Annotated in this window: 46 protein-coding genes and 6 tRNA genes (1 of these 52 cut by a window edge); 9 read left to right on the top strand and 43 right to left on the bottom strand. The window is 63.9% G+C overall.

Annotation, left to right across the window (positions count from 1 at the left end):
- Window positions 1-150 (top strand): transposase domain-containing protein (locus tag AC1DOQ_RS21975; protein WP_477369098.1); only part of this gene is annotated, 150 nt, incomplete at its 5' end.
- A gap of 75 nt (window positions 151-225) precedes the next feature.
- On the opposite strand, the gene AC1DOQ_RS21970 is transcribed toward AC1DOQ_RS21975, so the two are convergent.
- Window positions 226-348, bottom strand: a complete 123-nt coding sequence (locus tag AC1DOQ_RS21970; protein WP_477369100.1) for a hypothetical protein — start codon at window positions 346-348, stop codon at window positions 226-228.
- 60 nt (window positions 349-408) lie between these two features.
- Between AC1DOQ_RS21970 and AC1DOQ_RS21965 the strand changes: the two genes are divergently transcribed.
- Entirely contained in the window at window positions 409-870 is a 462-nt protein-coding gene (locus tag AC1DOQ_RS21965) for a hypothetical protein (protein WP_477369092.1), read from the top strand.
- A gap of 422 nt (window positions 871-1,292) precedes the next feature.
- On the opposite strand, the gene AC1DOQ_RS21960 is transcribed toward AC1DOQ_RS21965, so the two are convergent.
- From AC1DOQ_RS21960 to AC1DOQ_RS21950, 3 genes are read right to left on the bottom strand one after another with little or no spacing between them, the layout of a single operon-like run.
- Window positions 1,293-1,904, bottom strand: coding sequence for a TadE/TadG family type IV pilus assembly protein (locus AC1DOQ_RS21960; protein ID WP_477369090.1), 612 nt, complete (start codon window positions 1,902-1,904; stop codon window positions 1,293-1,295).
- Window positions 1,891-2,376 (bottom strand): TadE family protein, encoded by a 486-nt coding sequence (locus AC1DOQ_RS21955; RefSeq protein WP_477369088.1) that lies wholly within the window; start codon window positions 2,374-2,376, stop codon window positions 1,891-1,893. Before AC1DOQ_RS21955 ends, AC1DOQ_RS21960 begins: the two co-directional genes overlap by 14 nt.
- A complete protein-coding gene (locus AC1DOQ_RS21950; RefSeq protein ID WP_477369086.1) occupies window positions 2,373-3,767 on the bottom strand; it encodes a pilus assembly protein TadG-related protein in 1,395 nt (464 codons plus the stop codon). Before AC1DOQ_RS21950 ends, AC1DOQ_RS21955 begins: the two co-directional genes overlap by 4 nt.
- 365 nt (window positions 3,768-4,132) lie before the next feature.
- On the opposite strand from AC1DOQ_RS21950, the gene AC1DOQ_RS21945 reads away from it, so the two are divergent.
- On the top strand, window positions 4,133-4,765 hold the full coding sequence (locus tag AC1DOQ_RS21945) for a hypothetical protein (protein WP_477369084.1): 633 nt from the start codon (window positions 4,133-4,135) through the stop codon (window positions 4,763-4,765).
- A 192-nt stretch (window positions 4,766-4,957) separates the two neighbouring features.
- Here the strand turns inward: AC1DOQ_RS21945 and AC1DOQ_RS21940 are convergent, their stop codons facing one another.
- From AC1DOQ_RS21940 to AC1DOQ_RS21795, 30 genes are all read right to left on the bottom strand, one after another.
- Complete coding sequence (locus AC1DOQ_RS21940) at window positions 4,958-6,058, bottom strand: site-specific integrase (RefSeq protein ID WP_477369082.1); 1,101 nt, start codon at window positions 6,056-6,058, stop codon at window positions 4,958-4,960.
- Window positions 6,059-6,198: 140 nt separating this feature from the next.
- Window positions 6,199-6,272, bottom strand: a tRNA-Cys gene (locus AC1DOQ_RS21935).
- A gap of 75 nt (window positions 6,273-6,347) precedes the next feature.
- Window positions 6,348-6,423, bottom strand: a tRNA-Gly gene (locus tag AC1DOQ_RS21930).
- A 32-nt stretch (window positions 6,424-6,455) separates the two neighbouring features.
- A tRNA-Gly gene (locus AC1DOQ_RS21925) sits at window positions 6,456-6,531 on the bottom strand.
- A 35-nt stretch (window positions 6,532-6,566) separates the two neighbouring features.
- Window positions 6,567-6,642 (bottom strand) — tRNA-Gly (locus AC1DOQ_RS21920).
- A 52-nt stretch (window positions 6,643-6,694) separates the two neighbouring features.
- Window positions 6,695-6,770: transfer RNA gene (locus tag AC1DOQ_RS21915), tRNA-Gly, on the bottom strand.
- Between the two features lie 50 nt (window positions 6,771-6,820).
- Window positions 6,821-6,896 (bottom strand) — tRNA-Gly (locus AC1DOQ_RS21910).
- Window positions 6,897-6,981: 85 nt separating this feature from the next.
- Entirely contained in the window at window positions 6,982-7,563 is a 582-nt protein-coding gene (gene pgsA, locus AC1DOQ_RS21905) for a CDP-diacylglycerol--glycerol-3-phosphate 3-phosphatidyltransferase (RefSeq protein ID WP_442121550.1), read from the bottom strand.
- A gap of 96 nt (window positions 7,564-7,659) precedes the next feature.
- Entirely contained in the window at window positions 7,660-9,564 is a 1,905-nt protein-coding gene (gene uvrC / locus AC1DOQ_RS21900; RefSeq protein ID WP_477369096.1) for an excinuclease ABC subunit UvrC, read from the bottom strand.
- Window positions 9,565-9,793: 229 nt separating this feature from the next.
- On the bottom strand, window positions 9,794-10,207 hold the full coding sequence (gene acpS, locus AC1DOQ_RS21895) for a holo-ACP synthase (RefSeq protein ID WP_477369080.1): 414 nt from the start codon (window positions 10,205-10,207) through the stop codon (window positions 9,794-9,796).
- Between the two features lie 13 nt (window positions 10,208-10,220).
- Window positions 10,221-11,006, bottom strand: a complete 786-nt coding sequence (gene pdxJ, locus AC1DOQ_RS21890) for a pyridoxine 5'-phosphate synthase (protein WP_477369078.1) — start codon at window positions 11,004-11,006, stop codon at window positions 10,221-10,223.
- Window positions 11,007-11,013: 7 nt separating this feature from the next.
- Window positions 11,014-11,907: a DNA repair protein RecO gene (gene recO, locus AC1DOQ_RS21885; RefSeq protein WP_477248996.1), complete on the bottom strand. Its 894-nt coding sequence runs from the start codon at window positions 11,905-11,907 to the stop codon at window positions 11,014-11,016.
- A 16-nt stretch (window positions 11,908-11,923) separates the two neighbouring features.
- A complete protein-coding gene (era, locus tag AC1DOQ_RS21880; RefSeq protein ID WP_477369076.1) occupies window positions 11,924-12,868 on the bottom strand; it encodes a GTPase Era in 945 nt (314 codons plus the stop codon).
- A 25-nt stretch (window positions 12,869-12,893) separates the two neighbouring features.
- Window positions 12,894-13,685: a ribonuclease III gene (rnc, locus tag AC1DOQ_RS21875; protein ID WP_477369074.1), complete on the bottom strand. Its 792-nt coding sequence runs from the start codon at window positions 13,683-13,685 to the stop codon at window positions 12,894-12,896.
- A 76-nt stretch (window positions 13,686-13,761) separates the two neighbouring features.
- Complete coding sequence (locus AC1DOQ_RS21870) at window positions 13,762-14,142, bottom strand: DUF4845 domain-containing protein (RefSeq protein ID WP_477369072.1); 381 nt, start codon at window positions 14,140-14,142, stop codon at window positions 13,762-13,764.
- 30 nt (window positions 14,143-14,172) lie between these two features.
- Complete coding sequence (gene lepB, locus AC1DOQ_RS21865; protein WP_477369071.1) at window positions 14,173-15,090, bottom strand: signal peptidase I; 918 nt, start codon at window positions 15,088-15,090, stop codon at window positions 14,173-14,175.
- A 20-nt stretch (window positions 15,091-15,110) separates the two neighbouring features.
- Complete coding sequence (lepA, locus tag AC1DOQ_RS21860; RefSeq protein WP_477369069.1) at window positions 15,111-16,904, bottom strand: translation elongation factor 4; 1,794 nt, start codon at window positions 16,902-16,904, stop codon at window positions 15,111-15,113.
- A 210-nt stretch (window positions 16,905-17,114) separates the two neighbouring features.
- The gene (locus tag AC1DOQ_RS21855; RefSeq protein WP_477369067.1) at window positions 17,115-17,387 is read right to left on the bottom strand and encodes a glutaredoxin family protein; all 273 of its coding nucleotides are present in this window, start codon (window positions 17,385-17,387) and stop codon (window positions 17,115-17,117) included.
- Window positions 17,388-17,392: 5 nt separating this feature from the next.
- Window positions 17,393-18,865 (bottom strand): DegQ family serine endoprotease, encoded by a 1,473-nt coding sequence (locus AC1DOQ_RS21850; RefSeq protein ID WP_477369065.1) that lies wholly within the window; start codon window positions 18,863-18,865, stop codon window positions 17,393-17,395.
- Between the two features lie 136 nt (window positions 18,866-19,001).
- Complete coding sequence (locus AC1DOQ_RS21845; RefSeq protein WP_477369063.1) at window positions 19,002-19,292, bottom strand: sigma-E factor negative regulatory protein; 291 nt, start codon at window positions 19,290-19,292, stop codon at window positions 19,002-19,004.
- Between the two features lie 21 nt (window positions 19,293-19,313).
- The gene (gene rpoE, locus AC1DOQ_RS21840) at window positions 19,314-19,916 is read right to left on the bottom strand and encodes an RNA polymerase sigma factor RpoE (protein ID WP_047826430.1); all 603 of its coding nucleotides are present in this window, start codon (window positions 19,914-19,916) and stop codon (window positions 19,314-19,316) included.
- A gap of 42 nt (window positions 19,917-19,958) precedes the next feature.
- On the bottom strand, window positions 19,959-20,411 hold the full coding sequence (locus AC1DOQ_RS21835; protein ID WP_477369061.1) for a protein YgfX: 453 nt from the start codon (window positions 20,409-20,411) through the stop codon (window positions 19,959-19,961).
- A gap of 99 nt (window positions 20,412-20,510) precedes the next feature.
- The gene (gene fabF, locus AC1DOQ_RS21830; RefSeq protein WP_442124676.1) at window positions 20,511-21,755 is read right to left on the bottom strand and encodes a beta-ketoacyl-ACP synthase II; all 1,245 of its coding nucleotides are present in this window, start codon (window positions 21,753-21,755) and stop codon (window positions 20,511-20,513) included.
- Window positions 21,756-21,780: 25 nt separating this feature from the next.
- Window positions 21,781-22,020, bottom strand: coding sequence for an acyl carrier protein (gene acpP, locus AC1DOQ_RS21825; RefSeq protein WP_036168404.1), 240 nt, complete (start codon window positions 22,018-22,020; stop codon window positions 21,781-21,783).
- A gap of 127 nt (window positions 22,021-22,147) precedes the next feature.
- The gene (gene fabG, locus AC1DOQ_RS21820; RefSeq protein WP_477369059.1) at window positions 22,148-22,885 is read right to left on the bottom strand and encodes a 3-oxoacyl-ACP reductase FabG; all 738 of its coding nucleotides are present in this window, start codon (window positions 22,883-22,885) and stop codon (window positions 22,148-22,150) included.
- 83 nt (window positions 22,886-22,968) lie between these two features.
- On the bottom strand, window positions 22,969-23,904 hold the full coding sequence (fabD, locus tag AC1DOQ_RS21815) for an ACP S-malonyltransferase (RefSeq protein ID WP_477369057.1): 936 nt from the start codon (window positions 23,902-23,904) through the stop codon (window positions 22,969-22,971).
- A 31-nt stretch (window positions 23,905-23,935) separates the two neighbouring features.
- Complete coding sequence (locus AC1DOQ_RS21810) at window positions 23,936-24,922, bottom strand: beta-ketoacyl-ACP synthase III (RefSeq protein ID WP_477369055.1); 987 nt, start codon at window positions 24,920-24,922, stop codon at window positions 23,936-23,938.
- A gap of 2 nt (window positions 24,923-24,924) precedes the next feature.
- Window positions 24,925-25,965, bottom strand: a complete 1,041-nt coding sequence (plsX, locus tag AC1DOQ_RS21805) for a phosphate acyltransferase PlsX (protein WP_477369053.1) — start codon at window positions 25,963-25,965, stop codon at window positions 24,925-24,927.
- A 202-nt stretch (window positions 25,966-26,167) separates the two neighbouring features.
- On the bottom strand, window positions 26,168-26,350 hold the full coding sequence (rpmF, locus tag AC1DOQ_RS21800; RefSeq protein WP_036168414.1) for a 50S ribosomal protein L32: 183 nt from the start codon (window positions 26,348-26,350) through the stop codon (window positions 26,168-26,170).
- Window positions 26,351-26,570: 220 nt separating this feature from the next.
- Window positions 26,571-27,068: a YceD family protein gene (locus AC1DOQ_RS21795; RefSeq protein WP_477369051.1), complete on the bottom strand. Its 498-nt coding sequence runs from the start codon at window positions 27,066-27,068 to the stop codon at window positions 26,571-26,573.
- A 170-nt stretch (window positions 27,069-27,238) separates the two neighbouring features.
- Here AC1DOQ_RS21795 and AC1DOQ_RS21790 point away from each other — a divergent pair, with 170 nt between their 5' ends.
- Entirely contained in the window at window positions 27,239-27,859 is a 621-nt protein-coding gene (locus AC1DOQ_RS21790) for a Maf-like protein (protein ID WP_477369049.1), read from the top strand.
- A gap of 18 nt (window positions 27,860-27,877) precedes the next feature.
- Window positions 27,878-28,627: an SAM-dependent methyltransferase gene (locus AC1DOQ_RS21785; RefSeq protein ID WP_477369047.1), complete on the top strand. Its 750-nt coding sequence runs from the start codon at window positions 27,878-27,880 to the stop codon at window positions 28,625-28,627.
- Between the two features lie 3 nt (window positions 28,628-28,630).
- Here the strand turns inward: AC1DOQ_RS21785 and AC1DOQ_RS21780 are convergent, their stop codons facing one another.
- The 3 genes from AC1DOQ_RS21780 to aceA form a co-directional block, all read right to left on the bottom strand.
- On the bottom strand, window positions 28,631-29,908 hold the full coding sequence (locus AC1DOQ_RS21780; RefSeq protein ID WP_477369045.1) for an EAL and HDOD domain-containing protein: 1,278 nt from the start codon (window positions 29,906-29,908) through the stop codon (window positions 28,631-28,633).
- A 151-nt stretch (window positions 29,909-30,059) separates the two neighbouring features.
- The gene (locus AC1DOQ_RS21775; RefSeq protein ID WP_477369042.1) at window positions 30,060-31,232 is read right to left on the bottom strand and encodes a 23S rRNA (adenine(2030)-N(6))-methyltransferase RlmJ; all 1,173 of its coding nucleotides are present in this window, start codon (window positions 31,230-31,232) and stop codon (window positions 30,060-30,062) included.
- A gap of 146 nt (window positions 31,233-31,378) precedes the next feature.
- Window positions 31,379-32,677: an isocitrate lyase gene (gene aceA, locus AC1DOQ_RS21770; protein WP_477369040.1), complete on the bottom strand. Its 1,299-nt coding sequence runs from the start codon at window positions 32,675-32,677 to the stop codon at window positions 31,379-31,381.
- A 242-nt stretch (window positions 32,678-32,919) separates the two neighbouring features.
- Between aceA and AC1DOQ_RS21765 the strand changes: the two genes are divergently transcribed.
- Window positions 32,920-33,417, top strand: a complete 498-nt coding sequence (locus AC1DOQ_RS21765) for a hypothetical protein (RefSeq protein ID WP_477369038.1) — start codon at window positions 32,920-32,922, stop codon at window positions 33,415-33,417.
- 207 nt (window positions 33,418-33,624) lie between these two features.
- A complete protein-coding gene (locus tag AC1DOQ_RS21760) occupies window positions 33,625-34,209 on the top strand; it encodes a PEP-CTERM sorting domain-containing protein (protein WP_477369036.1) in 585 nt (194 codons plus the stop codon).
- 79 nt (window positions 34,210-34,288) lie between these two features.
- On the opposite strand, the gene clpB is transcribed toward AC1DOQ_RS21760, so the two are convergent.
- From clpB to AC1DOQ_RS21730, 6 genes are all read right to left on the bottom strand, one after another.
- Entirely contained in the window at window positions 34,289-36,904 is a 2,616-nt protein-coding gene (gene clpB, locus AC1DOQ_RS21755; protein ID WP_477369034.1) for an ATP-dependent chaperone ClpB, read from the bottom strand.
- Between the two features lie 93 nt (window positions 36,905-36,997).
- Window positions 36,998-37,372: a fluoride efflux transporter CrcB gene (crcB, locus tag AC1DOQ_RS21750; protein WP_477369032.1), complete on the bottom strand. Its 375-nt coding sequence runs from the start codon at window positions 37,370-37,372 to the stop codon at window positions 36,998-37,000.
- Window positions 37,369-37,842, bottom strand: coding sequence for a molybdopterin synthase catalytic subunit MoaE (gene moaE, locus AC1DOQ_RS21745; RefSeq protein ID WP_477369030.1), 474 nt, complete (start codon window positions 37,840-37,842; stop codon window positions 37,369-37,371). Before moaE ends, crcB begins: the two co-directional genes overlap by 4 nt.
- Window positions 37,839-40,436, bottom strand: a complete 2,598-nt coding sequence (locus AC1DOQ_RS21740; protein WP_477369028.1) for a DUF349 domain-containing protein — start codon at window positions 40,434-40,436, stop codon at window positions 37,839-37,841. Before AC1DOQ_RS21740 ends, moaE begins: the two co-directional genes overlap by 4 nt.
- Before the next feature lie 94 nt (window positions 40,437-40,530).
- A complete protein-coding gene (locus AC1DOQ_RS21735; protein WP_477369026.1) occupies window positions 40,531-41,172 on the bottom strand; it encodes a hemerythrin domain-containing protein in 642 nt (213 codons plus the stop codon).
- A 228-nt stretch (window positions 41,173-41,400) separates the two neighbouring features.
- On the bottom strand, window positions 41,401-42,636 hold the full coding sequence (locus AC1DOQ_RS21730; RefSeq protein WP_477369024.1) for a winged helix-turn-helix domain-containing protein: 1,236 nt from the start codon (window positions 42,634-42,636) through the stop codon (window positions 41,401-41,403).
- 118 nt (window positions 42,637-42,754) lie between these two features.
- Between AC1DOQ_RS21730 and AC1DOQ_RS21725 the strand changes: the two genes are divergently transcribed.
- Together AC1DOQ_RS21725 and AC1DOQ_RS21720 are read left to right on the top strand one after the other, a co-directional pair.
- Window positions 42,755-44,029, top strand: a complete 1,275-nt coding sequence (locus AC1DOQ_RS21725) for an exonuclease SbcCD subunit D C-terminal domain-containing protein (protein ID WP_477369022.1) — start codon at window positions 42,755-42,757, stop codon at window positions 44,027-44,029.
- Window positions 44,026-44,302, top strand: partial view of an AAA family ATPase gene (locus AC1DOQ_RS21720; RefSeq protein WP_477369020.1) — the 5' portion only. The gene runs 3,509 nt beyond the window's last position; 277 of the gene's 3,786 nt are visible here — the first part of the coding sequence; the start codon lies at window positions 44,026-44,028; its stop codon lies beyond the right edge, outside the window. The genes AC1DOQ_RS21725 and AC1DOQ_RS21720 overlap by 4 nt, the downstream gene beginning before the upstream one ends.

The following is a 44,302-nucleotide window of genomic DNA, read 5'->3' as shown; positions in this document are numbered from 1 at the left end:
GCCATGTACGGGCTCATCGGAACGGCCAGGCTGAACGGCATCGACCCCGAAGCCTGGTTGCGCCACGTGCTGACGCACATCGCCGACTACCCTGTGAACCGTGTCGACGACTTCCTGCCCTGGAACTGTGCCGCCAAACTGCCCGGCTGAACTCCGCTTCCCAGCGGTGTGACAAGCATCATCTCGTATCAGCTTCGGTAACTCAACACGGTGCTGGGACGACGCTTACATCTTGGCCGCGATGGATGTGATTGCTGCCCACTGCGACGGATACTCGCTGCCAGCTTCGCTGACCATGCGCACGGCGCGCTCGATGACTTCGGGGGAATACTTCGGTTGCTTCTTCATGGCTCCATTCTCTCAAACATTGGAGCCTCTACAAAACCCGGGGCGATTCAGGACGCCCAAGTGCGGGCCATTTCGCTACGCGTCGCAGCACGTTTTCTTGCCGATCATTTCGGCGACTTCGATAGCGAAGCCCAGATTCAGCAAGCGTTTCTCAGCTATTTATTGTTCAACGCGCAGTTCTATGCCGATGGTGAGTATGTGCCAACCCAAGAGATACTGGACCACCTGCATGCTCACGGGTTCGTCGAGGTGACCAGACAGTTTGTACGCTCGAACATCGTGTCGAAGCTTCGGGACCGCGGCGTAGTTATCGCCAGTTCCTCGCGCGGCTACAAGATCCCGACCTCCTACGTCGATGTCCTCGGATTTGCCGAACTGGTCGACGGAATCGTATGCCCCCTGCTCCAACGCCTGAAGCGTGCAAACGATATCTTTGAGCTCGGGACCGCCGGCGAGATCAACGTCCTGGCGGAGGAGCGGTTCAAGAAGCTACGCTCCATGCTGGGTCTGGAATCGGAATGATTGCCCTATACGGCGTCGGCCGCAGTCTGCAGCTCTTCCGTCAACGTTTTGTGCCGATGCCGGCCGTGCTCGTATCGGCGGTTTCGGTAGCGCCCTTCCCGCTATCGAGCAAAGGTCTTGAAGCTGGTGGCCAGCAGGTTGCCCTAGTAGCCGTCCGTGCATTCGGGCGTGAGGGCTTCGACGACCACTTCACCCCGGTGAGATCTGCTCGGCCGCCATATGCACCATCCGGCGCTGCAAGCTAAAAAAGTGCGACGCACATTATCACGTTGGTTAGTTGCGAATTACACGCCAATTGTGGGGGCGGGAACGACGAGCTATTGATCAGCCTTACAGAATTGCTGCATTGTCAAAGTGTAACGATCCACTTCCTACAACGAATAATCGCTGCGATTAACCAAGAGAGGCAGGTTGATTAACGATCAGCACCCACACGGCGGCGTGCCCTCAGGCATCCCCAATGTCTCCGCATTTACGACCGTCGTCGATGCCGGCAGGTTAAAAGGAAGCGGGACCAGCGGAACCAGCGATCTGTATGGCACTTGCGTGCAAGACGAGGTGTCGTCCTGCTCGCAGACGCGCACGCGGACAAACCGGATGCAATCGCTGCCATATGGATTTCTTAGGCAGTTTGCGTAATTGACAGCCGGACTGGCCGGCAGTGAGCCGGCCGGAATGGGCTCCATTGTCAAGTTCGATCCACTTTTCTGAATAGACATATAGTCGATCTTGATATGCTGGTCACTCACCGGATCGGCAAAGGCCAGCAATCCAGGGGAATCCCGTAACACAGCCCGTTCGCGAACATGTTGCATCGCCGTGGCGTCGCTGAAATCTGTATTGGCTGCGAGTGCAGCACCCCGGCGGGTAACCTCCTGCAAGGTATTGCAGATGTACATCGCCCGCGCCACCTCGATGACACCGAAAACCAATAATAAAAAGATCGGCGCGACGAGCCCGAACTCGACTGCTGCGACGCCCTGCTCCTTCCCAAGCGCCGTCCTTAGCCGCAAAGATTGTCTATCTGCCCGCATAGCCCATCGTATCGTCCGCTGTAAGGTTAACGCCCTGCCCGCTCACCGTGTAGAAGTCTCCGGTGATGGCCCCCAAAATACTGTCGCTCACCCTCATCCGAACCTGGACACGCACCGTCTGCGGAACGGACCATCCGCATTGGCTCAGGTCGCATTGCACAACGATGGTCCGCGCATCGAGGGCGGGCCTGATTTCGTCCGTCTCGGCCAAGACGATCGCCTTCGCGAGCGCTGCAACAGGCGCATCGGAATCACCTGCGCCTAGGGTCGTCATTTCGACATTCGTTGCGGTCGCAAGAAAACGCGTGGCGTCATGCGCTGCTTTTTGTGCGACGCTATAAGTCCAGAATACCCGCGCGTAAAACAGGGGCACTGCCAGGAAAAGCACGAGGATCGGAATGACAAGCGCCGCCTCTACTGCGACGCTACCCTGCTCCGACCGCCTGCGTAAGCCAACCGATAAAGTTCTCATGGGTACAGTTTCACTTGAGCGCGTAAGCTTTGTTCTGGGGCGAGGCCCGCGAATTCGGCGTAGAGGTGTGTGCCGTCCGACGGTACGGTCATGAAGAACCTTCCGATACCGGATACCGTGGYGGAATTGCCTGCAACGGGGCACGAAAGCAGAGCCACATTCAGTACACGCCGGTTGAGCTGGCCAGGAGGATGGGTCGGAGGAGGTCTCGTGTATCCCGCCTTGAAATACGGGGGGACGGACGGATAACCGGTAATGGCTTTCGGCTGGCCGGGGTTGTATAGCGTGTTCCAGCTCGTCGGGGCGTAGGGTACGTAGCCGCCTGCTGGTTCCGAGGCCGCATAGTTCACGGCTTTGGCGTATGACCAGAGCACACCGTATTGCCCTGCCGTGGTACCGCCTGGCGTCGGGTCTGGACCGGCCACTGTCCAGAGCTTGCCGTCCGCTGTGGAAGGTGCAGCCTCTTGTCTGGTCAGCGCTGTGCTCATCCAGGTGACGCCGCCGGCGATGTTGTACGCATATGCCTTGACGTTCGTATCGGGCGGTGCCGAATCCGGGCTACAGGGGGCGACTGCGGCATTATAGGTATCGAAGCGCGAGTTGAGGTGCGCGGCTACGTTGCCAAGGGGAAACGGCGAAGTAACTTTGACCGAGGCCCCCTTAACACGCGCGACAGCCATTGTTCCTGTACACACAAACGGCGCGATAGTCGCCGTAGCGGTCGCCTGGACGCCTGTGGTCCCCGGTGCGATGAAAGGGTCGATCAGGAATGTTTTACCGGTATCCGTCGCATCCGGATTGAGTTGCATGAGGTCATAGCTGACGCCACGACGGAAACCGTACTCCTCCAGTTCGCCATTACGATTCCGTGCCGCTTCCGTGCGCATGGCGCAGATTCCCAGCGGCGTTACCGCAATGCCGGCGCGTCCGGCGACAGCAGTGGCGCCGACCGACAACGTCGCCAAGTCCTTTGAAAAGAACTGCATGAAAACGGTCTGCACTTCGCCATATGACGCGTCGAGGTCGCTGGTCGCAACTTTTACATACAGGAGACCATTTGGAGCAGCTTTCGCGGCCGCGCTCGCATAAGAAATCCAGGGACCGCGTGGAGACGTGCTGAACTGGATTGCACTATCCGACCAAGCCATCGTCTTGTTGCTGTATTGATAGCTAAGTGCGCTGGGCGGCGTGGCGGTAAACCTTGCAACAACCTTTTGATGTGCATTGCTAATCCCCGTAGAAGTTCCATCAAGCTCATACGCTGCAGCGAGGGCAGCCGTGTCTGCCACATTCTGCATTTCCATCTTGCGGTTATAGACTTGGGAGAGCTCAAGTGCAAGCGCGCAAAGGCCAATGATAACGGGCAACGTAAAAAGAAACATGATGACCACGGCACCACTTTCGCCAAGCGGGCGTCCCATGAGCTGTCGACTGGCCGAGTGTTCGCGTGACACGCACTTTCTCGCTCTCATCCCCTCTCCCTAGAACCAGTTGATCTCCATTTTCCAATCGCATGGTTGGAGTCTACGAGCTCATTGAGTTAAGGAAATTGATGCTACGCAATTGACTTCTTGTGGATCTTCTCCTGCCACATCGGCGGCGCATTACTTAGCAGAAAGACGTTTGAGGTTGATGCAAAGCAGTCTTCTCGAACTCAGTGATTGCCACGGCGAAAACATTGACACAGAGTGGAGAGAAAAGATCGCCGATTTAGGCTCACTACATCACTTTGTGACACCGACCATATCGAGGCAAGATGAAAAACCGAAACGCTAAGCGGGAAGCATCGGCTCGAAACTCTGCATACACCGCATTTTTGTGCGCGGTTCTAGGATCCTTGCTGCTGGAGTTATGCATTTTTCAGTTACATGGCAAGCCACCCGCATATGTAACGAGCATAGTCATCGGCTTGGTACTTTCCGCCACCACGTGGCGCCGGGCTGCTCCCTACTGGATTGTGTTTGCAGAACATGCACGAGGAGCCCGGATCCAGAAAGACAGCAAATCGCTTTACGCTACAGACTTTGTTTCTGGACTCGTGCTGGCCGGCTTAGGATACCTCGGCGCCAGTCTTGCTTTAAGCGGCTGGTTTACACCGGTCTCGGCCTTTGCGGTCTGTTTGTTTTTTTTCCCATGGTCGCGGGTTTCCCTCTTCTACCATGGCATGCTTCTGCCTACTGTCGTGATCGGGCTTGGGGCAGCTGTCCCTATGTTTGCAACGGCACAGTTACCGCATCCGATAATGCTGCTTCCCGGGGTATGGGTGCTCTGGTTAACATCGATTTTGGCCTGGGTTCATCTTCTCGTCCTCAGGACCGAAAAACACGACTTGCTAGGCTCAGCCCCACATAAAACCGCCGAAACTCCTGATAGCGTAACGCACAGCTAAATAGCTTGGCTGCGATAACCAACGAGGTCTCGCATTTTGCGCCAAGCTCCGTACCAGTCCTCGTCTCTCATTGGCCTGCCGATGGTTCGATACCCGAACTGCTGGGCACAAGCAACCGCCGGCGCAGACCTGCCCCCTACACGCAAGAACAGCCCTGAGCCAGCTTGCTTCTATCCTCAGACCCTTCCCGTCTCACCACAGGTGCACTGCCAGGTCGCTACCACGTAGGCCGGCATAACGCCGCAACATTCTGATGTCGCGATGCCCAGTGATCTTCCCGATCAAAACGTCTGACAGGGTGGTCCGCTCGTACAAGCGACAGGTTGCCTCGTGACGCAGATCGTGGAAATGCAGGTCTGTCGCGCCAATACTGTCGAAGGCATTTCTGAACACCCGAGACACCTCGGCCGTGGTACGGTCGAGCTCGCGAACTGAAGTATCGCCGTTCCAGTACGGGAACAGCCTGCCTCCACGCGCCCCGATCGCTGCTTGGCACGTTGCGATGTGCTCAGCGAGAAGCGTACAGGCAACACTGGATAACGGAACCTGTCGGTTGTCCCCATTTTTGGAACGATCGAGATAGATAGTCCGCGCGACTAAATTGGCCTGGGTTAGATCGAGCGTGTAGCACTCGCGCATTCGCATGGCGGTTTCAAGCACCAGGATAAAGAAGACTCGGTCATCACCCTTCAAGGCCGCGACGAGTAGCTTCTCTTCTTCGGGCAACAGCCGTCGGTCCCGTTCCACGTCTTCTCGTGCATGCCTCCCCTCCTTGGCAAGGATTGCCGCGTCATGGTCCGTGTATGTTGCGAAGCCTCGTTTGAGCAGCCTTAGCGGGTTCTGCACCATTACGTCAGGGTGCTTACGGGTCATCCAGTCGAAGCAACGCGCCAGTGCGCCGTGGCGATGCCGGATAGTCGACGGCGCCAGGTTGGCTTCCCGCTTCATCGATGTGACCCAGGAATCGGCCCAGTCGTAGTTCAGGTTGCTGGTACTGATCATCCCAAGTTCTGGCGTTACGGTATCCAGTAGCTTTACGTCGGACAAAGGAACAGCGTTGTTCCGGATGTACTCGGTGATGCAGCGTGCGATGGTCCAGGCGGCACGCTTTGGCGGCTCCTGCACGAGCAACGAGGCCGGAACGATACCTTGAGCCAGTAAGCGTTCAAGTTGAGCGCCATACTGCTCGGCCTGTTCGTAGGTGTCGAATGTGGCCCAAAGGGTCTTTGGCAGCAGCTTGTTCTTGACGCAGAGCTGGAAGCTGCCAGAACGGGTTTGTTTGATCGATGCCATGGGAACCCTCAGTGTGATTCCCGAATAACGGCTGATCTGTAACGGCAATTAGGCCGTTTCACCGGTAGGTGCACCTCCCAATGAGGTAGGTCATAAACCCACTCTAAAAGCGAGCTCAACAGGTGCTGTAGAGGGAAGATTGGAGGCGAGGACGGGAGTCGAACCCGTCTAGACGGCTTTGCAGGCCGCTGCATAACCGCTTTGCTACCTCGCCCGAGGAGACTTGACGATGCTGGCATGGCGGGTTATCGAACCACATCAGCACGGGAAGCAGGACTTCCCTGAATTCTGGAGCGGGAGAAGAGTCTCGAACTCTCGACCTCAACCTTGGCAAGGTTGCGCTCTACCAACTGAGCTACTCCCGCTTAGGAGTTTTTACTGCACCGGACGACATCACTGGAGCGGGAGAAGAGTCTCGAACTCTCGACCTCAACCTTGGCAAGGTTGCGCTCTACCAACTGAGCTACTCCCGCTTAGGAGTTCATCGCGATTACTACGGTAAGCCTTTTGGAGCGGGAGAAGAGTCTCGAACTCTCGACCTCAACCTTGGCAAGGTTGCGCTCTACCAACTGAGCTACTCCCGCATTGGAGTCTTACTTACTGCCTGGTACTGCTTTTTGCTGCCCCAGCATGAACTGGAGCGGGAGAAGAGTCTCGAACTCTCGACCTCAACCTTGGCAAGGTTGCGCTCTACCAACTGAGCTACTCCCGCGTCGCTGGAAACTGCGATTATAACTTATTGCATTCTACGCTAGCAAACTTTGGAGCGGGAGAAGAGTCTCGAACTCTCGACCTCAACCTTGGCAAGGTTGCGCTCTACCAACTGAGCTACTCCCGCTTCGTTTCGTTTGCTGCAATGTCTCGCAACAGGCAGGCATTATAGAGATGCTGAGCTATGTGTCAAGGATGGCTCAGTAGAAATCTTATGCGGCGCCCGATTTTTCCTTGATCAGCGGCCAGGCGCGGCGCAGATAGTAGAACATCGACCAGACCGTCAGTACGCCCGCGATCCACAGCAGGATCTCGCCGGCCAGGTGGGTGTCGTAGCTGACGAACAGCGGATCGTGGAACAGCAGCAGCGGGATCGCGACCATCTGGGCTGCGGTCTTGATCTTGCCGAGCGAGCTGACGGCTACCGACTTGCGGGCCCCGATCTCGGCCATCCATTCGCGCAGCGCCGAAATGGTGATCTCGCGGCCGATGATGATGAAGGCGATGATGGCGTTGACCCGGCCCAGCTCCACCAGCACCAGCAGCGCGCCGGCCACCATCAGCTTGTCCGCGACCGGGTCGAGGAAGGCGCCGAAGGCCGAGGTCTGGTTCCAGCGCCGGGCCAGGTAGCCGTCGAACCAGTCGGTGATGGCGGCGACGATGAAGACGAGGGTGGCGGCCAGGTTGCGCTCGGCGACGGGCAGCCAGTGCGTGGGCAGGAAGTAGACGCCGACGACCAGCGGGATGAGTGCGACGCGTAACCAGGTCAGGAGAATCGGGATGTTGAAAGGCATAAAACGCATTCTGTGGGATGGCGCCGCTAGTCTACATGGCTCTTGCCTTTTGAACCAGTTCAACTCGTCCGTATGGACGGGCGGCGTCCTCCCCGATCAGTGCAACTGCCTGTAAATCTCTTCCGCCAAAGTACTCGAGATCCCCTCTACCGACATCAGATCCTCGACGCTGGCGTCGATCACGCCGCGCAGGCCGCCGAAGCGGGCCAGCAGCTTCTGGCGGCGCTTGGCGCCGATGCCTTCAATTTCCTCCAGGCGCGACGCCTGACGGGCCTTGGCGCGCTTGGCGCGCATGCCGGTGATGGCAAAGCGGTGGGCTTCGTCGCGGATCATCGCGACCAGCATCAGCGCCGCCGATTCCTTGCCCAGCTCCTGGGGGTCGCGGCCGTCGGCGAAGATCAGGGTCTCGAGGCCGACCCGGCGGCCCTCCCCTTTCGCCACGCCGACGATGCTGCCGACGTCCAGGCCCAGCTCGGAGAACACCTGGCGCGCCATCTCGACCTGGCCCTTGCCGCCGTCGATCAGGGCGATGTCCGGCATCACGCCGTCGCCGCCCGCGACCTTCTCGTAGCGCCGCATCAGCACCTGGCGCATGGCGGCGTAATCGTCGCCGGGCGTGATGTCGTTGATGTTGTAGCGCCGGTATTCGCCGTTCTGCATCTGGTGATGGTGGAAGACCACGCAGGATGCCTGGGTCGCCTCGCCGGCCGTGTGGCTGATGTCGAAGCACTCGATGCGCAGGGTATCCAGCTCCTCGGCGTCGAGTCCCAGCACCTCGGCCAGCGCGCGCGTGCGGGCCTGCTGCGAGCCTTGTTCGGACAGCAGGCGCGCCAGCGAGATCTCGGCGTTCTTCTGCGCGAGTTCCAGCCACTGGCGGCGCTGGCCCTGCGGCTGGAATACCAGGTTGATGCGGTGGCCGCACTGCTCGGTCAGCGCATTCATCAGCTCCGGCATGTCGAAGAAGGTGTTGAGGATGAAGGTGCCGGGAATGTACTTGTCGCCGTAGTGCTGGGCCAGGAAGGCGGCCAGCACCTCGACCTCGATTGGGCTCTCTTCCACCGGGTTACCCAATGCGTCGCCGACCTGGGTCGGGAAGTAGGCGCGATCGCCCAGGTGGCGGCCGCCGCGCACCATCGCCAGGTTGACGCAGGCGCGGCCGCCCTGCATCACCACCGCGATGATGTCGACGTCGGCATCGCCGGTGGTTTCCATGCTCTGGGCATGCAGCACCTTCGACAGCGCCTGGATCTGGTTGCGCACCGATGCCGCCTGCTCGAATTTCAGGTCCTCGGCAAAGGCCAGCATCTTCGCGTTCAGGTCTTCCAGCACCTCGGTCTGGCGTCCGCGCAGGAATTTCGCGGCGTTGTCGACGTCGCGGCGGTAGTCCTCGGGCGAGATCAGATCGACGCAGGGACCGCTGCAGCGGCCGATCTGGTGCAGCAGGCAGGGCCGCGTGCGGTTGTGGAAGACGCTGTCCTCGCAGGTGCGCAGCTTGAACACCTTCTGCAGCAGCTGCATCGATTCCTTGACCGCCCAGGCGCTCGGGAAGGGGCCGAAGTACTGGTTCTTCTTGTCCAGCGCGCCGCGGTAATAGGCCATGCGCGGGGCGTCGCCGCCGCTGATCTTCAGGTAGGGATAGGACTTGTCGTCCCTGAACAGGATGTTGTAGCGCGGCTTGAGGGTCTTGATCAGGTTGTTTTCCAGGATCAGGGCCTCGGCCTCGCTGTGCGTGACGGTGGTCTCCAGGCGCGCGATCTGCGAGACCATCATCGCGATGCGCGGGCTCGACAGGTTCTTCTGGAAGTAGCTCGAGACGCGGTTCTTCAGGTTGCGCGCCTTGCCGACGTAGAGGACCTTGTCCTCGGCGTCGAAGTAGCGGTACACGCCCGGCAGGCCCGGCAGCTTGGCGACCGTCGCCAGCACCTGCTCGCGGGTCTCGGCCGTGGGGCGGGCGCCGCCCTGCGCATCCTTGCTGATGGTGGCGTTGAGTTCTTCCTTCATCGCCTGCCAGGCGTCCGGACGGGCGCGCGGCGATCCTTCCGGCTGGCCTTCGGCCCTGGCGCGGTTCTTCGCGGCGCGGGCACGCTTGCTCGGCTCCCGGGGTTCGGCCGGCAGGACCGGCATGGCAGCGCCGCCGGCGGCCACGTAAGCGGCCGGAGATTCATGAACTTCAGGAGCGGCCGGCAGATCCGGCTGCTCGTTTGAGCGAACTTCCTTGGTCACTTGAGTCCTACTTGTTTGAGTCTGGCTCCGGCGCCTGGGTCACGATCACGAAGGCGACGCCGTAGTCGGCTTCGTCGCTGATCGTCACCTGCGCCGTGAGGCGGTGTTCCCGCATGAATTCCTCGAGCGCCCCGCTGCAGACGATCACCGGCTTGCCGCTGGGCGCATTCAGCATCTGGGCCGAGCGCCAGGTCATGGGCATGCGCATGCCCAGCCCGATCGCCTTCGAGAACGCTTCCTTGGCCGAAAAGCGCGTGGCCAGGAAGCGCAGCCCGCGCACCTCGTTCTTCGCGCGGCGGGCCTGGTATTTCAGCATTTCCTGCGGTCCGAGGATCTTCGCGGCGAAGCGGTCGCCGTTGCGCGCGAGGGCCGCCTCGATGCGCGAGATCTGGACGATGTCGGTACCGATCCCGTAGATCATGGGCGCGCCTCCCTCAAGTCTCCGTCGACGGATTGCCGAGGGCGACGCCAAGCCGTGCATCGACCATGATCGCCTTCATCTCGCGCACCGCGTGCTCCCAGCCGACGAAGACGGCGTGGGCGACGATCGCGTGGCCGATGTTCAGCTCGTGGATTTCGGGGATGGCGGCGATCGGCTGCACGTTCGTGTAGTGCAGGCCGTGGCCGGCGTTCACGCGCAGGCCGTGGATCACGCCGGCGCGCACGCCCAGCTTAATGCGGGCCAGTTCGCGCGCCACTTCTTCCTCGTCCTCGGCTTCGGCATAGCGGCCGGTGTGCAGCTCGATCACCGGCGCGCCGACCGCCGCCGCGGCGGCGATCTGCTGTTCGTCGGCGTCGATGAACAGCGAGACGCGGATGCCCTCGCCGGCCAGCTGCTTCACGGCGCTTTCCACTTCCTTGTAGTAGCGGATCACATCCAGGCCGCCCTCGGTGGTGACTTCCTCGCGCCGCTCCGGCACCAGGCAGACGTCCTGGGGACGCACCTGGCAGGCGAAGTCGATCATCTCCTGGGTGACGGCCGCCTCGAGGTTCATGCGGGTCAGCAGCTGCGGGCGGATCGCCAGCACGTCGGCATCCTTGATGTGGCGGCGGTCCTCGCGCAGGTGCAGCGTGATCAGGTCGGCGCCGGCCTGTTCGGCCAGCAGGGCCGCGCGCAGCGGATCCGGATAGACGGTGCCACGCGCGTTGCGGACGGTGGCGACGTGGTCGATGTTCACGCCCAGGTCGATGACCTGGCCTTTCGGTTGCAGGAAGCTCATGTTTTTCTTAAAGCTGCATCAAGTCGATTAATATCTGGCGCGTGTTGAGAGGTGCGCCACCCAGGTGGTAGGCCAGCAGGAAGCGCATCAGCTGCTTGCTTTGCGCCTGCGTCTGCGGATCGCCGTAGTGTTCGTTTTCCATGTCGATCAGGGTCTTGCCGGTCACGACGGGCCAGGTATCCCCCATCCGCGCCACCCGCGGGCCGCGCTCGGGATCGACCACATAGAGCTCCCCCGCTTCGACCCGTGCGCGGGTGCCGGTGTCGCGGGTCAGGTCGGCGGCGACCCCGGTCTCCTTAAGTAAGGCCCTTTCGAACTTTCGCAAGACGATTTGCGCAGGTTCATTGTGCGCCAATTCGTTGAGCGTCGCCACGTAATGGTCGAACAGCTTCGGATGCGGGTCGTCGCGCGCCAGCAGTTTTACCAGCAGCTCGTTCAGGTAGAAGCCGCACAGCAGCGCGGTCTTTTCGATCGGCAGCATGCCGCCGACCCAGTCGGCGTCGATCAGGGTGCGCAGCTCGGACTTGCCGGAAAAGGAGATCGACAGCGGCTGGAAGGTCTGCAGCACGCCGCGCAGCTTGGACAGCGGCCGCTTGGCGCCCTTCGCGACCACGCCGATGCGCCCATGGTCGCGCGTGAACATGTCGACGATGAGGCTGGTTTCCTTGTAGGGATAGCTGTGCAGCACGAAGCCGGGCTGGCCCAGCACGCGGGTATCGCGGGCCGGGGCGCGGCGGCGCTCGGGCTTCGGCGCCGGGACCGGCGCGGGCGCAGATACGGGCGCAGGTGCGGGCGCCGGCACGGGATTCGGCAAGGGCGCGACGGGCGTCACGGCGTAGGGCGCCGCAGCTTCCTGCGCCTGCTCGGGGCTGTCCTTGCTCGGGTCGTCCTGGCCGGCCATGCGGTGGGAGGACGCTTTACTCGTAGCCGTAGGCGCGCAGGCCGGCTTCGTTGTCGGCCCAGCCGGATTTCACCTTGACCCAGATTTCCAGATAGACGGGGCCGCCGAACAGTTTTTCCATGTCCAGGCGCGACTGGGTCGAAATCTCTTTCAGGCGCGCTCCCTTGTTGCCGATGATCATGGCTTTATGGGTGTCGCGCTCGACCAGGATGGCGGCGAAGATACGGCGCAGATTGCCTTCCTGCTCGAATTGTTCGATCAGCACGGTGCTGGTGTAAGGCAGCTCGTCGCCCAGCAGGCGGAACACTTTTTCGCGGACGATCTCGGCGGCCAGGAATTTCTCGCTGCGGTCGGTGATGTCGTCCGGGCCGAACACCGGCGGATTTTCCGGCAGGTGGCGCTTGATCTCGTTTTCCAGCGCATCGACCTGGAAGCGCTGCTTGGCCGACACCGGCACCACGGCCGTGAAGTCGCGCAGGCCGGCCACCTTTGCCGCAAAGGGCATCAGCTCGGCCTTGTCCTTCATGCGGTCGGACTTGTTGATCACCAGGATCACCGGGACGTTCTTCGGCAGCAGGTCGACCACCTGCTGGTCGGCCGGACCGAAGGTGCCGGCTTCGACCAGGAACAGGATCACGTCGGAGGCGGTAAGCGTGTTCGAGACCGTCTTGTTGAGGGTCTTGTTCAGCGCGTTCGCGTGGCGGGTCTGGAAGCCCGGGGTGTCGACGTAGATGAACTGGGCATCGTCGCGGGTCTGCACGCCGGTGATGCGGTGGCGCGTGGTCTGGGCCTTGCGCGAGGTGATCGAGACTTTCGCGCCGATCAGCACGTTCATCAGGGTCGACTTGCCCACGTTGGGGCGGCCGACGATGGCGATGTAGCCGCAACGGAAGTCCGCTGGAATCTCTGCGTGCGCGCGGTCGTCCGGATTGTTGTCGCCTGGGGTGGTCTCGATGTTCATGCTGCTGTTTTCCTGGTTGATGCGTTCAATGCCGGGGCTGGTCCTGGGCGGCTGCCTGCTCGGCGCTCTGGTCCGTGGCGATGCCGGCCAGCTTCAGTTGGGCCGAACGCGGGCGGCTCTTGCGGGCGCCGCCGGGGTTCTTCTGTAGCGCCTGTTCGGCGACCTCGAGCGCCAGGCGGGCCGCCGCCTGCTCGCCGGCACGGCGGCTGCCGCCGCGGCCGAACACCTGGATGCCGAGCTTGGGGACCAGGCATTCGATCTCGAATTCCTGGCTGTGGGCGGCGCCATGGGTCGCCACCACGTTATAAGTCGGCAGCGAAATTTTTTTGCTCTGCAGGAATTCCTGCAGCAGGGTCTTGGCATCCTTGCCGAGGGTACGCGGGTCGACCGAGTCCAGCAGCGGGATGTAGAAGGCGCGGATCACGTCGCGCGCGCTGTCGAAGCCGCTGTCCAGGAAGATCGCGCCCAGCAGGGCTTCCAGGGTGTCGGCCAGGATCGAGGGGCGGCGGAAACCGCCGGACTTCAGTTCGCCCTCGCCCAGGCGCAGGAATTGCGACAGTTCGATCTTCTGGGCGATCTCGTACAGCGATTGCTGCTTGACCAGGTTGGCGCGCAGGCGCGACAAGTCGCCTTCGGGCAGGTCCTTGAAACGTTCGTACAGGACCGAGGCGACCACGCAGTTGAGGATGGAATCTCCGAGAAACTCGAGGCGTTCGTTATGCAGGCTGCTGTGGCTACGGTGGGTCAGCGCCTGCTGGAGCAGGCTGGGGTCCCGGAAGCTGTAACCGAGGCGAGTTTGCAATAACTGAAGATTCATTGTCGTTTCATTGTGCTAGGTCCGGGCAATCCATCCGGTGGCGGACCGGACCGATGCCCGCGCCCTGCCCGGCTTGTTACTTGGCGGCTTCCGCCTTGGCTGCCACCTGTCCGCTCGGATCGGTGGTGCCGGCAAAGTCGATCAGCAGACTGACGTTGCCGGCCAGAGGAATCCGTTTCTCGTAGGCGAAGCTGACTTCAGCCTGGCCGTTGTCGCGGGTGATCACCAGGTCACGGCTGGAGATCGCCGTGATGTTGTTGATTTCCGCATTCCGTTCGAATGCCTGCTGCATTTCGCGGTTGCCGTTGCCGGCGGCCTTGGCCTGCACGATGGCGTTCTTGATCGAACGGTACTCGGCCCAGGCCGGAAATACCTTCATCGCCACCAGCGCCACGGCGCCCAGCACCACCAAGACCACGATCAGGCCGGACAGCGATACGCCGGCCTCCCTACCCATTCCCGCTTGTCGCATCTGCGCTCCCGCTTGTCAGTGGATACCGCCGATGCGCTTCGGGTTACTGAAGTTCATCCAAACAAACACAGCCTTGCCGACGATGTTCTTGTCCGGCACGAAGCCCCAGTAGCGGCTGTCTGCGCTGTTGTCGCGGTTATCGCCCATCATGAAATAATTGCCCTCTGGCACGATACACGTAAATTTATCGTAGGAATAGGTGCAATTTTCGTGATGCGGGAAGTCCGGATCGACCGCAGCCAGGTTGATCGTGCGCTGCCCTTCCATGTTCAGGATGCGGTGCGGCGCGTTCGACAGCTTTTCCAGGAACTGCTTGTGGTACACGGGGCGCTCGTCGTCCAGGTAGTCATCCATGGGTTCGTACTGGACGGGAACACCGTTCACGGTCAGGCGCTTGTTCTCGTAGGTGATTTTATCACCCGGCACGCCGATGACGCGCTTGATGTAGTCCTGGCTCATGTCTTTCGGGTATTTGAAGACCATGACGTCGCCGCGCTGCGGGTTGCCGACGTCGATGATCTTCTTGTTGACCACCGGCAGACGGATGCCGTAGTCGAACTTGTTCACCAGAATCAGGTCGCCCACCAGCAGGGTCGGCACCATCGACGAGGACGGGATCTTGAAGGGCTCGAACAGGAAGGAGCGCAGGAAGAAGACCAGGGCGATGACTGGGAAGAAACTGCCCGAGTACTCGACCCAGGTCGGCTGGCGCAGGATGGACGCTTCCAGCGCCGCGCGGTTGCCGCTGTCGACCTTGATGCCGTCGGCAGTCAGCTTGGCGCGGTGGGCGTCGTACTCGGCCAGGGCGGCGTCGGCTTTCGCCCGGCGCTGCTTGGACAGCACGAAGATGTCGAGGAACCAGATGACGCCCGTGACCACCATGGCCACGAACAGGATCAGTGCAAAATTTCCGAGGATCGGTTGCAGATTCATCGTTTGTTATTCTTTCGTGCTTATTTGTCTTCGACCTGGAGGATGGCCAGGAAGGCTTCCTGCGGGATCTCCACCGAGCCGACCTGCTTCATGCGCTTCTTGCCGGCCTTCTGCTTCTCGAGCAGCTTCTTCTTGCGGCTGATGTCGCCGCCGTAGCACTTGGCCAGCACGTTCTTGCGCAGCGCCTTGACGTTCTCGCGCGAGATGATGGTCGCGCCGATCGCGGCCTGGATCGCGACGTCGAACATCTGGCGCGGGATCAGTTCGCGCATCTTGGCAGCCACCTGGCGGCCGCGGTAAGGCGCGTTGGCACGGTGCACGATGATGGCCAGCGCGTCGACCTTTTCGCTGTTGATCAGCATGTCGACCTTGACCACGTCGGCGGCGCGGTATTCCTTGAACTCGTAGTCCATCGAGGCGTAGCCGCGCGAGGTCGACTTCAGGCGGTCGAAGAAGTCCAGCACGATCTCGGCCATGGGGATTTCATAGTGCAGCTTGACCTGGCGGCCGTGGTAGGCCATGTCCATCTGGACGCCGCGCTTGCCGTTACACAGGGTCATCACCGAACCGACGTATTCCTGCGGCATGTAGAGGTTGACGTCGACGATCGGCTCGCGCACTTCGTTGATCTTCGACGGCTCCGGCATCTTCGACGGGTTGTCGACGCGGATCACCGAACCGTCGCGCATCTCGACCTCGTAGACCACGGTCGGCGCCGTCGTGATCAGGTCCATGTCGAATTCGCGCTCCAGGCGCTCCTGCACGATTTCCATGTGCAGCAGGCCCAGGAAGCCGCAGCGGAAGCCGAAGCCCAGCGCCTGCGACACTTCCGGTTCGTACATCAGGGCGGCGTCGTTCAGCTTCAGCTTTTCCAGCGAGTCGCGCAGCGCGTCGTACTGGTTGGCTTCGACCGGGAACAGGCCGGCGAACACCTGCGGCTGGACTTCCTTGAAGCCCGGCAGCGGCGCCGGGGCCGGCTTGGCGGCGTGCGTCACGGTGTCGCCCACCTTGGCGGCGGTCAGTTCCTTGATGCCGGCGATGATGAAGCCCACCTGGCCGGCCGACAGTTCCGGCAGCGAGACCGAGCGCGGCGTGAACACGCCGATGTTCTCGACCAGGTTCACCGATTCGGTCGCCATCAGCAGGATCTTTTCCTTCGGACGCAGGGTGCCGTTGACCACCCGCACCAGCATCACGACGCCGACGTACGGGTCGTACCAGGAGTCGACGATCAGGGCCTGCAGCGGCGCATCCGGATCGCCTTCCGGCGGCGGCACTTTCGCAATCAGGGTTTCCAGCACGTCTTCCACGCCCAGGCCGGTCTTGGCCGAGCAGGTGGTGGCGTCGGACGCGTCGATGCCGATCACGTCCTCGATTTCCTTCTTGGCATTGTCCGGATCGGCGTGCGGCAGGTCGATCTTGTTCAGGATCGGCACGACTTCCACGCCCAGGTCGAGCGCGGTATAGCAGTTGGCCACGGTCTGGGCTTCCACGCCCTGCGAAGCGTCGACCACCAGCAGCGCGCCTTCGCAGGCGGACAGCGAGCGCGAGACTTCATACGAGAAGTCGACGTGGCCCGGGGTGTCGATCAGGTTCAGGTTATAGGTCTGGCCGTCGCGCGCCTTGTACTGCAGCGCCGCGGTCTGGGCCTTGATGGTGATGCCGCGCTCGCGCTCCAGGTCCATCGAGTCGAGAACCTGCGCGTCCATCTCACGTTCCGACAGGCCGCCGCACAGCTGGATGATGCGGTCCGCCAGCGTCGATTTGCCGTGATCGATGTGGGCGATGATGGAAAAGTTACGTATGTTTTTCATTAACAAACTCAAGACCAAAAAGAGCGGCACGCAATCGTGCGCGGCAATACGAAAAAAGCGCTTCGTCGGGGTTTCTTTGCCGTCCCCGGGCGAGCGCTTTCATCAAGCGGAGAATCCAAGCCGTGCATTTTACCGGATTTCAGGTCAGAAAGCCCGGTTTCTGGGGGGATGACTGCCATGTCCAGGGCGACGCCGCCGCATATGGGGGCGTCAGGCGGCTTGCACCAGCCCCAGGTGGCGCCGCAGGGCGGCTTCGTCGAGAAAGTAATGGCAGATCTCGGGGCCGGCGGGATCGTCGCCGAACAGCACCGGCACCAGCTCGTCGAAGCGCTCGACCAGGGCCGGGTCGGCATCGACGTCGATCACGTCCACGCCGCAGGCCAGCCCCTCGCGCGCCATGAAGGCGCGCAGGGCGTCCAGCAGGTCCTCGCACAGGTGGCAGTAACTGCGCGAGTAGAGGGTGAAGCGGAAGGTTTCCGTCATGTTGCCTACTGCCGCGGCTTGATCACGACGTAGCTGGTGGCGTTGTCGCGCCGCACCAGCAGGGCCACGGGCTTCTTCGCATCCAGCTTGGCCACCAGGCCGTTGAACTGGGCCGCGGTGCTGACCTCGGCATTATTGATCTGCAGGATCAGGTCGCCCGGCTGGATGCCGGCGCTGGCGGCGCGGCCGTCGGCGAAGTCGACCAGCACCCCCAATTCGATCTTGAGCTCGCGCTTCTGGGCCGCGCTGAGGTCGGACACCTGCAGCCCCAGCGCATTGGTCGACTGGTCCGGCGCCTTCTTCTTGGGCTGGGCCTTGGCGTTGGCCGCCTGCTCGTCCTGCAGCTCGACGATGGTGACCGGCAGCTCGATCTGGCTGCCGCGGCGCCAGACGGTGACGGTGGCGCGGCTGCCGACCGCGCTGCCGCCGACCTGGCGCGGCAGGTCCGAGCTCTTCTCGATGTCCTTGCCGTTGAATTTCAGGATGATGTCGCCGACCTTGATGCCGCCCTTCTCGGCCGGACCGCCCGGCTCGACCATGGCGACCTCGGCGCCACGCGCGCGGCCCAGGCCCAGCGATTCGGCGACGTCGCGCGTGACCTCGCTGATCTGCACGCCCAGGCGGCCACGCGTGACCTTGCCGGTTTTCTTGATCTGGTCGGCAACCCGCATCACCTCGTCGATCGGCACCGCGAAGGAGATGCCGTTATAGGCGCCGGACAGCGTCGCGATCTGCGAGTTGATGCCGATGACCTCGCCGCGCATATTGATCAGCGGACCGCCCGAGTTGCCGGGATTGACGGCGACGTCGCTCTGGATCAGCGGCAGGTACTCGCCGGTATCGCGGGCCTTGGCCGAGATGATGCCGGCGGTGACGGTGTTCTCCAGGTTGAAGGGCGAGCCGATCGCGATCACCCATTCGCCGACGCGGATCCGGTTCGAGTCGCCGATCCGCAGCGACGGCAGGTTGCGCGCGTCGACCTTCAGCAGGGCGACGTCGCTGCGCTTGTCGGCGCCCAGCACCTTGGCCTTGAATTCGCGGCGGTCGGTCAGGGTGACCGTGACTTCGTCCGCGCCCTCGACCACGTGGGCATTCGTCATCACATAGCCGTCGTCGGAAACGATGAAGCCGGAGCCGACGCCGCGCTGCACCTCCTCTTCCTGGGGCTGCTGCGGACTGCTGCGCCCGCCCCGTCCGCGCGGCGGAATCTGGCCGCCGAAGAAGCGGCGCAGGAATTCCTGCATCTCCTCGTCCGGTCCGCCCTGGCCGAGGCGCACGCGCTCGGTGGTGCGGATATTGACCACCGCCGGGCCGACCTTGTCGACCAGGTCGCTGAAATCGGGCAGGCCGGTGACGGGAGGGGTGACCACAGGCGCGGCAGCAGCAGCGGCGGCGGCCTGGACGGCCGGAGAGAACATCAGACTCGCGCCGGCAAACATGAGGGCCGACAGGATCGTGCTTCCAGTTTTGCTTGTCATGGGATGGATGGGTGTTCAGGCTTGAATTGATGTAATGGTAAGCCAAAATACCAATGCTGTCGCCACGGTACGGGCTCATGGGTCGGGGCGCCGCCCGGGCCGGAACAGGCCCGGGAGAGCGGGCCGGCGGCCGGGTTCAGCGCGGGGTCGCGACCGCGCTGCCACCGGCGGGCTCGGCGGCGCCGGCCGTGCGCCTGGCCGGCAACGACTCGGCCGCCAGCCGCGCGGCGAGCTTCTCCTCGAAGCCTGCCGACAGCTCCGGCGTGGCTTCGGCGCGCAGCAGGTCGCCGATACGGTGGAAGGTATCCCAGGCTTGCCGGCCCTCCGGCCCGCCCAGCGCGGCCATGGCCAGCTCCAGGTCGGCATCCGGGGTTTCGCCGTCCATCAGGGCGGAGATGTATTCGCGGTTTTTTTTGTTCGTGTCCATCTTGGTTCCATCACGTACTACCTACCGACGTTTGTCAGCCGGAATATCGAGCAAGGGCCTCAATTTTTCGGCAATCACTTCGCGCGCCCGGAATATCCGGCTTCGCACCGTACCGATTGGACACGCCATCACTTCGGAGATTTCCTCGTAGCTCAAGCCTTCGATTTCGCGCAGGACGATCGCGGTCCGCAATTCGAGCGGCAGCGCCTCCATTGCGGCATTCACCGTGAACGCGATCTGCTTGCTGGCCAGGACGGACTCTGGTGTATTAATGTCTCGCAAGCTGTCTGCGTCGTCAAATCCTTCCGCACGTTCGGCGTCGGCTTCCGTCGAGGTCGGCGCCCTTCTGCCTTGCGTGACGAGAAAGTTTTTTGCCGTATTAATTCCAATCCGGTACAGCCAGGTATAAAACGCGGAATCGCCGCGGAAATGGCGCAGCGCGCGAAAGGCCTTGATAAAGGTTTCCTGCACCACGTCTTCCGCTTCGGCCGGATCGTGCACGAGGCGCGACACCAGGCGCATCAGCCGGCGCTGGTATTTGGACACCAGCAGGTCGAACGCCCGGCGATCGCCAGCCTGGACGCGCTCTACCAGCAGTTGATCACACTCGCGTTCGGTTGTCACTGAACGTCCTTGTTGCTTAAGAGTTGGCCCGCTGCAATAAGTTCATTGGCACCGTCCGATCGCCAGCACCGCCACCGACAGCGCCCGCCAGGCGTCCGGCCCGACACTGTCGCGCCACACCGGCAGCACGTGCACGCGGGAACCTTCATCCCTGAAGCGCAGCAGCATCAACAACGGCCAGACGACGGAGCCCGGCAACAGGGCCACGCCCGACTGGCTTGCGGCCGGCTTGCGCAGCCCTTGTTGTACCGTCAGGGCCACCTCGCCGGTTCCAGAAATATCAATCCGGTGCGTCTTCGCCCTGCCCGACCCGGCATGCATCAGCACGGCGCCGGAAGCCGCCAGCAGGAGGGCTTGCAGCGTGCCGGCGTGGAAGCGCGCGGGCGCGGACAGGCCCACCGCGAGGGCCGCGGCGAACAGGGACAGGCCGGCGCCGAGCAGCAGGCATCGATGGACGCGCGACGGCCTGACGATGGCGGATACCGCTATCGACATGGGCGATCGGATCAGAGTGGGTGGGAACGCTTACATGACAAAAAGCCCATCTCCTTAGACAGGAGATGGGCTTTTTTGGTTCAGCCTAGATGGAGCCGGTCAGACCTTGGCGAAGACCAGGGTGCCGTTGGTACCGCCGAAACCGAAGGAGTTCTTCACCGCGTAATCGATCTTCATTTCGCGCGCCGTGTTGGCGCAGAAGTCCAAGTCGCATTCCGGATCCTGGTTGAAGATGTTGATCGTCGGCGGCGATACCTGGTTGTGGATCGCCAGCACGGTGAACACGGACTCGAGGCCGCCGGCGCCGCCCAACAGGTGGCCGGTCATCGACTTGGTCGAGTTGACCACCAGCTTGCCTGCGTGGTCGCCGAAGGTGCGCTTGATGCCCTTCACTTCGGCGACGTCGCCCACCGGGGTCGAGGTGCCGTGTGCGTTCACGTAGTGCACCTGGTCCGGGTTGATGCCGGCGTAGTTCATTGCCGACACCATGCAGCGCGACGCGCCACTGCCGTCCTCGAGCGGAGCGGTGATGTGGTTGGCATCCGCGCTCATGCCGAAGCCGACGACTTCCGCGTAGATCTTCGCGCCGCGGGCCTTGGCGTGTTCGTACTCTTCGAGCACCATCACGCCGGCACCCTCGCCCAGCACGAAGCCGTCGCGGTCGCGGTCCCAGGGACGCGATGCGGTAGCCGGATCGTCATTGCGCGACGACAGCGCACGGGCCGAGGCGAAGCCGCCCAGGCCCAGCGGCGAGACGGTCGACTCGGCACCGCCGGCAATCATCACGTCGGCATCGCCGTACTCGATCAGGCGCGCTGCCGCGCCGATGCAGTGCAGGCCGGTGGTGCAGGCGGTGACGATCGCCAGGTTCGGGCCGCGCAGGCCGAACTTGATCGACAGGTCGCCCGAGATCATGTTGATGATCGAGGCCGGCACGAAGAACGGCGAGATGCGGCGCGGGCCGCGGCTGTCGTACTCTTCCTTGGTCGCTTCGATCAGCGGCAGACCGCCGATGCCCGAACCCACCATCACGCCGATGCGGTCGGCGTTCTGCTCGGTGACTTCGATACCCGAATCCTGCAACGCCTGGATACCCGCGGCCATGCCGAAATGGATAAAGGTATCCATATGGCGGCCTTCCTTGCCGGGCAGGTAGTCCTCGACGTTGAAGTTCTTCACTTCGCCCGCGAAGCGGGTCGAAAAAGGCGTTGCGTCGAACCGGGTGATGTTGCCGATACCCGATTTTCCAGCCAGGGCGCTTTCCCACGCTTCGGCAATGGTGTTACCGATCGGGGAAATGCAACCCAGGCCAGTTACGACGACACGACGGTTGCGTGAACTCAAGCGTATCTCCTGAATTACTGAAAGCTTAGGCCTTGACGTGCGCTTGTGCGTACTCGATGGCTTGACGAACGGTGGTGATCTTCTCGGCCTGCTCGTCCGGGATTTCCATTTCGAATTCGTCTTCCAGTGCCATCACCAGTTCCACGGTGTCCAGCGAGTCAGCGCCGAGGTCGTCAACGAACGAGGAATCGATTTTGATGTCTGCTTCGGCAACGCCCAGTTGCTCAGCGACGATTTTTTTAACGCGTTGTTCGATATCCGACATGTTATGGCTCCATTAGGTATGTGTTTCGGAAAGTGCGCGCATTTTATCAGGGTTTGCGCGTTGAAAAACTATTTTCAGCGTTTGACGCTAATTCGGCTGAAACTACTGCTAAAAGATGAGATCTGGCTTAATTCATGTACATGCCGCCGTTCACGTGCAGAGTCGTGCCCGTGATGTAGGCGGCTTGCGGCCCCGCCAGGAAGGCCACCGCGTGGGCGATGTCTTCCGGGCTGCCCAGGCGGCCCAGCGGAATCTGGCCCAGCAGGGCTTCGTGCTGGGATTCGCCCAGGGCCTTGGTCATGTCGGTATCGATGAAGCCCGGCGCCACGCTGTTGACGGTGATGTTGCGGCTGCCGATCTCGCGCGCCAGCGCGCGGCCCATGCCTTCCACGCCGGCCTTGGCGGCCGCGTAGTTCATCTGGCCCGGGTTGCCGCTCGACGCGACCACCGAGGTGATGTTGATGATGCGGCCCTGCTTCGCCTTCATCATGCCGCGCAGCACGGCGCGCGACAGGCGGCCGACGGCGCTGAGGTTCGTGGCGATCACGCTGTCCCACTCCTCGTCCTTCATGCGCATCGCCAGGTTGTCCTGGGTGATGCCGGCATTGTTGACCAGGATGCCGATGCTGCCGACGTTCTTGCTGACGTCGTCGATCAGGGCTGCGCACTGGGCGGCGTCGGTGACGTTCAGCACCATGCCCTTGCCGCCGAATTCGGACAGGTAGGCGGTGATGGCTTCGGCGCCGGCTTCGGTGGTGGCGGTGCCGACCACGTTCGCACCCTGGCGCGCCAGTTCGAGGGCGATGGCCTTGCCGATGCCGCGCGATGCGCCGGTAACGAGGGCGACTTGGTTTTGCAGGTTCATGCTAATCCTTGGCTTTGATTGCTCTTCTAGTCAGACGGGGTCAGAGCCCACCCGAGAGATTCGGGCTCCGACCCCGTGGTATCTTATGCTTGGAGCGACGCCAGCACACGCTCCAGCGACGCCTGGTCGACCAGGGCTTCGCCGACCAGCACCGGGTCGATGCGCTTGGCCATGCCGATCAGGGTCTTGCTCGGTGCGCACTCGATCACCTGGGTCACGCCGTCCGCCGCCATCTTCTGCATGGTCTCGACCCAGCGCACCGCGCCGGCAGCCTGGCGCACCAGGGCGTCCTTGATCGCGGCGGGATCGTGCAGGATAGCGACGTCGACGTTATTGATCAAGTCGATCTGGGGCGCATGGAAAGTCAGGTTCGCCATGTAGTCGCGCAGGCGGTCCGAGGCCGGCTTCAGCAACGAGGAGTGGAAAGGCGCCGACACCGCCAGCTTCATGGCGCGCTTGGCGCCCTTGGCCTTGGCGATCTCGCAGGCGCGCTCGACCGCGGCGGTATGGCCGGCGATCACGATCTGGGTCGGCTCGTTGAAGTTCACGGCCTCGACGACCTCACCTTGCGCGGCCTCAAGGCAGACTTCGCGCACGGCGTCGGCCTGCAGGCCGAGGATGACGGCCATGCCGCCCTGCCCCACCGGCACCGCGTCCTGCATCGACTGCGCGCGGAAGCGCACCAGCGGCACCGCGTCCTTGAAGTCGATCACGCCCGCGGCCACCAGGGCCGAGTACTCGCCCAGGCTGTGGCCGGCGGCGACGGACGGCTTCGGGCCGCCGGCCGCGATCCAGGCGCGGTACACGGCCACGGCCGCGGTCAGCATCACCGGCTGGGTGTTGGTGGTCAGGTCCAGTTCTTCCTTCGGGCCTTCGGCGATCAGCTTGCCGAGATCCTGGCCGAGGGCTTCCGACGCCTCGGCGACGGTCTGTTCGACGACCGGGTTGCCGGCGAAGCCGTTCAGCATGCCGACGGCCTGGGCGCCCTGGCCCGTGAACAGGAATGCGAATTTGCTCATTAGGGAGTCCTCCACTTTGTTTTTATTGTGCTTACATGCGGGCCAGGACAGCGCCCCAGGTAAAGCCGCCGCCCACGCCTTCCATCAGGATGTTGTGGCCGGGCTTGATGCGGCCGTCGCGCACCGCCTGGTCGAGCGCCAGCGGAATCGATGCGGCCGAGGTATTGCCGTGTTCGTTGACTGTCACGACCATCTTGTCAAGCGGCAGGCCGAGCTTCTTGGCGGTGCCGTTCATGATGCGGATGTTGGCCTGGTGCGGGATCAGCCAGTCGATGTCCGCGGCCGGCATCTTCGCATGCTCGAGGGCTTCGTTGGCGACCTTTTCCAGCACCGTCACGGCCAGCTTGAACACCGCCTGGCCATCCATGTACAGGTATTTCTGCCCGGAGATCGCGGCACTGGCCGGATTGGTCGGGCCGCACAGGATATCGCCGTGGCTGCCGTCGGCGTGCAGCTTGACCGCCAGCACGCCCGGCTCCTCGGAAGCCGTCATCACCACCGCGCCGGCGCCGTCGCCGAACAGCACGCAGGTGCCGCGGTCGTTGAAGTCGAGGATGCGCGAGAACACTTCGGTGCCGATCACCAGCACGTTCTTCGCATTGCCGGCCTTGATGAAGGCGTCGGCGGTCGACAGCGCGTAGACGAAGCCGCTGCAGACGGCGGCCACGTCGAAGGCGGCGCCATTGTTGCGGATGCCCAGCTTGTCCTGCACGATGCAGGCCGTGCTCGGGAAGTTGCCGTAGAAATCGGGAGTCGACGTGGCGACGATGATCAGGTCGATCTGCTCGGGCGTCAAGCCGGCCGCCTCGAGGGCCTTGTGGGCCGCCTTCACGCCCAGGTCGGACGCGCTTTCGTCGGCGGCCGCATAGTGGCGCGCCGAGATGCCGCTGCGCGACACGATCCACTCGTCCGAGGTCTCGATGCCCTTGGCGCCCAGTTGGGCGGCCAGGTCGTGGTTGGTGACGCGCTGGGCCGGCAGATAGCTGCCGGTACCGATGATTTTGCTATACACAGTCATTATTAGCCCTGCTGAATGGTGGAGCCTGGCGCTTGCGGGTCRGGAGTGCTGGGCATCAGCTCGGCGATCATCGCCGACAACTGTTCCTGCACATTGTTTTGAGCCGCATTATAGGCCCGTTTAATTGCCCACTCGAAAGCAAATGCATTCGCACCGCCGTGGCTCTTGAACACCAGACCCTTCAGGCCCAGCAGGCCGGCGCCGTTATAGCTCTCCGGATTCAGCTTCTTCAGCGACTTCCGGGCCAGCAGCGCGCCCAGCTTGGACATCGTGGTTTCCATCAAGGTGGCCTTGAAGAAGCGCGACAGGCCTTCGACCGCCTTCAGGGTCACGTTGCCGACGAAGCCGTCGCAGACGATCACGTCGACCGTGCCCTTGAAGATGTCGTTGCCTTCGACGTTGCCGTAGAAATTCAGGATGCCGCGCTCATGGTCGGCGCGCAGCAGGGCGGCGGTCGCCTTGACCGCTTCGGTGCCCTTGATTTCCTCGGTGCCCACGTTGAGCAGGCCGATGCTGGGGCGGCGCCCTTCCATGGCCTGGAACAGCACGGCGCCCATGATGGCGAACTGGTGCAGGTGATGGGGCTCGCAGTCGACGTTGGCGCCCAGGTCCAGCATATAGGTCGGGCTGCCCTTCTGGTTCGGCATGATCGAGCAGATCGCCGGGCGATCGACATCGGCCATGGTCTTGAGGACGTAGCGCGAGATCGCCATCAGGGCACCGGTATTGCCGGCCGAGACACAGACGTCGGCCTTGCCATCCTTGACCAGTTCGATCGCCACGCGCATCGAAGAATCCTTCTTGCGGCGCAGTGCGACCTCGATCGGATCGTCCATCGCCACCACTTCGGTGGCGTGCTTGATGCTCAGGCGCGGACTGGCGTCGGCGTGGTGTTTCTTGAGTTCGGCGCGCACCTGGTCTTCCAGGCCGACCAGGATCAGTTCGGCTTCGGGTTGGTGCTTGAGGAAGGCGAGCGCTGCCGGAATGGTAACTGAGGGGCCGTGATCGCCGCCCATGCAGTCAATGGAGATTGTAATTGTCATTTTTCGGGAAGAACCGCGCTGCCTCAGGGACGGGCGGCGGCGTGTCCTGGCGCGGCGGAATGCCGGACGGACTCAGCGGGATCGAAAACGACGGCATACACGGCGGACGTGCAACCGGTATCAATATCGCAAAAGAGAAAGCGGCGCCACGCACTCTTCATACGTTGCACCGCTTTCATGGAACAAAACAGCAAGACGCCGATTACTCGTCGTTCTTGGTCTTGATCACTTTGCGACCACGGTAGAAACCGTTCGGGCTGATGTGGTGACGCAGGTGGGTTTCACCGGTGGTCGGCTCGACGGCCAGATTCGGTGCAACCAGGAAATCGTGCGAACGGTGCATGCCGCGCTTCGACGGGGACTTCTTATTCTGCTGAACTGCCATGATGACTCCTAAACATAAGTTCTAAAATTCTAACACAATCGACTCGCAATGCCATGCTTATCGAGTATCCCAGCGGCAATAACCTACATTGCCGACATGTTTTAACGCTGCCTACATCTTGCTACCGCTGCCATACTCGACTGCTGCACGCGTTTGACACGTCTTTTGAGCGTCCGACCGCCCTGCCCGGGCAGCCGCGACGCAAAACCTTCACCTGCTCTTATTCTGGTTTGAGGCTCTTCAGTGCCGCGAACGGCGATACCTTTTCGGACTTGAGGGAGTCCATCAGCTTGGTATCGGGGCACACCTCATGCTTCGGTGCCTGCGGCAGGGCCAGCAGGGCTTCATCTTCCAGCAACTGCATGATATCGCAGGCATGGCTGCCGACGATCACATCGATGCTTTCATCGTCGAGGATTTCCTCGATCTCGTCCGCATCCTGGTCGTTCTTGCCCAGCACCAGCATGGTCGACGAATCGAGATCGTAGCCGAACGGCGCCAGGCAGCGCTGGCAGACCAGTTGCACGGTGCCGGAGACGGACAGCGTCATCGAAGGATAACCCTGCTTGGTCTGGCCGCCCTGGATCGCCCAGGTGATCTGGCCGGACGGGTCGGCGCACTCGGCTGCCAGGCGGGACATCTCTGCCACCGGCGTGACACCTTCCTTGTAGCCGTTGTTCCGACAAAATTCAAAGGCGTCGATGACAAAAGCGCTCATTTGGAAAAGCTTCCCCGGAAAACCTGCGATAATAACAGGCTTCCTCCAGCTCAGTCAAAGAATCCGTGCATTTTGTGAGGTCCCTGTCGGCATGACCGCACAACTCATCGGATTTGCTTGCCGGGGAGGCCTATCTATTTGTTTTACTTATGAATATTGGACCGGCCGACATGATACCAAGTTCTGCTCATTGCCGTGATCCTGTGCGCCTGATCCTGGCGTCCAGCTCCGCCTACCGGCGCGAACTGCTGTCCCGGCTGGGCCTGCCCTTCGAGGCGATCGCGCCGGACATCGACGAGACGGCGCTGCCGGGCGAGGCGCCCGAGCACACTGCCCTGCGCCTGGCGCGCTCGAAGGCCGCCGCCATCGCCGACAAGCATCCAGGGACGCTGGTGATCGGCTCGGACCAGGTCGCCACGCTGGACGGCGAACAGATCGGCAAGCCGGGCGACCATGCGCGCGCCCTGGCCCAGCTGCAGAAGATGCGCGGACGCCGCGTGACTTTCCACACGGCCCTGTGCCTGTGGGACGGCCGGCTGCCTCCGGAACAGGCCGCCCAAGTCGAGAACGTACAAGTCTTCGTCACTTTCCGCGACCTGCCCGACCACGAACTCGACGCCTACCTGCGCATCGAGCAGCCGTATGACTGCGCCGGCAGCGCCAAGAACGAAGGACTCGGCATCGCCCTGCTGGAACGCATCGACAGCAGCGACCCGACCGCCCTCACCGGCCTGCCGCTGATCGCCTTGACGGGCATGCTGCGCCGTGCGGGCGTCCGCTTTTTCGAATAATAATCAACAAGTAACACCATGCCAGGCACTCTCTACCTGATCCCGAATACGCTCGGCCCCACCGAAGCCCATCCCCGCGCCCTGTCCCACGTCCTGCCCGAACAGGTGCAGGACATCACGTCGAAGCTCGAATATTTCGTGGCGGAGAACGCGAAGACGGCGCGCGCCTTCCTGAAACTGGTGGCGGTCGACCACCCGCTGGCGCGCCCCCTGCAGGAAATCAAGATCTCGGAACTCAACGTGAACACGCCGCCGGCGGCCCTGGCCGCCCTGCTGGCGCCGCTGCTGGAAGGCCATGATGCCGGCCTGGTATCGGAAGCCGGGGTCCCGGCGGTGGCCGATCCGGGCGCGGACCTGGTCCGCCTGGCGCACCAGCACGGCATCACGGTGCGGCCGCTGGTCGGCCCGTCCTCGCTGCTGCTGGCCGTGATGGCGAGCGGCCTGAACGGTCAGAGCTTCGCCTTCAACGGCTACCTGCCTGTTGAACCCGCCCAGCGCACCAAGCGCATCCAGCAACTGGAGCAGCGTTCGCGCGCCGAAAAGCAGACCCAGCTGCTGATCGAAACGCCCTACCGCAACGCCGCCATGCTGGACGCCCTGGCCGGCGCCTGCCAGCCGGGCACGCTGATCTGCGTGGCGACCGACCTGTCGCTGCCCAGCGAATCGGTGCACACCCTGACGGCGGCAAAGTGGAAGGCCGCGCTGGCGGCGAACAAGGGGCCGGACTTCCACAAGAAGCCGACCGTGTTCCTGCTGTTGGGACAGTAAGGATCAGTGCTGGCGTGAATCGGCGCCGAGGCCGCGCACCCAGTCGAAGGCGGCCAGCTCGATCTCGCGGATCTGCTTGACCGACAGGCCCAGCCTGTCGATGGCGCGCTTCAGGGCGCGGCCGCATTGCTTGCCTTCCAGCTCCTCCGCCACGCTCAGCATGGCGCCATAGTCGCCGGCGCGCTCGAGCAGCGCCGCCTTGACGTCCTGCGAGACGTCGACCCGCTTCAGGATGCGGTCCATCGGCAGCGACAGCAGCGCATCCATCAGGGACATGATGCCGACCGTGAAGGCGGTCTCGGCGCCGGCGACGTCGTCCGGGCGCAGGGTCTGGCTCATCAGTTCGAGCAGGCGGCCGCGCGTGGTCGCCATCTGCAGCAGCGGCGAATTCAATTCGACCCGGCCATCCGGCGCGCTGTACAGCAGGATCTGCAGCCAGCGCTGCAGCTGGCTGCGGCCGAGCTGGTGCAGGGCCTGGGACACCGATTCGATGTGGCGGTCGGGACCGGCCGCGCGGCTGTTCACCAGGCGCAGCAGATTCAGGCTCAGCAGCGCATCGCGCTTGACGGCCGCCTCGATGGCGGCGCTGTCGGCATTCGAGCCGATCAGCTCGAGCAGGCGCAGCACCACCAGTTCGGACGGCGAAATCTTTTTGCCGGACAGGATGGCCGGACGCGCGAAATAATAGCCCTGGAAGTATTCGAAACCGAGTTCGAGGCAGAGGCGGAATTCCTCCACGGTCTCGACCTTCTCGGCAAGTAATTTCTGCGGCGCATCGCGCAAGCTGTTTGCCAGGCAAGTCAGCTCTTCGCGGCTGATGCCTTTCAGGTCGACCTTGATCACGTCCACGAGATCAATCAACTTGCTAACCTGCTCGGAATGGCCTATAACATCGTCGAGGGCGAACTTGAAGCCGAGCTCCTTCAATTCCCGCACCCGCGCCAGCACCTCGGCGTTGGGCTCGACGGTTTCGAGAATCTCGAGGATCACGCGGTCCGGCGGCAGGAAGCGGACGAAGTCGCTCTTCAGCACCACCTCGTCGACGTTGACGAAGGCGAGCTGCTCTCCCACCACCTGTTCCATGCCCAGCTGGGAAGCGTGGGCGATGACGGTGGCGGTCGCGGCGGCATAATCGGTCAGTTGCGCGTCCTCGTGCTCCGGGGCGGCGCGAAACAGCAACTCGAACGCCACCAGCCTCTGGTCGCGCCCGAGTATGGGCTGTCGTGCCAGAAAGAATTCATCGGACGGCAGGGACGTGACTGCCGTTGCATCCGCGTGCATTGTAAAAACTCCTGAAATCAATTTCGGCACGCAAATGCGAGCCGGAGCCGGGGCAGAGCCCTGGCACCGCTTCGACTATACTACAGAGTCGGAGTCTTTACATTTCGACATCGTATCAAATCGTTACGGCGCGGAGCTCGGCCGCGAGCGCTTAGCTGCCGCTGCCTGGCTTACGTTTATTGCTGCGAGCGGCCGATTTGTTCTGGTCAGCATAGCGAAATGCGGGTACGCGCTTCTTTGCCGGCGCCTCGGCGGGCTGGGCCGGGCGACCGGCGGCAGTCTCCTTGGCGGGCGCGCCGCCTTCGCGCTTGCGCGGACCGTCGCCGAAAGGCTGGCCCGGCAGGCGCAGGCTGCCGGCGCCGGACAGCGGGCTGGCGCGGCGGGCATTGCCGACCGGCTTGCGCGGACCGGCTTCGACGCCGCGCGCCAGGGCCGTGCCCGTGACCTGGGTGCCCTTCTCGATGCGGAAGGTGGCGCCGCCATCCTGGCCCAGCACCTGCACCAGGTAGGGCATGGTCTCGCGCAAGGTCGCTTCCAGCGTGTACGGCGGATTGAGGATGAACATGCCGCTGCTGTGCATGCCGGTGCCGTCCGGACCCGGCGTCGCCACGGTCAGGGTCACGTGCAGCCACTCCTTGGCCGGCAGGCGCTTCAGGCGATCGGCGAACTGGCGCGATTCCATGCGCTGCAGCACCGGATACCAGACCGCGTAGATGCCCGACGGGAAACGGCCGAGGGCCTCTTCCAGCGCATCGCGCACATGCTTGTAGTCGAGCTTGACTTCATAGGGCGGGTCGATCAGCACCAGCGCGCGGCGCGAAGGCGGCGGCAGCAGCGCTTTCAGGCCCTGGAAGCCGTCGGCATGGTCGATCAGGATGCGGCGGCCGCGCGTACGCTCGCCCTGCTCCGCCTTGTGCGCTTCCAGCTTGCGGAAATTTTCCACCAGCAGGCGGGTGTCGGCCGGATGCAGTTCGAACAGGCGCAGGCGGTCCTCGGGACGCGCGACCTGTTCGGCCACATAGGGCGAACCCGGGTAGTAGCGCAACTTGCCGCTCGGGTTCATGCCGCGCACCAGATTGACGTAATCCGCCAGCGCCGGCGGCAGGTCGTCGCGGTCCCACAGGCGCGCGATGCCGTCCAGGTATTCCCCGCTCTTCACCGCCTGGGCACTGTCGAGCGCGTACACGCCGGCACCGGAATGGGTGTCGATATAGGTATAGGCCACGTCTTTCTGATTCATGTACTGGTGCAGCTGCACCTGTACGAAGTGTTTCAGGACATCGGCGTGGTTACCCGCGTGGAAGGCGTGGCGGTAGCTGAACATGGTAATTCCAAGGATGAGGCAAGAAAGCCGCCATTATCGCCTAGATGCGCTTCGCTCCCCAAAATTAAAAAAGCCGCAGCGCCTTGTGGGCGCTGCGGCTGCCACCGCGAACAACGGAGGAAACTCATTAAAAGCGTGACGTGCGCTTACGCGACCTTTTTCTCATCGAAGAATTGCTCATCCTCGGTCGAGCCATGCAGGGCCGTCGTCGAGCTCTGGTGCTGCTGGATGGTCTGGGTCACGGCGTCGAAGTAGCCGGTGCCGACTTCGCGCTGGTGCTTGACCGCGGTGAAGCCCTTCTCGGCGGCCGCGAACTCCGCTTCCTGCAGTTCGACGAAAGCCGACATGCCGCGACGCGCATAGCCGTGCGCCAGGTTGAACATGCCGTAGTTCAGCGAGTGGAAGCCGGCCAGGGTGATGAACTGGAACTTGTAGCCCATCGCGCCCAGCTCCTTCTGGAACTTGGCGATGGTGGCATCGTCCAGGTTCTTCTTCCAGTTGAAGGAGGGCGAGCAGTTATAGGCCAGCATCTTGCCCGGGAATTTTTCGTGGATGGCCTCGGCGAAGCGCTTGGCGAAGGCCAGGTCCGGCTTGCCGGTTTCGCACCAGACCAGGTCGGCGTAAGGCGCATAGGCCAGGCCGCGCGAGATCGCCTGCTCGACGCCCGGCTTGACGCGGAAGAAGCCCTCGACGGTGCGCTCGCCGGTGCAGAAAGGCTGGTCGTTGGCGTCGACGTCGGAGGTCAGCAGGTCGGCCGCCTCGGCATCGGTGCGGGCCACCAGGATGGTCGGGGTACCCATGACGTCGGCCGCCAGGCGGGCCGCGTTCAGCTTCTCGACGGCTTCGCGGCTCGGCACCAGCACCTTGCCGCCCATGTGGCCGCACTTCTTGACGGAAGCCAGCTGGTCTTCGAAGTGGACGCCGGCCGCACCCGCCTCGATCATCGACTTCATCAATTCGAAGGCATTCAGTACGCCGCCGAAACCGGCCTCGGCATCGGCCACGATCGGTGCGAAGTAATCGATGTCGTCCTTGCCTTCCGACCACTGGATCTGGTCGGCACGCTGGAAGGTGTTGTTGATGCGCTTGACGACCATCGGCACCGAGTTGGCCGGATACAGCGACTGGTCCGGATACATCTCGCCGGCCAGGTTGGCGTCGCCCGCCACCTGCCAGCCGGACAGGTAGATCGCTTTCAGGCCGGCCTTCACCTGCTGCATGGCCTGGTTCCCGGTCAGCGCGCCCAGGGCGTTGACGTAAGGCTCGTTATTGATCAGGTCCCACAGCTTCTCGGCGCCGCGGCGCGCCAGCGTGTGATCGATCTGCACCGAGCCGCGCAGGCGGACGACGTCCTCGGCCGTGTAGTTGCGGACCACATTCTTCCAGCGCGGATTGGTTTCCCATTCCTGCTTGAGGGCGGCGATTTGCTGTTCACGAGTTGCCATGCTGTTCTCCTGATGATCAATGATGAAAGCTGAGTTGGAAGGAAGCTTCGTTACCGATATCTTAGGCCTGGTTGTGCGCGGCACCAATACTCTTATATAAGACACAGGATTATTTTTAATCCTTTATTTATCAATCACATACCGCATTCATTTCATGATACGAAAACAAATTTCTCAGAATGGAAGCGGGTGAGCCTGTATTTTTTGTGCAATTTTCATATCCGCGAACAGAATTTCGCATCATGAAAAATTGCTGTGCCAACCAGGGCGTCACCTTCAATTCTTCCTGGTCGGGCAATGTCCTGACCCTGCAGATCGACGCTGCCAAACCCACCGGCGACTGGTCCAAGGCAAATGGACTGGCAGCATTGGAAATCGACGGCATCGGCAACTACAACAGCGTGAGCGTGACGTCGGCGCCGGGCGGCACCGGTTCCTGGCTGACCTCCAGTTCGGAGTTGACCGGCCAGGGCTGCGATGGCGGCAGCAACGGACAGGCCGGTAGCCGCCTCTGCTTCTACGGCCAGCAGATCGGCCTGGCCGACAAGATGCTGTTCAGCTTCAATTTCAGCGGTCAGGACGTCAAGGCGGTCGATCCTCAGCTCAAGGTGGAATTCGTCGACAACACGGGCAAGAAGGCCGGCAGCCTGCTATCGAAGATCTTGCCGGCCTCGCCGAACACGAGCACGGGTAACGGCCTCGGCCTGATGGGCCTGGTGGCGCGCCGCAGGCGCCGCTGAACGCCGCATCCCTCCCCGCCGACGGCCGCCTTGTGCGGCCGCTTTTATTTTCCCGTCAATATCTTTGTTACAAAGGCAGAGTTAGCTGATTAACAGAGACCATCGACCACTCCCTCTACGCTGGGTTCGCGGACTCATCCGTACCGCCGGCACCTTCGCAGGACGCGAAGTGCCGGCACCCGAGATACAAAGCAAAGGAGAACGAAGGTGAATACGACGATCCGAAAGACGCTGCTTTCCTCACTGCTGGCGCTGGGCACCATCGCCTCGGCCCAGGCCGGGACGCTGGAATACCAGGGCGTCACCTTCACGTCGTCCTGGACGGACAAGGTGCTGACCCTCGAAATCGACGCTGCCCACCGTACCGGAGACTGGGCCAGCGCCACCAGCATCGGCGCCCTGCAGCTGAAGGACATCGGCCGCTTCGACAACGTGACCCTGACCTCGGCCCCGGGCTCTGCTTCCAACTGGACGCTGTCGAGCAACGAGCTGAACGCGAACGGCTGCGGCGGCGGCGCCCACATCGGCGCCAGCCTGTGCTTCTCGGGCGACCGCGTCGCGCTGTCGGACGACATGGTGTTCAAGTTCACCTTCAACGGCGGCGCCACCGACTTTTCCTCGCCTCACGTGAAGGTCAACTTCTATGGCGACAATGGCGGCCGCAAGGTCGGCAGCCTGCTGTCGGAGAATATTCCGCTGGCGCCGGTGCCGGAGCCGCAGACTTACGCGATGATGCTGGGTGGTCTGGCGGTGATGGGAGCGGTGGCGCGGCGGCGTAAAGTGGTGAAGTGATGCGCAGTCGGCTTGCCGGCAAACTAAAACGCCCTGCCCGGTTTCCCGGACAGGGCGTTGTTACTTCGAACTGGACAGATTACTTGGCCAGCTCCACCGTCGGCTGCTCGCCGAAGGTCAGCTCGCTGCCGTTGACGCCCACGTGGATCGTGTCCTTCGGCCCGAAGCGGCCGGACAGGATCGCCTTCGACAGCGGATTCTCGATCTGCTGCTGGATCGCGCGCTTGAGCGGACGGGCGCCGTACACCGGGTCGAAGCCGGCTTCCGCGATCTTCTGCAGGGCGGCCTCGCTGATATCCAGGCGCATCTCCATCTTCTCGAGGCGCTGCTCGAGGCCGGCCAGCTGGATCCTGGCGATCGCACCGATGTTCTTCTCGTCGAGGGCGTGGAAGACCACGATCTCGTCGATCCGGTTGATGAACTCGGGGCGGAAATGTCCGCGCACCTCGGCCATCACGGCCAGCTTGACCACCGCCGGCTCGTCGGTATCCATCGACTGGATCTTGTTCGAACCCAGGTTCGAGGTCATCACGATGACGGTGTTCTTGAAGTCCACCGTGCGGCCCTGGCCATCGGTCATGCGGCCGTCGTCGAGCGCCTGCAGCAGGACGTTGAACACGTCCGGGTGGGCCTTCTCGATCTCGTCGAGCAGGATCACGCTGTAGGGCTTGCGGCGCACGGCCTCGGTCAGGTAGCCGCCCTCTTCATAGCCGACATAGCCGGGCGGCGCGCCGATCAGGCGGGCCACCGAATGCTTCTCCATGAACTCGCTCATGTCGATGCGGATCAGGGAGTCCTCGGTATCGAAGAGGAAGGCGGCCAGTGCCTTGCACAGCTCGGTCTTGCCGACACCGGTCGGACCCAGGAACATGAAGGAACCGTAGGGACGGTTCGGGTCGGCCAGGCCGGCGCGCGAACGGCGGATCGCATCGGACACGGCTTCGATCGCCTCGTCCTGCCCCACCACGCGCTCGTGCAGCTTCTCTTCGATGTGCAGCAGCTTGTCGCGCTCGCCCTGCATCATGCGCGCCACCGGGATGCCGGTCGCGCGCGAGACCACTTCCGCGATCTCCTCGGCGCCGACTTGCGTGCGCAGCAGGCGCGGCTTGTCGCCGTCCGCCTCGGCCTTTTCGCCGGCGGCTTCCGCATCCTTCAGCTGGCGCTCCAGCTCCGGCAGGCGGCCGTATTGCAGCTCGGACACCTTCTGCCAGTTGCTCTGGCGCTTGGCCTCCTCCATCTGCAGGCGGATCTGCTCGATCTCTTCCTTGATGTGGGTCGTGCCCTGCACCGCGGCTTTTTCGGCCTTGAGGATTTCCTCGTAATCGTTGTACTCGCGCTCCAGGCGGACGATTTCCTCGTTGATCAGCTCCAGGCGGCGCTGCGAGGCTTCGTCGGTTTCCTTCTTGACGGCTTCGCGCTCGATCTTCAGCTGGATCAGGCGGCGGTCCAGCTTGTCCATCACTTCCGGCTTGCTGTCGATCTCGATCTTGATCTTCGACGCCGCCTCGTCGATCAGGTCGATCGCCTTGTCGGGCAGGAAGCGGTCGGTGATGTAGCGGTGCGACAGCTCGGCCGCGGCGATGATCGCCGGGTCGGTGATCTCGACCTTGTGGTGCAGCTCGTATTTCTCCTGCAGGCCGCGCAGGATGGCGATGGTCGCCTCCACGCTCGGCTCCTCGACCATGATCTTCTGGAAGCGGCGCTCCAGCGCGGCATCCTTCTCGACGTACTTGCGGTACTCGTCCAGGGTGGTCGCGCCGATGCAGTGCAGCTCGCCGCGCGCCAGCGCCGGCTTCAGCATATTGCCCGCATCCATCGCGCCCTCGGCCTTGCCGGCGCCGACCATGGTGTGGATCTCGTCGATGAAGACGATGGTCATGCCCTCGTCATGCGCGAGTTCCTTCAGCACGGATTTCAGGCGTTCCTCGAACTCGCCGCGGAACTTGGCGCCCGCCAGCAGGGCCGCCATGTCGAGCGACAGCACGCGCTTGCCCTTCAGCGAATCCGGCACTTCGCCGTTCACGATGCGCTGGGCCAGGCCTTCGACGATGGCGGTCTTGCCGACGCCAGGCTCGCCGATCAGCACCGGATTGTTCTTGGTGCGGCGCTGCAGCACCTGGATCGCGCGGCGGATCTCGTCGTCGCGGCCGATCACCGGGTCGAGCTTGCCCAGGCGGGCGCGCTCGGTCAGGTCGAGGGTGTATTTCTTCAGCGCTTCACGCTGGCCTTCGGCATCCTGGGAGTTCACCGAAGCGTCGCTGCCACGCACGGCCTGGATCGCCGAATCGAGGGCCTTCTTCGCCAGGCCGTGCTCGCGCGCCAGGCGGCCGGCGTCGGACTTGTCTTCGGTCAGCGCCAGCAGCACCATTTCGCTCGACAGGAACTGGTCGCCGCGCTTCTGCGATTCGCGGTCGGCGAGGTTCAGCAGCTGCACCAGCTCGCGCCCGACCTGGACGTCGCCGCCCGTGCCGGACACTTTCGGCAGGCGCTCCAGCAGGCCGCGCAGGGCGTTCGCCAGCGCGCCGACGTTCACGCCGGCGCGCTGCAGCAGCGAGCGCGCACCGCCGTCGTCCTGGTTCAACAGGGCGCTCAGCAGGTGCGCCGGTTCGATGTACTGATTGTCGTTGCCGACCGCCAGGCTCTGGGCATCCGCCAGCGCTTCCTGGAGCTTGGTCGTCAATTTGTCTTGCCGCATATTCTTATCCCCTAGTGGTTGGGTTTGGTATTCACAATAGAACCAAGTTAGGGATGCGGCAACGGTTTTTCAAGATGCGGGATGAAGAGGCCTTTACGACGCGATGGCACGCCAGGTAGCGAATCCCGCAATGCAGAAGCCGATCGAGCCCAGCAGGTGCACGGCCGAGTGCGCCAGCGCCCAGCCGTAGTGGCCGCGCTGCAGCAGCACCATCGCCTCGCCGGAAAAGCTGGAGAAGGTCGTCAGGCCGCCGAGGAAGCCGGTAATCGCGAACAGCCGCCATTCCGGCGACAGGCCCGGATCGCTGCCGAAGAAGCCCAGCGCCAGGCCGATCAGGTAGCCGCCGACCAGGTTGGCGGCCAGGGTGCCGAGCTGTATGTGCGAGTGCAATTGCCCCAGGAAAATAGTCAGACCCCACCGCAACCAGGCGCCCAGGGCGGCGCCAAGACCGACCGCCACCCAGCTCATCGATCAGCCCACTTCGCTTTGGCGGCATCGTCGCTGACGCGCGCATCGACCCAGCGCGCGCCCTGCGGCGTCTGTTCCTTCTTCCAGAACGGCGCCTCGGTCTTCAGGTAATCCATGATGAATTCGCAGGCGGCAAAGGCGTCGCCGCGGTGGGCGCTGCTGACCGCCACCAGCACGATCTGCTCCAGCGGCAGCATCGGGCCGACGCGGTGCACGACCAGCGCACCGTACAGCGGCCAGCGCGTCCGGGCCTGCCCGACGATGTCCTGCAGTGCGCGTTCGGTCATTTCCGGATAGTGTTCGAGCTCCAGCTCGGCCACCCGGGCGCCATCGTTCAGGTCGCGCACGGTGCCGACAAAAGTCACCACGGCGCCGATGCGCGGATCGCCCGCGCGCAGGCGGGCCACCTCCGCGCCGAGGTCGAAATCTTCGCGCTGCACCCTGACTTCGTTGAAGAACGCCCCCGTCATTTGCCCTCCCGGGCCAGGCGCAGGAACAGCTGTTCGATGCGCGACGCGGTGCGGGCGTCGAGCAGGGCCGGCAGCGCGGCCAGTTCGCGCAGCTGGCTGTCTGCGCCGCCGTCTTTCTGCCCGCCCTTGTGGCCGGACTTCAGCGAGGATTGCAGCACCTCGACCTGCAGCTTGAGGCGCTCGCGCGCGAACTCGGGGCCGCTGTCGATGCCGGCGCGGATCTCGGCGCGCAGCAGGTCGTGCAGCAGCTTGTCGCGGTTGCGTTCCAGCAGCTGGGCGTAGGTTTCGCGCCCATCATGCATTGCGCGCAACGCGGCGTCGAAGCGGCTGCGCAGCGTGCGCTCCATCTCGGCGTCGAGCGGCGGCAAGGCGCTCCAGCGCGCTTCCCAGTCGCTGTCCGTCGCACCGTCACCTGCCACGGCATGTTCCAGCTCCTGCACCAGGCGCAGCTTGTCGCGCAACTGGCCGGCCTGGGCCACGCCGGCGGCGCGGCGGGCGGCTTCGAGCTTCTGCTGCACCTGTGCCACCGCGGCGTGGTAGCGCTTCTCGACCCGCGCCTCATGGGCGCGCGGCACCGGGCCGATCGCCTGCCATTCGGCGGCGGCATCGCGCAGCAGCTTGCCGGCGGTGGCCGGCGTGACGTCGGCGGCGGCCGCTTCCAGGCGCGCGCTGATCGCTTCCTTGGCCGCCTCGTGGGCACGGCGTTCGATGTCGGCCTCGTGCATGCTGTCCTTGCGGCGCTGGAACACGTCGTCGCAGACGGCGCGGAAGCGCTGCCACAGCGCCTGCTCGCTCTTGCGTTCGAGCGGCAAGGCGCGCGCATGCTCCTGCCAGCGCTGCTGCAGGGCGCGCATGATGTCGATCGCGTGGCGGTCGTGCGGGTCAATCGCGGCGGCTTCCTCGATGATCGCCTCGCGGGTCGCCATTTCGCCCTTGCGCTGCTCTTCCAGCGGTCCCTGCAGGGTATTCAGGGCGTCGGTGAACAGGGTATCGAGGCGTTTCTTTTCCTTGCGGTCGATGGCGCCCAGGTGGCTCCAGGCCAGGCGCAGGCGCTGCACGGTGCCGGCCACGTGCTTCCACTCGGCCTCGCCGGTCTGCAGGCGCGCGATCTCGGCATTCGCCTCGTCGATCAGGGCCTGGCCACGCGCGGCGTTGGCGTGGCGCTCGTCGGCCAGGTGGCGGAAGTGGGCCGCCGCCGGCGCATAGGCCGCGGTGCAGGCGGCGTCGAAGCGCTCCCACAGGCTTTTCGGGGCGGCGCCGGACAGGCTGTCGAGGGCTTTCCAGCGCTCGCGCATGCTGCCGACCTTCTTCGCCAGCTCGCTCATCGCCAGGTTTTGCGTCGGCAAGGCTTCCACGGTCTTGATCAGTTCTTCGCGCGACACATTGCCGCCCCAGCGCGCCCAGTCGGACAGGCGCTTGAGTTCGGCCCGCACATGGGCCAGGCGGTCGGACTGGGCCGGCGTCAGGCGCATGCCCTTCTCGCGCGCTTCCTTCAGGGACTTGTCGAGCTCGGCCGCCGTGCCCAGCGAGCCCTGCTGCAGGGCCGCTTCCATCGCGTCCATGGTGTCGAGGAAATGCTGATCGGCGCCGCGACTGCGGCCCGGCTCTTTGGCTTCTTTCTGCTTGGGCGCTTCCTTGGGCTCGCGTGGCTTGCGCGCCTCCGGCTGCGGCAGGCTCGCCAGCAAGGCGTCGAAGCGCTGCTGCAGCGCCGCCGCGGCCTCGCGGTGGGCCGGCTGCGCCAGCTGAGGCAGGCGATGCCATTCCTTGCGCAGCGCGTCGGCATTCAGTTCGGCCGCCGGCCTGGCCTGCTGCTCGGTAATGAAAGTTTCGCGCGCCGCCAGCGCGGCCCGGCCGGCTTCGATTTCATGCAGGCTGGCCTGCAGCTTCTGGGCTTCGAGGCCGAATTCGGCCACCAGGCTGCGCGGCAGCGAGGGGTATTCGGGTGCCTGCAGGGCTTCGGCCTGTTCCCGGCTGAGGGCTTCCAGGCGGGCGGCCAGTTCGTCCCCCGGCAGCGGCTCGCCCGGCAGCCGGCGCAGCGCGGCCAGGCGGTCGATCATGGCGCGCTGCAACTGCACCTGGGCTTCCAGGCGCTGGGCCAGGGCGGCGCGCACGCCGGCGAATTCTTCCTGCAGCTCGGGGGCGGCGATGACCGCCCATTTGCGGTCGAGGTCGGCAACATGATTGGGTGTCAGCAACTCGTCCTTGAGCAGCACGCGTGCCTGCTCCAGCGTCGCTTCGCCGCGCCGCCGTTCCGATTCGTGATGCCGGTGGGCATCGAGGCGCGATTGCATCAGCTTGGCAACCCGGCGGTCGGTATTGCGCATCGCCGTATGGACGCGCTCCAGCAGCTCGGGGCGATGGACGAATTCGGCCGCGGCCAGGCGCAGCTCGGAAAATTCGCATTGGAGGATGAATTCCACCGCGGCGGCCTCGTCGCCCTGGAGCCGGCTCAGCTTTTCGGCCTGCAGCGCGCGCTGCGGGGCCGCGTTGGAGCCCGACCCCGAGGAGGCCGCCTGTTCCGGTTGCGCCTCCTGTCCAGCCGGCTTGTCGCCGGGCTTGTTGTCGCCCGGCCGCTTGAATAGGAACTCGAACATGATGAAATCGCACTTCCAAAATCGCCATCATAACAAAACCCTGATGGCCTCGCGCCACCGGACTGGCGCGTGCGGTCCGCCGCCCGGGCAGGCTTCAGTGCAGCAGCGACAGCATGGCGTGGCGCCGCCCGAATTCCGGCCCGGGCCCGTCGTGTCCATGCCCGTGCGGCTCGTACAGGGAATGGCGGGCTTCGACCGGCTGCGGCCGTCCGCGTCCGCACCTGACCGCCCCGCGGCGCTCGCGGGCGACGGCGTCGTGGGCCAGCATCTGGTTGGCGATCGCGAACCAGGCCTCGCCGCGCACCAGGCTGCGCGCCAGCGGGAACAGTTCGTGTTCCTCGCGCTCGAGACGGCAGCGCAGGGCCGCGATGCAGCGCTCGACGGCTTCGCAAAAGCTGCCGCGGCCGACGCCGCGCACCCCGGCGTCGACGCAGGCTTCGGCCGCCGCCAGCGCGTCGTTGGCGGCCTGGCTGAGCTGCTCGAGGTCGCGCAACAGGCCGTCGGCGGCCTCGGTGGCGCGGCGCAGGGCCGGCACCAGGAACTTGTCCAGCTTGCGCCAGTGGCAATCGTCCACCACCCGGCGCAACTCGGTGCACAGCCGGGCAGCCTGGCCGGGTATGAGGATGCCGCGATCGTCCGGCAGGGAATGCAATTCGCGCGCCAGCGACTGGAGCGCCGAGCGAACGGTGGTCTGTTCCACGGACAAGGCAACGAGGGTGTAAGTTGACGTCAGCATTCGGTCTCCGCTCAGTTTTTCGCCGACACAAAGCCCAGCCTGACCGGCGAGGTCGGGCAGGAAGCTCGGATGGGAGGCGCTTGTTTTGAACAGGCCTGCAGGAAGGGGTGTCCCCGTATCGTTGTTCATCGGCCTGAAAGAGCACCTAGTGTACGGACGGGTCCTGGGGGTGGGTTTGATCTGGAACAAACCGCAACCCCGGGCTCCCCCTGGGGAGGGGGAAGGATGTCAGGCGGCGATGGCCTGGGGCGAGGAGACCAGCGCGCGCAGCTGGCCGGCCACGGCGTCGGGATCGCTGCGCCCCACCTCCACCGCCGGACAGCCATGCCAGCGTGCGCAGCGCGCCAGCGCGGCGGCCAGGTCGCGCAGCAGGCGCTCGCTCGGCCGCACGCCGGGCTCCAGCGCCACCGATTTCAGTTCGAACACGCCGGCCGCGCGGTGCGCCTTGGCGTCGATGCGTCCGATCAGCTGGCCACGGCGCAGCACCGGCAGCGTGAAATAGCCGTACTGCCGCTTCTCGGCCGGGGTGTAGCACTCGAGACGGTAGTCGAAGCCGAACAGTTCCAGCGCGCGGCGGCGGTCCCAGACGATGGGGTCGAAGGGCGACAGCAAGGTGGTCACGGTTGGATTCAGGCGTCCCGCCGCGGCCTCCTCCAGCAGCGCCGCATGATCCGGGTGCACGAACACCGGATCCTTCCAGCCCTCGACGCGGGCGCGCAGCAGCAGGCCCTGGTCCGCCAGCGCCTGCGGCGCAACATGCGGCGCGCGGGTCCGGTGGTAGTCCGGGATCCAGGCGGCCCTGGCCAGCCCCAGCGCCTTCACCGCGCGCAGCACGAATTCGCGCCGGACTTCGTCGATGGCGGGCGCGCGGCTGTCGTCCCAGCCGGGCAGTACGCGCTCGGCCAGGTCGTAGACGCGATGGAAATTCTGGCGCCGCGCCACCATCACCTTGCCGGCCGTGAACAGGGCTTCGAGCGAACGCTTCTCGGGCTTCCACTCCCACCAGCCGCCGCTCTTGCCGTCCGTGCGCTCGAAGTCCGCCGCCCGCGTCTCACCATTGAGGCGGATGTGCTCGAGCACGCGGTCGACCTGCTCCGCATGCCCCTTCATCCAGGACGCGCCGGACTTCCAGCCCATCGAGTGCGGGTCGAGCATGCGGTGGCGGTACAGGCCATAATCCTCGATCGGGACGAAGCAGGCTTCGTGGGCCCAGTATTCGAACAGCTTGCCTTCCGCCAGCAAGGCTTCGAGCCAGGCCGGATCGTAGTCGCCCAGGCGGCTCCACAGCACCAGGTAGGGGCTGCGCGCGACCACGCTGATGGTGTCGATCTGCAGCACGCCCATGCGGCGAATGGCGGCCAGCACGTCGTCCCTGGTGGCGCGGGCGCGGCGGGGCTGCAGCATGGCCTGGGCCGCGAGGTGTAGGGCGCGCGCGGCGCCGATACTAAGGGTCAGTTCGCTCATTCGGCTATTTTATTTGAGCTATTGCCATGTTGCTCATCCGTCGGAGAACTTTTGTCAGCGAGATCAGGTCTGGGATATAGTTAGCCCCCTTCGCTCACCATCTTCCTGTCAGAAATACATGCGGCTGCTGCACACTTCCGACTGGCATCTCGGCCAGACCCTGCACAACTTCGACCGGACCTACGAACACCAGCGCTTCCTCGACTGGCTGCTCGACACCATCGTCGCCGAGCAGGTGGATGCCTTGCTGATCGCGGGCGACATCTTCGACAACTCGAACCCGTCGGCCGCCTCGCAGCGCCAGCTCTACCGATTCCTGCAGCAGGCGCGCGCCAAGTCGCCGCAGCTGGACATCGTCATCATCGCCGGCAACCACGATTCGCCGGGCCGCCTGGAGGCGCCCGGTCCCCTGCTCGAAGCCCATGGCACCCGGGTGGTCGGCCACGTGGTGCGCGATGACGCAGGCGGCATCGACGTCGGGCGCATGGTGGTGCCGCTGACCGGCCGCGACGGCGCGGTCGAGGCCTGGTGCGTGGCGATCCCCTTCCTGCGTCCGGGCGACGTGCCGCGCATCGAAGCCGCCGACCGCGAAGGCGGTGGCGGTGGCGAAAATCCTGCCGTCGACGCCTACATGTCCGGCATCGCCCTGCTCTACCGGCAGGCCTACGAGCTGGCGCGCAGCCGCTGCGCGAACGGGGAAGCCATCCTGGCCATGGGCCACTGCCATATGACCGGCGGCGATTCCTCGCCGGATTCCGAGCGCCGCATCCTGATCGGCGGCACCGAAGCCCTGCCCGCGTCGATGTTCGACCCCAGCATCGCCTACGCCGCCCTGGGCCACCTGCACCTGGCGCAGAAGGTCGGCAAGCAGGACCACCTGCGCTACTGCGGCAGCCCGCTGCCGCTCTCCTTCGCCGAAATCGGCTACCAGCACCAGGTGCTGCGGATCGACCTCGACGGCGGCAAGGCCAGGGACATCGTGCCGCTGCCGGTGCCGCGCGCGGTCGAGCTGCTGCGCGTGCCGGCCCAGCCGGCGCCGTTGAAGCAGGTGATCGCGGAACTGGTCGGCCTCGAGCTGCCCGAGCTGCCGCCGCACGAACAGCCCTACCTGGAAGTCCGCGTGCTGCTGGACGGCCCCGAGCCGAGCCTGCGCGCCCAGGTCGAGGCGGCGCTCGAAGGCAAGCCGGTGCGCCTGGCGAAGATCGAACCGACCCGCAAGCTCGTCAACGCCGCCGGCATCGACGCCGCCCTCAGCCTGGACCAGCTGGCCCAGCTGCAGCCGGACGACATCTTCAGGCGGCTATGGCAGCAGCGCTTCGGCGACGATGCACCGGCCGACCAGCTGGCCGCCTTCGCCGAACTCCTCGGCGCCGACGGCCTGGAGGGCGCATGAAGATCCTGCGCATCGGCGGCAAGAACCTGGCCTCGCTGGCCGGCGAATTCGAGGTCGACTTCGACAGGGAACCGCTGGCATCGAGCGGCCTGTTCGCGATCAGCGGCCCGACCGGCGCCGGCAAGAGCACCCTGCTGGACGCCCTCTGCCTGGCCCTGTACGACGCCACGCCGCGCCTGATCAAGGGACCGCGCGCCGGCAACTTCCTGCCCGACGTCGGCATCGAGGTGCTGTCGGTGCAGGACCGCCGCACACTCCTTCGCCGGGGCACCG

The organism is Massilia sp. 01N417, from assembly GCF_056399645.1.
This window is presented reverse-complemented; position numbering and strand designations above follow the sequence as displayed.

Coding starts and splice junctions, on each gene's coding strand:
- AC1DOQ_RS21810 (WP_477369055.1), bottom strand. CDS start 24,922: ATGACTGTGTATAGCAAAATCATCGGTACCGGCAGCTATCTGCCGGCC.
- AC1DOQ_RS21835 (WP_477369061.1), bottom strand. CDS start 20,411: ATGTCGATAGCGGTATCCGCCATCGTCAGGCCGTCGCGCGTCCATCGA.
- AC1DOQ_RS21740 (WP_477369028.1), bottom strand. CDS start 40,436: ATGTTCGAGTTCCTATTCAAGCGGCCGGGCGACAACAAGCCCGGCGAC.
- fabG (WP_477369059.1), bottom strand. CDS start 22,885: ATGAACCTGCAAAACCAAGTCGCCCTCGTTACCGGCGCATCGCGCGGC.
- AC1DOQ_RS21725 (WP_477369022.1), top strand. CDS start 42,755: ATGCGGCTGCTGCACACTTCCGACTGGCATCTCGGCCAGACCCTGCAC.
- acpS (WP_477369080.1), bottom strand. CDS start 10,207: ATGATCTACGGGATCGGTACCGACATCGTCCAGATCTCGCGCATCGAG.
- AC1DOQ_RS21765 (WP_477369038.1), top strand. CDS start 32,920: ATGAAAAATTGCTGTGCCAACCAGGGCGTCACCTTCAATTCTTCCTGG.
- AC1DOQ_RS21870 (WP_477369072.1), bottom strand. CDS start 14,142: ATGGGTAGGGAGGCCGGCGTATCGCTGTCCGGCCTGATCGTGGTCTTG.
- pdxJ (WP_477369078.1), bottom strand. CDS start 11,006: ATGAGCTTCCTGCAACCGAAAGGCCAGGTCATCGACCTGGGCGTGAAC.
- AC1DOQ_RS21850 (WP_477369065.1), bottom strand. CDS start 18,865: ATGACAAGCAAAACTGGAAGCACGATCCTGTCGGCCCTCATGTTTGCC.
- lepB (WP_477369071.1), bottom strand. CDS start 15,090: ATGAATCTGCAACCGATCCTCGGAAATTTTGCACTGATCCTGTTCGTG.
- AC1DOQ_RS21855 (WP_477369067.1), bottom strand. CDS start 17,387: ATGACGGAAACCTTCCGCTTCACCCTCTACTCGCGCAGTTACTGCCAC.
- AC1DOQ_RS21785 (WP_477369047.1), top strand. CDS start 27,878: ATGCCAGGCACTCTCTACCTGATCCCGAATACGCTCGGCCCCACCGAA.
- recO (WP_477248996.1), bottom strand. CDS start 11,907: ATGGCCGGCCAGGACGACCCGAGCAAGGACAGCCCCGAGCAGGCGCAG.
- AC1DOQ_RS21730 (WP_477369024.1), bottom strand. CDS start 42,636: ATGAGCGAACTGACCCTTAGTATCGGCGCCGCGCGCGCCCTACACCTC.
- AC1DOQ_RS21945 (WP_477369084.1), top strand. CDS start 4,133: ATGAAAAACCGAAACGCTAAGCGGGAAGCATCGGCTCGAAACTCTGCA.
- lepA (WP_477369069.1), bottom strand. CDS start 16,904: ATGAAAAACATACGTAACTTTTCCATCATCGCCCACATCGATCACGGC.
- era (WP_477369076.1), bottom strand. CDS start 12,868: ATGAACATCGAGACCACCCCAGGCGACAACAATCCGGACGACCGCGCG.
- pgsA (WP_442121550.1), bottom strand. CDS start 7,563: ATGCCTTTCAACATCCCGATTCTCCTGACCTGGTTACGCGTCGCACTC.
- acpP (WP_036168404.1), bottom strand. CDS start 22,020: ATGTCGGATATCGAACAACGCGTTAAAAAAATCGTCGCTGAGCAACTG.
- AC1DOQ_RS21790 (WP_477369049.1), top strand. CDS start 27,239: ATGATACCAAGTTCTGCTCATTGCCGTGATCCTGTGCGCCTGATCCTG.
- AC1DOQ_RS21775 (WP_477369042.1), bottom strand. CDS start 31,232: ATGTTCAGCTACCGCCACGCCTTCCACGCGGGTAACCACGCCGATGTC.
- AC1DOQ_RS21970 (WP_477369100.1), bottom strand. CDS start 348: ATGAAGAAGCAACCGAAGTATTCCCCCGAAGTCATCGAGCGCGCCGTG.
- AC1DOQ_RS21845 (WP_477369063.1), bottom strand. CDS start 19,292: ATGGACACGAACAAAAAAAACCGCGAATACATCTCCGCCCTGATGGAC.
- AC1DOQ_RS21735 (WP_477369026.1), bottom strand. CDS start 41,172: ATGCTGACGTCAACTTACACCCTCGTTGCCTTGTCCGTGGAACAGACC.
- AC1DOQ_RS21960 (WP_477369090.1), bottom strand. CDS start 1,904: ATGCGGGCAGATAGACAATCTTTGCGGCTAAGGACGGCGCTTGGGAAG.
- uvrC (WP_477369096.1), bottom strand. CDS start 9,564: ATGAAGGAAGAACTCAACGCCACCATCAGCAAGGATGCGCAGGGCGGC.
- AC1DOQ_RS21955 (WP_477369088.1), bottom strand. CDS start 2,376: ATGAGAACTTTATCGGTTGGCTTACGCAGGCGGTCGGAGCAGGGTAGC.
- rpmF (WP_036168414.1), bottom strand. CDS start 26,350: ATGGCAGTTCAGCAGAATAAGAAGTCCCCGTCGAAGCGCGGCATGCAC.
- AC1DOQ_RS21795 (WP_477369051.1), bottom strand. CDS start 27,068: ATGAGCGCTTTTGTCATCGACGCCTTTGAATTTTGTCGGAACAACGGC.
- aceA (WP_477369040.1), bottom strand. CDS start 32,677: ATGGCAACTCGTGAACAGCAAATCGCCGCCCTCAAGCAGGAATGGGAA.
- clpB (WP_477369034.1), bottom strand. CDS start 36,904: ATGCGGCAAGACAAATTGACGACCAAGCTCCAGGAAGCGCTGGCGGAT.
- crcB (WP_477369032.1), bottom strand. CDS start 37,372: ATGAGCTGGGTGGCGGTCGGTCTTGGCGCCGCCCTGGGCGCCTGGTTG.
- moaE (WP_477369030.1), bottom strand. CDS start 37,842: ATGACGGGGGCGTTCTTCAACGAAGTCAGGGTGCAGCGCGAAGATTTC.
- AC1DOQ_RS21780 (WP_477369045.1), bottom strand. CDS start 29,908: ATGCACGCGGATGCAACGGCAGTCACGTCCCTGCCGTCCGATGAATTC.
- fabD (WP_477369057.1), bottom strand. CDS start 23,904: ATGAGCAAATTCGCATTCCTGTTCACGGGCCAGGGCGCCCAGGCCGTC.
- rnc (WP_477369074.1), bottom strand. CDS start 13,685: ATGAATCTTCAGTTATTGCAAACTCGCCTCGGTTACAGCTTCCGGGAC.
- AC1DOQ_RS21940 (WP_477369082.1), bottom strand. CDS start 6,058: ATGGCATCGATCAAACAAACCCGTTCTGGCAGCTTCCAGCTCTGCGTC.